57 protein-coding genes and 4 pseudogenes (2 of these 61 running past the window's edge) are annotated in these 54,498 nt (G+C 70.7%); 26 read left to right on the forward strand and 35 right to left on the reverse strand.

Annotation, left to right across the window (positions count from 1 at the left end):
* Positions 1-946: the 5' portion of a cytochrome P450 gene (locus tag ABT186_RS07570; protein ID WP_351924044.1), read on the reverse strand. 248 nt of this gene lie to the left of the window's left edge; only the first 946 of its 1,194 coding nucleotides appear in the window; the start codon lies at positions 944-946; the stop codon falls past the left edge of the window.
* A 140-nt stretch (positions 947-1,086) separates the two neighbouring features.
* Between ABT186_RS07570 and ABT186_RS07575 the strand changes: the two genes are divergently transcribed.
* Positions 1,087-1,767 carry a DUF4230 domain-containing protein gene (locus ABT186_RS07575; protein ID WP_351235470.1) on the forward strand — a complete coding sequence of 227 codons (681 nt, stop codon included), beginning with the start codon at positions 1,087-1,089 and terminating at the stop codon, positions 1,765-1,767.
* An 11-nt stretch (positions 1,768-1,778) separates the two neighbouring features.
* Here ABT186_RS07575 and ABT186_RS07580 read toward each other — a convergent pair whose 3' ends face one another.
* From ABT186_RS07580 to ABT186_RS07605, 6 genes are read right to left on the reverse strand one after another with little or no spacing between them, the layout of a single operon-like run.
* Positions 1,779-3,539 (reverse strand): complex I subunit 5 family protein, encoded by a 1,761-nt coding sequence (locus tag ABT186_RS07580; RefSeq protein WP_351924046.1) that lies wholly within the window; start codon positions 3,537-3,539, stop codon positions 1,779-1,781.
* Positions 3,539-3,886 (reverse strand): sodium:proton antiporter, encoded by a 348-nt coding sequence (locus ABT186_RS07585; RefSeq protein ID WP_351924048.1) that lies wholly within the window; start codon positions 3,884-3,886, stop codon positions 3,539-3,541. The genes ABT186_RS07580 and ABT186_RS07585 overlap by 1 nt, the downstream gene beginning before the upstream one ends.
* Positions 3,883-4,626 carry an MnhB domain-containing protein gene (locus ABT186_RS07590; RefSeq protein WP_351235473.1) on the reverse strand — a complete coding sequence of 248 codons (744 nt, stop codon included), beginning with the start codon at positions 4,624-4,626 and terminating at the stop codon, positions 3,883-3,885. The genes ABT186_RS07585 and ABT186_RS07590 overlap by 4 nt, the downstream gene beginning before the upstream one ends.
* Positions 4,623-4,889: a Na(+)/H(+) antiporter subunit B gene (locus ABT186_RS07595; protein ID WP_351235475.1), complete on the reverse strand. Its 267-nt coding sequence runs from the start codon at positions 4,887-4,889 to the stop codon at positions 4,623-4,625. Before ABT186_RS07595 ends, ABT186_RS07590 begins: the two co-directional genes overlap by 4 nt.
* Entirely contained in the window at positions 4,882-5,334 is a 453-nt protein-coding gene (locus ABT186_RS07600; protein WP_351235482.1) for a monovalent cation/H+ antiporter complex subunit F, read from the reverse strand. Before ABT186_RS07600 ends, ABT186_RS07595 begins: the two co-directional genes overlap by 8 nt.
* The gene (locus ABT186_RS07605) at positions 5,331-5,513 is read right to left on the reverse strand and encodes a hypothetical protein (RefSeq protein ID WP_351235477.1); all 183 of its coding nucleotides are present in this window, start codon (positions 5,511-5,513) and stop codon (positions 5,331-5,333) included. Before ABT186_RS07605 ends, ABT186_RS07600 begins: the two co-directional genes overlap by 4 nt.
* A 361-nt stretch (positions 5,514-5,874) precedes the next feature.
* On the opposite strand from ABT186_RS07605, the gene ABT186_RS07610 reads away from it, so the two are divergent.
* A complete protein-coding gene (locus tag ABT186_RS07610; RefSeq protein WP_502973153.1) occupies positions 5,875-6,306 on the forward strand; it encodes a VanZ family protein in 432 nt (143 codons plus the stop codon).
* Positions 6,307-6,537: 231 nt separating this feature from the next.
* Positions 6,538-7,779: a lectin gene (locus tag ABT186_RS07615; RefSeq protein ID WP_351924052.1), complete on the forward strand. Its 1,242-nt coding sequence runs from the start codon at positions 6,538-6,540 to the stop codon at positions 7,777-7,779.
* 158 nt (positions 7,780-7,937) lie between these two features.
* Here ABT186_RS07615 and ABT186_RS07620 read toward each other — a convergent pair whose 3' ends face one another.
* Positions 7,938-8,177 carry a hypothetical protein gene (locus ABT186_RS07620; protein WP_351924054.1) on the reverse strand — a complete coding sequence of 80 codons (240 nt, stop codon included), beginning with the start codon at positions 8,175-8,177 and terminating at the stop codon, positions 7,938-7,940.
* Between the two features lie 183 nt (positions 8,178-8,360).
* Here ABT186_RS07620 and ABT186_RS07625 point away from each other — a divergent pair, with 183 nt between their 5' ends.
* The 3 genes from ABT186_RS07625 (at position 8,361) to ABT186_RS07635 (ending at position 11,395) form a co-directional block, all read left to right on the forward strand.
* Complete coding sequence (locus tag ABT186_RS07625; protein WP_351924056.1) at positions 8,361-9,398, forward strand: PHP domain-containing protein; 1,038 nt, start codon at positions 8,361-8,363, stop codon at positions 9,396-9,398.
* 39 nt (positions 9,399-9,437) lie between these two features.
* Entirely contained in the window at positions 9,438-10,100 is a 663-nt protein-coding gene (locus ABT186_RS07630; protein WP_351234634.1) for an HAD family hydrolase, read from the forward strand.
* A gap of 326 nt (positions 10,101-10,426) precedes the next feature.
* The gene (locus ABT186_RS07635; RefSeq protein ID WP_351924058.1) at positions 10,427-11,395 is read left to right on the forward strand and encodes an SDR family NAD(P)-dependent oxidoreductase; all 969 of its coding nucleotides are present in this window, start codon (positions 10,427-10,429) and stop codon (positions 11,393-11,395) included.
* A 132-nt stretch (positions 11,396-11,527) separates the two neighbouring features.
* Here the strand turns inward: ABT186_RS07635 and ABT186_RS07640 are convergent.
* Positions 11,528-11,647 (reverse strand): annotated as a pseudogene (locus tag ABT186_RS07640) (NrfD/PsrC family molybdoenzyme membrane anchor subunit); the annotation flags it as partial.
* 14 nt (positions 11,648-11,661) lie between these two features.
* On the opposite strand from ABT186_RS07640, the gene ABT186_RS07645 reads away from it, so the two are divergent.
* The gene (locus ABT186_RS07645; protein WP_351234637.1) at positions 11,662-11,913 is read left to right on the forward strand and encodes a hypothetical protein; all 252 of its coding nucleotides are present in this window, start codon (positions 11,662-11,664) and stop codon (positions 11,911-11,913) included.
* 119 nt (positions 11,914-12,032) lie between these two features.
* On the opposite strand, the gene ABT186_RS07650 is transcribed toward ABT186_RS07645, so the two are convergent.
* The 4 genes and pseudogenes from ABT186_RS07650 to ABT186_RS07665 all read right to left on the reverse strand — a co-directional run bounded on the left by ABT186_RS07650 (position 12,033) and on the right by ABT186_RS07665 (position 16,066).
* Positions 12,033-13,322: an ROK family transcriptional regulator gene (locus tag ABT186_RS07650; protein WP_351924060.1), complete on the reverse strand. Its 1,290-nt coding sequence runs from the start codon at positions 13,320-13,322 to the stop codon at positions 12,033-12,035.
* A 173-nt stretch (positions 13,323-13,495) separates the two neighbouring features.
* Positions 13,496-14,506: a phosphotransferase family protein gene (locus ABT186_RS07655; RefSeq protein WP_351924062.1), complete on the reverse strand. Its 1,011-nt coding sequence runs from the start codon at positions 14,504-14,506 to the stop codon at positions 13,496-13,498.
* A 49-nt stretch (positions 14,507-14,555) separates the two neighbouring features.
* Positions 14,556-15,859 (reverse strand): annotated as a pseudogene (locus ABT186_RS07660) (ferredoxin reductase domain-containing protein); the annotation flags it as partial.
* Between the two features lie 12 nt (positions 15,860-15,871).
* Positions 15,872-16,066: a hypothetical protein gene (locus ABT186_RS07665; RefSeq protein ID WP_351234647.1), complete on the reverse strand. Its 195-nt coding sequence runs from the start codon at positions 16,064-16,066 to the stop codon at positions 15,872-15,874.
* A gap of 241 nt (positions 16,067-16,307) precedes the next feature.
* Here ABT186_RS07665 and ABT186_RS07670 point away from each other — a divergent pair, with 241 nt between their 5' ends.
* Positions 16,308-16,586 carry a hypothetical protein gene (locus tag ABT186_RS07670; protein WP_351234649.1) on the forward strand — a complete coding sequence of 93 codons (279 nt, stop codon included), beginning with the start codon at positions 16,308-16,310 and terminating at the stop codon, positions 16,584-16,586.
* A gap of 112 nt (positions 16,587-16,698) precedes the next feature.
* On the opposite strand, the gene ABT186_RS07675 is transcribed toward ABT186_RS07670, so the two are convergent.
* Positions 16,699-16,962 carry a hypothetical protein gene (locus ABT186_RS07675; protein ID WP_351234651.1) on the reverse strand — a complete coding sequence of 88 codons (264 nt, stop codon included), beginning with the start codon at positions 16,960-16,962 and terminating at the stop codon, positions 16,699-16,701.
* Positions 16,963-16,979: 17 nt separating this feature from the next.
* On the opposite strand from ABT186_RS07675, the gene ABT186_RS07680 reads away from it, so the two are divergent.
* Positions 16,980-17,564, forward strand: a complete 585-nt coding sequence (locus ABT186_RS07680) for a helix-turn-helix transcriptional regulator (RefSeq protein WP_351924064.1) — start codon at positions 16,980-16,982, stop codon at positions 17,562-17,564.
* Between the two features lie 22 nt (positions 17,565-17,586).
* Here the strand turns inward: ABT186_RS07680 and ABT186_RS07685 are convergent, their stop codons facing one another.
* Positions 17,587-18,522 (reverse strand): DUF3626 domain-containing protein, encoded by a 936-nt coding sequence (locus ABT186_RS07685; RefSeq protein WP_351924066.1) that lies wholly within the window; start codon positions 18,520-18,522, stop codon positions 17,587-17,589.
* A gap of 182 nt (positions 18,523-18,704) precedes the next feature.
* Here ABT186_RS07685 and ABT186_RS07690 point away from each other — a divergent pair, with 182 nt between their 5' ends.
* The 3 genes and pseudogenes from ABT186_RS07690 (at position 18,705) to ABT186_RS07700 (ending at position 22,370) form a co-directional block, all read left to right on the forward strand.
* Positions 18,705-19,982 (forward strand): FUSC family protein, encoded by a 1,278-nt coding sequence (locus tag ABT186_RS07690; RefSeq protein ID WP_351234657.1) that lies wholly within the window; start codon positions 18,705-18,707, stop codon positions 19,980-19,982.
* Positions 19,983-20,016: 34 nt separating this feature from the next.
* Entirely contained in the window at positions 20,017-21,051 is a 1,035-nt protein-coding gene (locus ABT186_RS07695) for a hypothetical protein (protein WP_351924068.1), read from the forward strand.
* Between the two features lie 108 nt (positions 21,052-21,159).
* A pseudogene (locus tag ABT186_RS07700) lies at positions 21,160-22,370 on the forward strand (lactonase family protein).
* On the opposite strand, the gene ABT186_RS07705 reads toward ABT186_RS07700, so the two are convergent.
* Both ABT186_RS07705 and ABT186_RS07710 read right to left on the reverse strand, forming a co-directional pair.
* Positions 22,338-23,063: a DUF2470 domain-containing protein gene (locus ABT186_RS07705; RefSeq protein WP_351234661.1), complete on the reverse strand. Its 726-nt coding sequence runs from the start codon at positions 23,061-23,063 to the stop codon at positions 22,338-22,340. The pseudogene ABT186_RS07700 and the gene ABT186_RS07705 sit on opposite strands and share 33 nt — an antisense overlap.
* 83 nt (positions 23,064-23,146) lie before the next feature.
* Positions 23,147-23,755, reverse strand: coding sequence for a TetR/AcrR family transcriptional regulator (locus ABT186_RS07710; protein ID WP_351234663.1), 609 nt, complete (start codon positions 23,753-23,755; stop codon positions 23,147-23,149).
* A gap of 107 nt (positions 23,756-23,862) precedes the next feature.
* Here ABT186_RS07710 and ABT186_RS07715 point away from each other — a divergent pair, with 107 nt between their 5' ends.
* Positions 23,863-25,374, forward strand: coding sequence for a cytochrome P450 (locus ABT186_RS07715; RefSeq protein ID WP_351234665.1), 1,512 nt, complete (start codon positions 23,863-23,865; stop codon positions 25,372-25,374).
* Here the strand turns inward: ABT186_RS07715 and ABT186_RS07720 are convergent.
* The 4 genes from ABT186_RS07720 to ABT186_RS07735 form a co-directional block, all read right to left on the reverse strand.
* Positions 25,336-26,166, reverse strand: coding sequence for a pentapeptide repeat-containing protein (locus ABT186_RS07720; RefSeq protein WP_351924070.1), 831 nt, complete (start codon positions 26,164-26,166; stop codon positions 25,336-25,338). The two genes, ABT186_RS07715 and ABT186_RS07720, sit on opposite strands and share 39 nt — an antisense overlap.
* A 59-nt stretch (positions 26,167-26,225) precedes the next feature.
* Positions 26,226-26,963 carry a flavodoxin family protein gene (locus ABT186_RS07725; RefSeq protein ID WP_351924072.1) on the reverse strand — a complete coding sequence of 246 codons (738 nt, stop codon included), beginning with the start codon at positions 26,961-26,963 and terminating at the stop codon, positions 26,226-26,228.
* 177 nt (positions 26,964-27,140) lie between these two features.
* Entirely contained in the window at positions 27,141-27,578 is a 438-nt protein-coding gene (locus ABT186_RS07730; protein ID WP_351924074.1) for an SRPBCC family protein, read from the reverse strand.
* On the reverse strand, positions 27,575-27,913 hold the full coding sequence (locus ABT186_RS07735; RefSeq protein WP_351231278.1) for an ArsR/SmtB family transcription factor: 339 nt from the start codon (positions 27,911-27,913) through the stop codon (positions 27,575-27,577). Before ABT186_RS07735 ends, ABT186_RS07730 begins: the two co-directional genes overlap by 4 nt.
* A gap of 98 nt (positions 27,914-28,011) precedes the next feature.
* On the opposite strand from ABT186_RS07735, the gene ABT186_RS07740 reads away from it, so the two are divergent.
* From ABT186_RS07740 to ABT186_RS07755, 4 genes are all read left to right on the forward strand, one after another.
* A complete protein-coding gene (locus ABT186_RS07740; protein ID WP_351924076.1) occupies positions 28,012-28,434 on the forward strand; it encodes an SRPBCC family protein in 423 nt (140 codons plus the stop codon).
* Positions 28,435-28,510: 76 nt separating this feature from the next.
* Complete coding sequence (locus tag ABT186_RS07745) at positions 28,511-29,083, forward strand: TIGR03086 family metal-binding protein (RefSeq protein WP_351231274.1); 573 nt, start codon at positions 28,511-28,513, stop codon at positions 29,081-29,083.
* Positions 29,084-29,132: 49 nt separating this feature from the next.
* The gene (locus ABT186_RS07750; protein WP_351231272.1) at positions 29,133-29,597 is read left to right on the forward strand and encodes an SRPBCC family protein; all 465 of its coding nucleotides are present in this window, start codon (positions 29,133-29,135) and stop codon (positions 29,595-29,597) included.
* Between the two features lie 121 nt (positions 29,598-29,718).
* Positions 29,719-29,913: a DUF5999 family protein gene (locus ABT186_RS07755; RefSeq protein ID WP_351231270.1), complete on the forward strand. Its 195-nt coding sequence runs from the start codon at positions 29,719-29,721 to the stop codon at positions 29,911-29,913.
* A gap of 7 nt (positions 29,914-29,920) precedes the next feature.
* On the opposite strand, the gene sigJ is transcribed toward ABT186_RS07755, so the two are convergent.
* The 10 genes from sigJ to ABT186_RS07805 form a co-directional block, all read right to left on the reverse strand.
* Positions 29,921-30,814, reverse strand: coding sequence for an RNA polymerase sigma factor SigJ (gene sigJ, locus ABT186_RS07760; protein WP_351231286.1), 894 nt, complete (start codon positions 30,812-30,814; stop codon positions 29,921-29,923).
* 150 nt (positions 30,815-30,964) lie between these two features.
* Positions 30,965-31,708, reverse strand: a complete 744-nt coding sequence (locus ABT186_RS07765) for a PIG-L deacetylase family protein (protein WP_351231268.1) — start codon at positions 31,706-31,708, stop codon at positions 30,965-30,967.
* A gap of 137 nt (positions 31,709-31,845) precedes the next feature.
* Entirely contained in the window at positions 31,846-33,147 is a 1,302-nt protein-coding gene (locus ABT186_RS07770) for an alpha/beta fold hydrolase (protein ID WP_351231266.1), read from the reverse strand.
* Between the two features lie 148 nt (positions 33,148-33,295).
* Entirely contained in the window at positions 33,296-34,321 is a 1,026-nt protein-coding gene (locus ABT186_RS07775) for a LacI family DNA-binding transcriptional regulator (RefSeq protein WP_351231264.1), read from the reverse strand.
* A 78-nt stretch (positions 34,322-34,399) separates the two neighbouring features.
* Positions 34,400-35,812 carry a BNR repeat-containing protein gene (locus ABT186_RS07780; RefSeq protein ID WP_351231262.1) on the reverse strand — a complete coding sequence of 471 codons (1,413 nt, stop codon included), beginning with the start codon at positions 35,810-35,812 and terminating at the stop codon, positions 34,400-34,402.
* A gap of 16 nt (positions 35,813-35,828) precedes the next feature.
* A complete protein-coding gene (locus ABT186_RS07785) occupies positions 35,829-36,149 on the reverse strand; it encodes an L-rhamnose mutarotase (RefSeq protein WP_351231260.1) in 321 nt (106 codons plus the stop codon).
* Between the two features lie 17 nt (positions 36,150-36,166).
* Entirely contained in the window at positions 36,167-37,252 is a 1,086-nt protein-coding gene (gene rhaS, locus ABT186_RS07790) for a rhamnose ABC transporter substrate-binding protein (protein ID WP_351231258.1), read from the reverse strand.
* Between the two features lie 30 nt (positions 37,253-37,282).
* Complete coding sequence (locus ABT186_RS07795) at positions 37,283-38,272, reverse strand: ABC transporter permease (protein WP_351231256.1); 990 nt, start codon at positions 38,270-38,272, stop codon at positions 37,283-37,285.
* Positions 38,265-39,305 (reverse strand): ABC transporter permease, encoded by a 1,041-nt coding sequence (locus ABT186_RS07800; RefSeq protein WP_351924078.1) that lies wholly within the window; start codon positions 39,303-39,305, stop codon positions 38,265-38,267. The genes ABT186_RS07795 and ABT186_RS07800 overlap by 8 nt, the downstream gene beginning before the upstream one ends.
* Before the next feature lie 55 nt (positions 39,306-39,360).
* Positions 39,361-40,878: a sugar ABC transporter ATP-binding protein gene (locus ABT186_RS07805; RefSeq protein WP_351231252.1), complete on the reverse strand. Its 1,518-nt coding sequence runs from the start codon at positions 40,876-40,878 to the stop codon at positions 39,361-39,363.
* Positions 40,879-41,137: 259 nt separating this feature from the next.
* Here ABT186_RS07805 and rhaI point away from each other — a divergent pair, with 259 nt between their 5' ends.
* The 3 genes from rhaI to ABT186_RS07820 all read left to right on the forward strand — a co-directional run bounded on the left by rhaI (position 41,138) and on the right by ABT186_RS07820 (position 45,336).
* The gene (gene rhaI, locus ABT186_RS07810) at positions 41,138-42,298 is read left to right on the forward strand and encodes an L-rhamnose isomerase (RefSeq protein WP_351231250.1); all 1,161 of its coding nucleotides are present in this window, start codon (positions 41,138-41,140) and stop codon (positions 42,296-42,298) included.
* A gap of 472 nt (positions 42,299-42,770) precedes the next feature.
* The gene (locus ABT186_RS07815; RefSeq protein WP_351924080.1) at positions 42,771-44,105 is read left to right on the forward strand and encodes a PP2C family protein-serine/threonine phosphatase; all 1,335 of its coding nucleotides are present in this window, start codon (positions 42,771-42,773) and stop codon (positions 44,103-44,105) included.
* 142 nt (positions 44,106-44,247) lie between these two features.
* Positions 44,248-45,336 carry an MASE1 domain-containing protein gene (locus ABT186_RS07820; protein WP_351924082.1) on the forward strand — a complete coding sequence of 363 codons (1,089 nt, stop codon included), beginning with the start codon at positions 44,248-44,250 and terminating at the stop codon, positions 45,334-45,336.
* A gap of 4 nt (positions 45,337-45,340) precedes the next feature.
* Here ABT186_RS07820 and ABT186_RS07825 read toward each other — a convergent pair whose 3' ends face one another.
* Positions 45,341-45,826, reverse strand: coding sequence for a MarR family winged helix-turn-helix transcriptional regulator (locus ABT186_RS07825; protein ID WP_351924084.1), 486 nt, complete (start codon positions 45,824-45,826; stop codon positions 45,341-45,343).
* 119 nt (positions 45,827-45,945) lie between these two features.
* On the opposite strand from ABT186_RS07825, the gene ABT186_RS07830 reads away from it, so the two are divergent.
* Positions 45,946-47,313: a pyridoxal phosphate-dependent decarboxylase family protein gene (locus tag ABT186_RS07830; RefSeq protein WP_351924086.1), complete on the forward strand. Its 1,368-nt coding sequence runs from the start codon at positions 45,946-45,948 to the stop codon at positions 47,311-47,313.
* Here ABT186_RS07830 and ABT186_RS07835 read toward each other — a convergent pair.
* Entirely contained in the window at positions 47,310-48,155 is an 846-nt protein-coding gene (locus ABT186_RS07835; protein ID WP_351924088.1) for a helix-turn-helix transcriptional regulator, read from the reverse strand. The genes ABT186_RS07830 and ABT186_RS07835 overlap by 4 nt on opposite strands.
* Before the next feature lie 103 nt (positions 48,156-48,258).
* Between ABT186_RS07835 and ABT186_RS07840 the strand changes: the two genes are divergently transcribed.
* On the forward strand, positions 48,259-48,966 hold the full coding sequence (locus ABT186_RS07840; RefSeq protein WP_351231240.1) for an SDR family NAD(P)-dependent oxidoreductase: 708 nt from the start codon (positions 48,259-48,261) through the stop codon (positions 48,964-48,966).
* A gap of 40 nt (positions 48,967-49,006) precedes the next feature.
* Here the strand turns inward: ABT186_RS07840 and ABT186_RS07845 are convergent, their stop codons facing one another.
* Positions 49,007-49,330, reverse strand: a complete 324-nt coding sequence (locus ABT186_RS07845; RefSeq protein WP_351924090.1) for an alpha-L-rhamnosidase C-terminal domain-containing protein — start codon at positions 49,328-49,330, stop codon at positions 49,007-49,009.
* 86 nt (positions 49,331-49,416) lie between these two features.
* Positions 49,417-49,611: pseudogene (locus tag ABT186_RS07850) on the reverse strand (alpha-L-rhamnosidase-related protein); the annotation flags it as partial.
* Between the two features lie 303 nt (positions 49,612-49,914).
* On the opposite strand from ABT186_RS07850, the gene ABT186_RS07855 reads away from it, so the two are divergent.
* The 4 genes from ABT186_RS07855 to ABT186_RS07870 form a co-directional block, all read left to right on the forward strand.
* On the forward strand, positions 49,915-51,954 hold the full coding sequence (locus ABT186_RS07855) for a bifunctional aldolase/short-chain dehydrogenase (RefSeq protein WP_351924092.1): 2,040 nt from the start codon (positions 49,915-49,917) through the stop codon (positions 51,952-51,954).
* Positions 51,955-51,962: 8 nt separating this feature from the next.
* Complete coding sequence (locus tag ABT186_RS07860) at positions 51,963-53,399, forward strand: rhamnulokinase (RefSeq protein ID WP_502973154.1); 1,437 nt, start codon at positions 51,963-51,965, stop codon at positions 53,397-53,399.
* Between the two features lie 72 nt (positions 53,400-53,471).
* Positions 53,472-54,227 carry a (Fe-S)-binding protein gene (locus ABT186_RS07865; protein ID WP_351924096.1) on the forward strand — a complete coding sequence of 252 codons (756 nt, stop codon included), beginning with the start codon at positions 53,472-53,474 and terminating at the stop codon, positions 54,225-54,227.
* A gap of 31 nt (positions 54,228-54,258) precedes the next feature.
* On the forward strand, positions 54,259-54,498 hold the start of the coding sequence (locus ABT186_RS07870; protein WP_351924098.1) for a LutB/LldF family L-lactate oxidation iron-sulfur protein. The gene runs 1,251 nt beyond the window's last position; 240 of the gene's 1,491 nt are visible here — the first part of the coding sequence; the start codon lies at positions 54,259-54,261; its stop codon lies off the right edge, out of view.

Here is a 54,498-nt window from a genome sequence, read left to right on the forward strand (position 1 = left end):
GGTTGGCGGAGTTGGTGACGACCGCGACGACGCTGCCGGCGGGGATCGCCACCCCGCCCACCTCCGCGTCCGCCACCGCTCGCCGGATGAGACCGGGCAGCAGCCGGCCCTCGCTCAGGGGAATCGTCCGCAGGATCTGTTCCACCGCTGCCGCCGCCGCGGCCTGGCTCTTCGCGAGCCCCGCCCACGCGCCGCGCCGTTCGGTGAGCAGATATACCACCGCGTTTCCGAGCGCGGTCATGGTCGTCTCATGACCGGCCACGACCAGCCCGCAGACCAGGCGTACCAGCTTCCGGTCGCCGATCTCCGGATCCGCGCTCCCCGCCGCCACCAGCATGCTCACCAGATCGTCCCCGGGCGCCCGGCGCCGCTCGGCGATCAGTTCCGCACCGAAGGACGCGAACTCCCGCATCGCGCCTGTGACTTCTTCCGCCGTGTGGGCCCCGCCGGACAGGGCGTGATCCGCCCAGTGCCGTATCCGCTCGCGGTCCACGTGGTCGAGACCCATCAGCCGGCAGATCACCGACACGGGCAGCGGGCGGGTGAATCCCTCGATGATGTCGGCCGGTTGCGGCTGGTCGGCGAACCGGTCCAGGAGCGTCTCCACCACCGAGGACACCCAGGGCCGCCATCGCGCGATCGCCCGCGGTGTGAACGCCCGCTGCACGGTGTGCCGCAACCGCTGGTGCGCCGGACCGTCCTGATTCACCAGTCCGTCCGGGTCATCCAGCAGATTCGGTACGACGAGTAGACGCGGTGCGTCCTTTTCGTACAGCGAACTACGGTTGAAGCGGGAGTCCATCAGTACCTGACGGACATCGGCATACCGGCTGATCACCCAGACCGGCGTGCCGATGGGCAGGGTCGCGAGGCGGGGTGGTCCCGATTCGGGGAAGGTCACCTCGTGCATCGGGCAGAGCGGCCGGGACGTGCTGTGTTCGGTCATCCGGATCTCCTGGTGCGCCGGGGCGTACCCACCGAACGCTAGACCGCCACTCGTGCTCCGTCAGCGTCCGCAATCAGCCAACGCCGCGTTCTGTCAAGGCACTTGGCGGGCACTTGCGTGGTGAAGGGAGGACTGTCGACATGACGACGTCCACGAAGCAGGCGCCCGATTCGACGTCCGTGCAGCGGCGGATGCCCGGCTGGGCCAAGGGGGTCATCGCCCTCGTCGCGGTGCTCGCGGTACTGTTCGCCGGGCTGCGGCTGAGTGTGCTGCCGGGTCTGCGCGACCTGTTCGGCACGGACACCCACGACCGGTCGGGGCCCGCGCTCCTCAAGTCGATCCAGGACATGAGCCGTTACGAGGCCGCCTCCGGCAACTTCCAGGTGGTCGTGGACCTGGAGAAGGACTCCAGGTTTCTGCCGTCGGCGATCCGCGGCACCCGCACGCTGTATGTGGGCGCGGGCACGGTCGACGCGTACGTCGACCTCGGCAAGGTCGGCAAGCAGGACGTGTCGGTCAACGGCGACCGGACGTCCGCCACGCTCCGGTTGCCGCACGCGGCGCTGGGCAAGCCCACGCTCGACCCCGACCGCTCGTACGCGGTCTCCAAGCAGCGGGGTCTGCTGGACCGTATCGGTGACCTCTTCTCGGACAACCCCAACAACGAACGCGCGGTGCAGAAACTGGCGGTCCAGCACATCGGCGAGGCCGCGAAGGAGAGCGAACTGACCACCCGCGCCGAGGCGAACACCACCAGCATGCTCGACGGACTGCTGACGTCCCTCGGGTTCAAGGAGGTGAAGGTGTCCTACGGCAGCTAGGGTCACGCCCGTCAGCCATCCAGGACCCCCGGCAGGGCGAGCGCGCCGAGGAGTGCCGCGCCCGCCAGTACCCAGGCCACATAGTCGCCGATGTGCCCGGACTGCAGATGGCGCAGGGGCAGCGTCCAGCGCCGTTCACCGAGCAGTTCCGGGCGGGTGACGGCGAGCGCGGCCAGACCGAGCGCCAGGACCGTGGAGGTCAGCCCGAGCAGAACGCCGGTCGTGGTCCAGTGGGGCGAGGCGACCGCCCCACCGGACCCGGCCTCGTTCACGGAGCGCGCCACGATCCCGGCGAAGCCCGGTGCCACGCCCACGGCGAGTGACGCGGTCAGCAGCAGGGCGGGTACGGCGGTCATGGTGTCCGGGATCCTGCGCAGCCGGTGCCGGGTCTCGGGTTCCTCGCCGGTGCCGGGGGTCTCGTAGGAGGATCCGCCCCGTGGCCGGGGTCCGAGCCCGTAGAAGATGCGCGCGGCGACCCGCAGCACCGCACCCCCCGTGACCGCGGACACGACGACGTACAGCATGGTCAGCGGCCCGCCGACTGCCTCCTCGATGACCGCCTTGCCCAGGGAGGTGCCGAACGGCGGCAGTCCGGCGAGGGCCAGCCCGCCGAGAACGAACATCACCGCGACCCCGCGCAGCGGCCGGGCGCGTCCGTGCAGCGCGTGCTCGTCGACCGAGCCGAACCGGTCAAGCAGCACGCCGGTACAGGCGAACAGGGCGGCCTTCGCGCCGGCGTGGCCGAGGATGTACAGCGCGACCCCGTCGTCGGCCTCGGGGCTCAGGGTGCCGATACCGATGAGGAACAGCCCCATGTGGGCGACGGTGGAGTACGCGAGCAGCCGCTTTACATGCCGCTGGTACCAGCACATGAGAGCGCCGGCCACTCCGGTCAGGACACCGAGCACGATCAGTGCCCGCTCCAGGGAGGCTTCCGGGATCCCGCCGGGTCCGGAGAAGACCGTGCCGTACACGCGCCAGACTCCGTACGCCCCGAGTTCCACCATGACGCCGGACAGCAGCATGCACACCGGGGTCGGGGCGACGGCGTGCGCGTCGGGCAGCCAGAAGTGGAAGGGCACGGCGGCGGCCTTGACCAGCAGCCCGGTCAGGACGAGGACGAAGGCGGCCAGGGTCAGCACGTCGGGTCCGCCGTGGGCGTCCAGCCCGCGTCCTATGCGGTTCATGGCGAGTTCGCCGGTGCGCGCGTACAGCAGTCCGATGCCCATCAGCATGGCGTACGCGCCGAGGGAGTTGACGACGCCGAAGGTCAGCGCGCCCTGGACGGCCCGGGCGTCCTCGACGCGGGTGCCCGTGAGGGCGTAGGCGACGGCGCCCATCAGCTCGAAGAAGACGAACGCGTTGAACAGGTCGCCCGTGATCGCGAATCCGCACATGCCGCCCTGGAACAGCAGCAGAAGGGCCGGGAAGGAGCCGGCGTGCCCGCGGGGCGGTTCGTCGAAGTAGTGCCAGGAGTACGCGAGGGCGGCCAGGGTCAGCACGGAGGCGAGGGCGGCCATGCCGAGGCCGGTGCCGTTCCCGATGAGGACGATGCCGACGCTCTCGCCGTTCCGTGGCGTCCAGGCACCGACCCATTCGACCAGGGGCGGCGAGGAGTTCAGGCACAGCTCGATCGCCAGGCCCGCGGTGCCGGCCGAGACTGCGCACGCGATGCTCTCGGCGGCGACGCGGGGCAGCCGGCGTCCGCCCGCGACCAGCAGGCCGGCGCCGAGCAGGGGGACGGCGACGAGCAGCGGCAGCAGGTGGTTCATCAGCCGCGCAGCTCCCGCAGTGCGTCCGGGTCGATGGTGCCGTGGCGTTTGGAGACCTGTATGACGAGGGCGAGGAGCAGGGCGGTGACGGTGGCTCCGACGACGACGTCGGTGAGGGTGAGGGCCTGCACGATCGGGTCCACTACGGGCCGGGAGCCGGGGGTGATGTCCGAGTAGACGGGCGCGGTGCCGCCGTGGCGGTAGCCGACGGCGAGCAGCAGGACATAGGTGCCGGACTGGCACACGGCCAGGCAGCCGACGGCGTGGATCAGGTTGCGGCTGGTCGCAAGGCCGTGGCAGCCGGTCAGAAAGATCCAGACGGCCACGAGGTACGGCAGTACGGTCATCGTGTCCCGCTCTCCTCCTCGATCTCGACGGCCTGGTCCAGGAACCGGGCCAGCAGGACGACGACCGCGCAGGCGACCTCCATGCCGATGGCGGCGTTGAGGAGGGGGACGATGCCGCCGGACGACAGGGTGTTGAAGGTGCCGTACGGCAGCAGTGTGTTGGCCAGGAACGCCGTGCCGGCGAGGACGCCCGCGAGGCCCGTGACCAGGTAAGCGGACGCTGCGAGCGCGTCACCGGCCTCGAACAGGCCGACCGGCCGGACGCGTTCGAGGGCACGGTAGTCGGCGCCGAGGTAGAGCAGATGCAGGGCGGTCGCGGCGACGACCCCGCCCTGGAAGCCGCCGCCGGGGCTGAGCTGGCCGTGGGCGATCACATACAGGCCACAGAGGACGGCGACGGGCAGGACGATGAGCGCGTACCGGCGGACGGGCGGCGCGACCTCCTCCGGCTCGGGCTTCCCGCGCTTCTCGTCATGGGTCTGGCGGAGCAGGACGACGGTGCCGAGGACGGAGGCGAACAGGATGCTCATCTCGCCGAGCGTGTCGAAGGCGCGCTGGTCGAAGTTGACGGAGGCGATGGTGTTGGCGGTGTGGCGGGACAGGGAGGCGTGGACGGCCCGGGTGCCGTAGGGGTGCCAGGCACCGCCGAAACCGGGCAGACCGAAGCAGGCCGCGACGAGCAGGGCCGCCAGACCGGCGCCGCCCATGGCCAGGACGATCAGCCGTGCGGGCCGTGTCACCGCGCCTTCCCCTTGCCCCGGCCCTGCTCCCTCCGTCTGACTTTGCGCACCGAGAGCAGCAGCAGGAGCGGGGTCACGGCGGAGCCCACGGCGAGCTGCGAGAGGCCGACGTCGGGGGCCTGCATCACCGTGAACAGCAGGGCGAGGGCGACTCCGAGGACGGAGAGGACGAGGGCCTGGCGGACGGGATCGCGGACGGCGACGGCCGCGGTCGCCGAGGTGGCGACCAGCAGCAGGACCACGACGATCAGTGGTTCATCCATGGTGACTCCCGGTGAATCCGCCGGACAGGGCCCGGGAGGCGACGAGGTTGCCGCCGATCAGCAGTGCCCCGATGACCAGCAGCTTCACCATCGCCCGCCCGGGCCCGGTGACGGCGCACAGGACGAGGACGACCACGGCTCCGTAGGCCGCGACGGCATAGGTGACGGCCCGGGCGTGGGGCGGGTCCTCGGCCAGGTCCTCGGCGAGCAGCCGGGCGAAGACGAGGGTGCCCACGGGGCCGAGGAGGGCGAGAAGGAGAGCGAGATCGACGTACGAAGGACGCATGAAGCCCTGTGCGAGCAGGAGCAGTCCGGGGCAGGCGACCGCACTTGACAGGTTCTGGGCGACCACCCGTCGGCGCAGCGGCCCGGTGGCGACACCCCACACCGTGGCGCCCACTCCGGAGCCGAGCGCGATCGTGGCCGTCAGGGTCCAGCCGTTCACCGGGCGGCCACCGCCCGTCGTGCGGCCCATGCCGCGATGGCGCCGACGAGCGCGGAGGACGCCCCCACGACCCATTCCAAGGTGTCGACGGTGCTGATGAGGACGAGCCACAGCAGGGTGAGACCGGCCCACCGGACAAGAATTTCCAGCGCGGCCCGAGGGGTCGTACGCACGTTCATGCACCACCTCTGTCCACGCCACCTTATGGAATGTCCGTTATGTCATCCAAGCACCGCACGGGTTCCGCGAAGTGGCGGCGCGCGAGCGGCTGCTGCCCGGAGTGCCCCTCTCACGGGAGAGGAAACCGCCGTCCGCACGCATCAGTCTCAACAGTGATGTACCGCTCCCCCAGGCCCGTCGCGGACCGGCATCAGCGCCCACGTTCCGGGTAACCACCTTTATTCAGAGGGAAGTTGAAGCCGGGAGGGTGGGATGGCACGTACAGCGTTACGCACGCGTACCGCGAAATCCGGTCGCCGCCGGACTGCGGCGGCCCCACGGGGGCGACGGCCGCTCCCGCTTCCCGTACGGCTGCTGGTCATGGCGCTCGCCTTCGCGGCGATGGTGGCGTTCGCCGCCGCGCTGGCCCGGGTGACGCTGGAGCCGTCGCCCGCGTCCCGGGCGCTGGTCCACAGCAATCTGCATCCGGGCCGTTCCCTGCGCGCCTATCTGGACCAGCCCGAGACACGCGACGCCGTCAAGCAGATCGGCGGAAACATCCTGCTCGGCGTGCCGTTCGGCATCCTGCTGCCGATTCTGGCGCCCGGCACCCGGGGCCTCCTGCGCGTGGGGCTGGCCACCGCGGTCGTCATGCTGCTGGTGGAGCTGGTCCAGGGTGCGCTCGTCACGGGGCGCGCGTTCGACATCGACGACGTCATCCTCAACACGACGGGCGCACTGCTCGGTTATCTGCTCCTGGGGCGACGGCTGGGTCGCGCGGTGCACGCCGCCCGGCGCAGCAAATCGTCCTGAGACGGCAGCCCCAGCAAGGCCTCCGCAAGGCCCCCGCAAGGCCCTGCGCCCAACACGCCCAACTATCGTTCCATACCAGAGTCTTGACGCCCCCTTATCTCACCTCTTGAATCAAGAGGCGAATCAATGCGCCACGGACCCTTCCGGCGCAGTCGGCGCGCTCGGCTGCGCCGCCACCCCCCACCTCAGTCGGCCCGCCCGCGCCCGGGCGGCCGTACGGAAGGGAGCGTCATGCACTCCCCACGTCTGGTCCGCAGATGCCTGCTCGCCGCGCTCTCCGCGGTGCTCGCCGCTTCGGCCTTCACCGGTCCGGCCCACGCGGCTCCGGAGGCGGCGGCCGCGACGACCGTCTTCTCCGACACCTTCGACGGCCCCGCCGGTGCAGCTGTCGACTCCTCCAAGTGGCAGATCGAGACCGGCGACAACGTCAACAACCATGAGCGGCAGTACTACACGCCCGGCAGCAACAACGCAGCACTGGACGGCCAGGGCCATCTGGTGATCACGGCCCGCAGGGAGAATCCGGCGGGCTACCAGTGCTGGTACGGCACCTGTCAGTACACCTCGGCCAGGCTGAACACCGCCGGGAGGTTCACGGCGCAGTACGGCCATGTCGAGGCCCGGATGAAGATCCCGCGCGGGCAGGGCATGTGGCCGGCGTTCTGGATGCTCGGCAGTGACATCGGGCAGGTCGGCTGGCCCGCCAGCGGCGAGATCGACGTGATGGAGAACGTCGGCTACGAGCCCTCGACCGTCCACGGCACCATCCACGGGCCCGGCTACTCGGGGTCGGGCGGCATCGGCGCCGCGTACTCGCTGCCGGGCGGCCAGGCCTTCGCGGACGCCTTCCACACCTTCGCCGTGGACTGGGCGCCCGACTCGATCACCTGGTCCGTGGACGGCACGGTCTACGAGCGGCGCACTCCCGCCGATCTGGGCGGACGGACCTGGGTGTTCAACAAGCCGTTCTTCCTGATCCTCAACCTCGCGGTGGGCGGCTACTGGCCGGGCGACCCCGACGGTTCCACAGTGTTCCCGCAAACGCTCGTCGTGGACTCGGTGACGGTGACGACGAGCGACAGCCCGGCCGGCACCGGCGTCCCGATCACCGGGCTCGCGGGCAAATGCGTGGACGTGGCGGGGGCGAACTCCGCCAACGGCACACCCGTTCAGTTGTACGACTGCAACGGCACCGCCGCCCAGAAGTGGGCGGTCGCCTCGGACGGCACGCTGCGGGCGCTGGGCAAGTGCCTGGACGTGGTCGGCAACGGCACGGCGGACGGCTCCAAGGTCCAGTTGTGGGACTGCACCGGCGGACCCAACCAGAAGTGGACCGTCACCGCGGCCCACGACATCGTCAATCCGCAGGCGGACAAGTGCCTGGACGTGACGGACAACAACGCGGCCAACGGCACCCGGCTGCAGATCTGGTCGTGCTCCGGTGGCGCCAACCAGAAATGGACGGTCGGCTGACCGTCCGCCCACGGCCACGCCGCGGGCGGACGCCCCTCGCAGCCCCTGGGAAGCGGGGGCAGCTGTTGATCACCATGAATGCCGCAGGAATGCGCGCCGGGACCCCTTCCGGCCCCGGTGGCGCAGAAAACGGTCCCGCGCCGGCACGGGACCAGCGGCTAGTGGTGCAACCTCCAGGTCAGCTTGTCGCCGCCCACCCAGCGGACCACGTCCGGGTCATCGACGTCGTGGATGGCGATTCCGGCCTCTGCGGCCACCGCCAGCACGTCGATGAGCGACCTCGCCTCGGCAACCACCTGACCGTCGATCTCCACGATCCGGAACGGCGGGTTGCCCGGCTGGACCCCGAGCACCATGATCCGCGGATGGGAGATACGGGGACTCGCGATTTCGGTCATGAATCGAGGGTAGAGCGATTCGGGCGAGTCAGCGGCCGGGCGGCGCGCGAGCGCTCACGGGCCGCCCCGCGCACGGCCCGATGCGCCCCGCCCGCATGTTGGCCCGGACGGGCGAGGGCGCCCGGTGCGCGCCCGCCGTGCGGGCCGGACGTGCCTGGGCAACGCTGGGGGTAGGAGGTGCCGATGGAGCCCGTCGCAGCCCTGGACCGGATCGCGTTCCTGCTGGAGCGGGCCGGGGCCCCGACCTATCGCGTACGGGCCTTCCGTACCGCGGCTGCCGTACTGGCCGCGCTGCCCGAGGGCGAGGTCGCCGAGCGCGCGGCCGCCGGAACGCTGGAGTCGCTCAGGGGCATCGGCCCGAAGACGGCCCAGGTGGTGCGGGAGGCCCTGGCCGGACAGGTCCCCGGTTACCTGGAGCAATTGGAGCAGGAGAGCGAGGCGGCGCCGGCACCCGGCGGGGCGCGGCTGCGGGCGCTGCTGCGCGGTGACTGCCATCTGCACTCCGACTGGTCGGACGGCGGCAGCCCGATCGAGGAGATGGGCCGGACGGCGGCGCGGCTCGGACACGAGTGGGCGGCGCTCACCGACCACTCGCCCCGGCTCACCGTGGCCCGCGGACTGTCCGCCGAGCGACTGCGCGAGCAGCTGGAGGTCGTGGCCGCTCTGAACGCGCAGTGGGCGCCGTTCCGGCTGCTCACCGGCATCGAGTGCGACATCCTCGACGACGGGTCGCTGGACCAGGATCCTGAGCTTCTCGACCGGCTCGACATCGTGGTGGTGTCGGTGCACTCCAAGCTGCGCATGGACGCACGGTCCATGACCCGCCGCATGATCGCCGCCGTCCGTAATCCGCTCGCCGACGTGCTCGGCCACTGCACGGGGCGGCTGATCACCGGGCGTGGGCGCCCGGAGTCGGAGTTCGACGCGGACGCGCTGTTCGCCGCGTGCGCGGAAGCCGGTACCGCCGTGGAGATCAACAGCAGGCCCGAGCGGCTGGACCCGCCCCGGCGGCTGCTTCATCGCGCGGTCGAGGCCGGGGTGCTGTTCTCGATCGACTCCGATGCACACGCGCCCGGCCAGCTGGACTGGCAGATCCACGGCTGTGCCCGGGCCGAGGAGTGCGGAGTGCCCGCCGAGCGCGTGATCACCACCTGGACCGTGGACGAGCTGCTGGCCTGGACCCGCGGGCGGAAGGTGCCCGCGCGTGTGGCGGGCACATGAAGTGGTACCCGTGCCCGTACATGAGGGAGGCTGGGAACCATGGGACGGGCGGCGGTGTTCGACGTGGACGGCACCCTCGTCGACACCAATCATCTGCATGTCACGACGTGGTGGGAGGTGTTCCGGCAGGCCGGTCACCAGGTGCCGATGCACGCCATCCACCGGGCGGTGGGCCTCGGCTCGGAGGATCTGATCGCCCACCTGCTGGGAGGCCGCGACCGGGACGAGGTCGACACGCTCGTCGTCGCGCACACGGCCCTGTACGGAACGTACTTCGACCGGCTGCCACCACTGAAGGACGCCGGACGGCTGCTGCGGCGGCTCGACCACGACGGCTGGGACGTCGTGCTCGCCACGTCGGCGGGCGGGCGCGAGCTGTCGGCGCTGCGACGCGCGATCGGGGCTGACGACGCCATCAGGGCCACGGCGAGCGCGGACGACGTGGAGTCCGGCAAGCCCGCGCCCGAGCCCGTGGAACACGCCCTGGAGCTCGCCGGGGTACCGCCCGAGGCAGCGGTGTTCGTGGGCGACACGGTGTGGGACATGCGGGCGGGGACCCGCGCCGGGGTGACGTGCATCGGTCTGCTGTCGGGTGGCATTCCACGGGCGGATCTGCAGGAGGCCGGGGCCTGCTCCATCTACCGGGATCCGGCGCATCTGCTGGCGATGCTGGGGGACAGTCCACTGGCGCCCGACGCCTAGCTTCGTGATCCCTGTCGACGGGCAGGAGGCCGGTGACTCAGATCACGTCGGACACAGCGGTTTGCCGGAACACCCACCGGTAGTTTCTCGTTGAACCAACCGCGGGACGGACGGGACAGTGTCCCCGGGCCTCATCTCCTGTCCACAGGGACGATCGTTCGGCTGAAGCCCTGTGGAGCCTTTCGCCGAGAGGCGACCGCCGTCCGCGCCCACCACAGGCCGCCCCGACCGTGATTCCCCCGTCCGGTCGGGGCTCTTCTTTGCTCTCTGCGCCACGGGTGGCGTCGGCTTGACTTCGAGTGCTCTCCAATTCGTAGCGTCGATGCATGACCACTGCACAGCACAAGATCGGCTCGGGCTTCGGCGCCAGGAGCACCGCGGACGACGTACTCCAGGGCATCGATCTCTCCGGCAGGCTCGCGATCGTGACGGGCGGCTACTCCGGGCTCGGTCTGGAAACCACACGCGCGCTCACCAAGGCGGGTGCCCACGTCGTCGTTCCTGCACGCCGCCGGGCGGTCGCCGAGCAGGCGCTGGCGGACCTCGACCGGGTGGAGGTGGACGAACTCGACCTCGGTGACCTCGAGAGCGTGCGCGCCTTCGCCGACCGGTTCCTCGCCTCCGGCCGCACGATCGACATCGTGATCGACAACGCCGGGATCATGGCCTGCCCGGAGACCCGGGTGGGGCCCGGCTGGGAGGCGCAGTTCGCCACCAACCACCTGGGCCACTACGCCCTCGTCAACCGCCTGTGGCCCGCGATTCAGCCGGGCGGGGCGCGGGTCGTGTCCGTGTCGTCCGGCGGCCACCACCTCTCCGGGATCCGCTGGGACGACCTGCACTGGAGGCAGGGCTACGACAAGTGGCAGGCGTACGGGCAGGCCAAGACCGCGAACGTCCTGTTCGCCGTGCACCTCGACAAACTCGGCCGGGAGCACGGCGTCCGTGCCTTCTCCCTGCACCCGGGCGGGATCCTCACGCCCCTGCAGCGCCATCTCGCCCAGGAGGAGATGATCGAGCGCGGCTGGATCGACGAGACCGGCGCACCGGTGGACCCCGACGCCTTCAAGACGCCTCAGCAGGGGGCGGCCACCCAGGTGTGGGCCGCGACCTCACCGCAACTCGACGGCATGGGCGGGGTGTACTGCGAGGACTGTGACATCGCGGAGCCCGCGCCGACGGACGGCGCACGCGGCGGTGTCAAGGACTGGGCGATCGACCCGGAGCAGGCGGCACGTCTGTGGGACGTCTCGGCCGAGATCACGGGCGTCAACGCGTTCGCGTCCGGCTCCTGAGAGGCTGAATTTTCAGCCCGTCGTGGGGGTCCCCCTGCCCGAGCGGAGCCGAGAGCCTGGGGGAGTTTGAGGACAAGGCAGTTCAGGCCGACAGCGGTTCCCTGGGGGCTGCCGCCCCCAGGAAGCCGACGGCTACGTCCCCGCCCTCTCCCGCTGCGGCAGCACCGTGTGCCGCGGGTCCTCCGCCGACGCGATCCCCGCCGCGAACACCCCGAAGCGTGTCAACGCCGAGCCGGCGAGCAGGGCGGGCGGCGGAGCTGCCGGAGGTGACCGTTCAGGCACGCAAGACGTTCGTGGCGCTGGTCGGGCCCCGGCGTACCTTCGCCAGAGTGCGGCCGACCACACGTACCCACGTGGATGTGGGACTGCGGCTGCCGGGCGAGGCGCCGGGCGGGCGGCTGCTTACGGCGAAGGGGCTTGGGGACGAGATGGAGCTACGGGTCGCGCTCGCCGAGGTCGGCGACGTCGACGACGCGTTCGCCGCCGTCCTGCGCAGGGCGTACGACACCAACGCCTGAGTGGGCCCTTTCCGCCCCCACCCCCCATCCCCGGTGCACGCCCAGCTCCGCTGACCTGGCGGCGTCCGAGAGTCAGCGGGGTTCTGGGGGCGGCAGCCCAGCGAGGCAGCGCGCCCCGGTCAGCGCGGCGCCCGTTCCTCCAGTGCCGTCTGCCATGCGGGCGGCCGCCCCTTCCGGGCGGGTTCCGGCCTGCGGCCGCCGCGGGCGAAGAAGTCGGCGAGGGGCAGGATCGCCGCGCCCACCGTCACGGCATCCGGGCCGAGCTTGCCCAGGTCGATCGAGACCCGCTCGGCCGGATAGCGCAGGGCGTACGCCGTGGCATGCCGACGTACCTCGGGCAGGAACCGGGAGCCGAGCTGCAGCCCCGCCCAGCCGCCGATCAGGATTCGCTCGGGCTGGAACAGGTTGATCAGGTCGGACAGCCCCGCGCCCAGGTACTCGGCGGTCTCCTCCAGGACGCCCAGCGCGACCGGGTCGGCCTGGGTGCCCTCCGGCGGGTACGCCGCGGCCAGCAGGGCGGTCAGCGCGGTCTCCTCGTCGGTGTTCTCGGGGGGCCGCCCACCCTGCTCGCGCCACCGGTCGAGGAGGGCCTCCGCACCGGCGTACGCCTCCAGGCAGCCGAGAGCTCCGCAGCGGCACCGGCGTCCCCTGACCCGTACGGTCAGATGACCCCACTCCACGGCCCGGCCGCTGCTCACCTCCTCGGTGACCAGGCAGGCGCCGACACCGGAGCCGAAGAGGATCACGACCGCGGTGTGGGCGCCGCGTCCGGCACCGAACCACATCTCGGCCTGGCCCAGGGTCTTCGCGCCGTTGTCGATGAAGTACGGGACCGAGTCGGGGAGCCGGCACGTGGAGCGGAGCAGGGACTCGAGCGGGACGGCGTCCCAGCCGATGGTCTGGCCGTGCACGACCGCGCCCCGGTCGGGGGTGCGGGCCACGATGCCGGGTACGCCGATGCCGACGCCGAGCAGCCGTTCGGGGGCGAGTTCCGTGGCAGCCAGGACCTCTGCGATGCCGTCGCGGATATGCCCGACGATGACCTCGACGTCGTACCGCTGGTGCTCCAACGGGCGTTCGGTGCGGGCGAGTTCGGTGAGGGCCAGATCGAACAGCTCGACGCGGACGCGTGTCTCGCCGACGTCTACGCCGATCATGTGGCCGCCGGCGGGCGCGACGCGCAGCAGCGTGCGCGGGCGGCCGCCGTCGGAGTCGACGCTGCCGGCCTCCTCCACCAGGCCGTCGGCGACCAGTTCGGCGACCACGTTGCTGATGGAGCCGGAGCTGAGACCGGTCACCGGCCCCAGCTCGAAGCGGCTCATCGGACCGCCGAAGTACAGCCGCCGCAACACCTCGGCGCGATTGCCCCGGCGCAGGTCGCGCACCGTGCGCCCGTTCCGCCCCGCCATGCCGCTCCTTCCGCCCCTGCCCGAACCTGCACGATACCGACACCGCCGCATCGTGCCCGGACGCGCGTTTCCTCTCGCCCTCCGGGCGCTTAAATCAAACCCTAATTTAAGGGATGAGGGTCCTGGGCGGCAGACGGGTGCGCGGCACGCCCCGGTCGCGGCCTGCTTACGGCCTAGAAGTGACCTTCGGTGAGTTCGTCGAGGGCGGCCTCCAGCTGCGGGGACACCGCCTCGCGCACCCAGGTGACATGGTCGTCGCCGGCTGTGCGGGGCACCACCTCGATGAGCATGATCAGATAGAGGTAGCTTCGGTAGAGGCCGAGCCGACGGCGGGCGGCGGGGGTGAACTCGACCTCACCACCTGCCTCTCGATAGCCCGCGAGGAAGTCGGCATCGTCCCTGATGTCGCCGAGCAGGGCGAGTGAGACGAAGTCGGCGAGGGGGTCGCCCCAGAACATGCGCTCGCCGTCGATCAGGCCGCCGATGCGTGCCTCCTGCGCCGTCCGGTCCACCAGGATGTTCCCGTCCCACAGGTCGAAGTGGATCAGCCGCGGGACGGCGACCTCCTCGAGGGTGTCGTACGCGGTTCCGGCCGTGCGGGCGATGTCGTCCACGGGGCGGGGCAGCCAGGCGTGGAAGCGGCGGGCGTCGGCGAGAAGCGCGTCGTACATCGTGGTGAAGGCGGTGCGCCAGTCGGCGGCCAGAGGTCCGAGCGCGCCGGAGGGGTAGCCGAAGCCGGGGCCGTTCACCGTGTGGAGGCGGGCCACATGGCCGCCCAGTTCGCGCCGTAGACGGGCGCGCTCGGCGCGGTCGAGGTCGCCCCACGCGGAGATCCCGGGGCAGTACGTCAGCAGCAGGTGACCGTTCGGGGGCGCGGTCTCCGGTCCGACCGCCCCCGGCGCCGGCACCCCGACCGAGGCCGCCGCGCGGCAGAACCGCGCCTCCCCGATCAGGAGGTCGCGTTCGTGGGCGAGCCCGGGAGCGGTGCGCGGCGGCGGGATCTTCAGTACATACCGGCTGCCGTCGGCCAGGCGCAGTTCCTCGACCGTGTTGTACGTACCCCCGCCCAGGGGCCGGCAGTCGGTGAGCGCGTCGGCGGGCAGGCCCGCCGCGTCGAGCGCACGTCGTGCCCGCTCCTTGCCGTCCACCCCGCCCCCTGTCGTCGCCGGGGCCCACTCTGCCATGTGGGTCCCGGACGACGTGCAACTTTTCACACTTGAGCCCCCGGCCCCCTCAGCCGGCCGCGTACACATCCTCGGTATAACGGCCGGACACGATCAGCTCGTTCAGCCACTGCTCGTAGTCCCCGCCCGGCGAGCGCTCACCGTGCAGCGCCCGGAAGGCCGCGCGGACGCCGGGGGCCATGCGGGAGCCGTCGCCGCACACATGGACACGGGCTACGGCGTCGAGCAACCGCCACACCTCGTCGGCCTCGGCGGCGATGCGGTGCTGGACGAAGGAGACGCCGTCGACGGGCGTTGCGCTGAACGCGGGGCGCAGCGAGACGGCGCCGACGGCCTCGGCGGCGCGCAGTTCCTCGGCGTGCAGGAAGTCCGCGTCCGGTGCGTCGCCGCCGAAGTAGCAGACGGCCGGGGCCGGGTGGGCGCCCTCCGCCAGCGCCTGTACGCGGTCCGCGATGGCGCCGCGGAAGGGCCGGATCCGGGCCAGGACGGTGTCGCCGCGCTGGAGGGTGGCGAGGTGCCCGGATCCGACGCCCCGGTACGTGGCGTTCCCGGAGCGGGCCGGGGGCTGCAGCAGCGAGACCATGAGATCGATGTGCCCGGGGTCCGTCACGGACGACGAGGAAACGGAGTAGTGGCGCGGGCGCAGGGGGTGAGGAGATCGAGAAGCGTCGGCCAGTCAAGGGCGCCGCGCAGGGCGAGGTATGCCTCGATCACCTCGACGAGGGTGCGCGGATCGTCGGCGAGGGTGGCGAGTTGCCTGCGTTCGGGCGGGCACGGATTGGCGGCGGCGAGCACGGCCAGTTGGCCGCCGGTCGGACGTTCCTGCAATTCGACGTGGTGGGTGATGAGTTGACGTACCGTCAAAGGCCCGTCGACCGCGAGGCCGTCGCGGCGCGGGCGTGCGGCGCGGATGTCCAGGACGGTGTCCAGGTCCACGCCCAGCGCGGTGGCGGCACGTTCGACGAGTGCCTTGTCGTTGACGGGGAGCACGGTGACATGGTCGCCGGTGCGGTAAGGCGTGCCTTCGGGCAGCGCGAGACGCACGAACCGCTTGAGCCGCGGGTGGCCGGGGGCGGTCAGGTCGTACGCCTCCGTGACCGCCATCGGGGCCGGCTCGTGCCGTTCGGCGAGCGCGTCCAGCGGGCCGCCGATGAGGGTCCGGACCTCGTACGCCCGCGCGGGTTCCTCGGTGCCGACGGTGGCGTCCCGGTCCCCGTAGCGCTCCAGGAGGGCGGTGCGCGGCCGCCCGGTGAAGGCGCGGACCCTGCCGCCGAGGTCACCGGAGGCGTCGGCTGCCTCGCGGTCCAGCAAACGGGTGCCGCCCAGCGTGGCGAGGCGCTCGTCGATGCGTGTAGCCCTCGGGCTTCAGGTCCGGATCACCCACGAACACGACGTCCCGCCCGTACCGCCGACGCACCAGCCCGGCCCGTGCCCGCGCATGAGCTCCATGGCCTGCTGGATCGGGGTCCGGCCGGGGCCGACGTCGGAGATGTCGACGACGGGGACGCCGTGCTGAGTGCCGGTGGTCTGAGGGTGCGCGGTGGGGGCATGGCGCGACAACTGCCTTTCGCGGTACGGGGAGTACTGCTTCCAGCTTGATCGCCGCCCCCGGGCGGTCCACGCCCCGGGACTACATGATTCTGCAGTCGAAACCCCGCACCGGGGCTTGCCAAGCAGGCCGGGGTGCGCAAGGTCCGCGCCCGCGCAGGGCGACGTGTGCTCCAGGGCCGACCGGTCGATCTCCTCGTTTGTCGAGCGGGTCGCGGATCCCGGCCCCCGAATGCCCGCCTAATATCCGGTCGTGGCGAAGACCTTTGAAGAAATCGTGGAGATGCAGCGTGCGGCGGACGATGCGCAGGCGAAGGCCGCCGAGCTGCGCGAGATGTACGGCCCGCCCACCGTCACCCCGTGGACCAAGCAGCAGTCCGACCTGTACGAGACCGCGTTTCGCGCCTGGCGGGACCTGGCCCGCGACCTTCAGGCCGAGATCACCGAACACGCGAAGGAACATGGCAGGCCCCGCAGCGAGGTCGAAGCGGAGGTGAGGGAACAGGCGGACTCGCCGGCGGAGGGCGCCTAGGTCGCGTCGCGAAGCTCGGGCAGCACTCCCCACCCGGTCTCCCACACCGTCGTGTCCCGCCACTGCCGCTCCCGGATACGGGTCCGACACCCACCCCGAGCCCGCCTGTCCCTCAGACGAACCGGGAGCTGCCCACCGGGCCGGACGAGGTCAGACGGGCCCGGTCCCCCCGCAGCCAGGTTCCGCGGACGGTCGTGACGAAGTCCGTGAACCGTTCGTCCGTATCCGCAGGAGTCTCGCCGTCGCCCTCGACCCGCGCCGGATCGGCTCCCACGATGTCGGCGGCGATCTCGGCCGCGGGGCGGTCGTCGCCTGCCGTGCGCTCGACCTCGCCGTCGTCGCCCTGACGCAGTTGCCCCTCCCGCGGTGCCGTCACCGACTGCCGGTCATGCGATGAGCATTCAATGCGATTTCGCCGTCCGGCACGCCGATGGCGGCCGTGCGTCGGGGGGACGGCGGCCGGAGCTGTTCACACCGGGCAACTGCCCTGGCAGTCTGCGGGGGCAGAACGTACTGGACCGGTTCCGGCCGCAGGAGCCGACCCAGATCGAGCGGATCGCCCATGCGCTGCGGCTGCGGCACCGTTCGCGCTATCCGGTGTCCGTACGCTGGGACGCGGCGGACGGCGTGCGGCGTCACGGCGAGCTGACCGCGGAGCCGGTGAGCGACTCGGTCGAGGCGACGCCCGCGCTGCTGGTCCTGGTGCGCGTGCTCGGCGAGTGCCCCGCGCCGGACGCCTCGGCCGCGGCCACGTCGGCCGGCCCCGCCGAGGCCCGCATCCTGGCCCTGCCGGCCGGGGGTGCGGACACTGCCCGCACCGCACAGGAGACGGGCCTCTCCGTCGATGGCGTCACCTACCGTCTACGGCGCCTGTCCGCGCGCTGGGGCGCGGCCAACCACACGGAACTGGTCGCCCGCGCCTACGCGTTGGGCGTGCTCACTCCGGGGGTGTGGCCGCCGGAGGCGGCCGGCTGCTGAGCCGCCGCGTCACTCTGCGGAATCAATGCTGCCGCCGCGGCACCCTGCCGTACCCGTCGGCTCGGTCGGGCATGGATTCCGACGCTCGCAACGCCCGAGCCGTCCCCGCGCCCTCGGGCGCCCCGAAGCGTGCCAGGCAGTGCCACACCATCTTCAGGTCCTGCAGTTCGTGGCGGCCCGTGCGCGCGGCATCGCCGATGATCCGCGGGTCGAGGTGCCCGTTCTCCGCTATGCACGCACCCAACTCGACGTACTCCGGGCCGCGGTAGTCCGCGTGACGGCGCAACTCGGCGACGGACAGCCGGTATCCGGGGTGCCATTCGACGGGGCACGGGAGCCGGCGGGCGGCGGCCTCGACCAGGGTGCCGCGGTAGCTCGCGTCCAGGACCAGTGCCTCCATGTCCCGCTCCAGGACGACGGGGCCGTGCACCTGGGCCTCGATGTAATCGTTGAGGGCGTCCTGGTCGTCTGCCTCGGCGAGTTCGATGAGGTTCATTCCGGCGGCCACCCCGAAGTGGGCGGGTTCGGCCGCGCTGTCCGGATAGCAGAACGTGGCCCGCTCCAGCGCTTCGGCGGTCAGCCGAAAGTGCGAGGAGCCGAACCGCGGTGCCGCGCCGACCACTTGGCCACGGAAGTTCAGCGCGCCGTACACCGGCCGCTCGTAGGCGGGCGCGGAGTCGTACGCCCCGCCGAAGATCCGGCTCTCCCAGCGCCGGCGGTCGCCGCCGGGGTGCGCGGTGAGGCCGCCGTTGCTGGTACCCGTGACGAACTGCGAGTGGTACGTGCCGTCCGCGGCCAGTGCTTCCAGTATGGGCCGCCCGCCCACGAGCCGGTCGGGGTGGAAGTTGAGCGTCAGCCGCAGATCCCGGCTCACCCGGGGTCCCGAGGAGCGGTCGGCGACATGGCGCAGGGCGCGGTCGGCCGGCGTTGCGGCTTTCCCTCCCCATGCGAAATCCATTGGCCCTCCCCCACGAAAGATCACTCGGGGAGAAGGAGGTCCGCAACTCTTTTGTCCACTGCTCGATCATCGGGGGCGTACCCGATGAGGGTGCTGTACTTTGCCCCCGGCAAGGCTCACGCGAGGTTGCTGTCCCTTATGCGTACGTTCGATGCCTGTGCGGAACGGGAAAGGCCCTAGCGATGCAAGATGTGCGTGATGCGTGGGCGAAGGCCTCCGCCAAGATCGAGAAGTGGCGCCAGGTGCCCGAGGTCGTCCAGGCGGTGCGTTCGACGGCCGCTGCGACCATCGCGTACGTGATCGCCGTACGCGTCAGTCCTGAACCGGCTCCGCTCACGGCGCCGCTGACGGCCCTCCTCGTCGTCCAGGTGACGCTCTACGCGACGATCACCAACAGTGTGCGCCGGGTGAACTCCGTCGTGGCCGGCGTCGTCATCGCCATCGGCTTCAGCGTCCTGGTCGGCCTGACCTGGTGGAGCCTGGCCCTGATCATCCTGGCCTCACTGGCCGTCGGGCACCTCGTACGTGTCAGCGAGTACGTTCCCGAGGTGGCGATCAGCGCCATGCTGGTCCTCGGGGTGACCCAGGTGGGCAGTACGGCCTGGGCCCGGGTTCTGGAGACCGTCATCGGCGCGGTGGTCGGGCTCGGCACCAATCTGTTCTTCGCTCCCCCGGTGTGGGTGGAAGCCGCCGGCGAGTCCATCGAGGGGCTCGCGCGCCGCATGCGGCAGCTGATGCTGCGCGTCGGTGAGGAGGCCTCGGGCCGTACACCCGCCACACAGGCGACGGCCCGGCTGCAGGAGGCACGTCGGCTCGACCACGACATCGTCGAGGTGGATGCGGCCCTGCGGCAGGCCGAGGACAGCCTCAAGCTCAACCCCCGGGTCCGCGAGGGCCTGCTCCACCGGATCGTGCTGCGTACCGGACTCGACACACTGGAGATCGTCACGGTGGTGTTGCGGGTGATCTCCCGTACCCTCGCCGACCTGGCGAAGGAGCGCGAACCGGAGGCGCTGTTCGAGCCGGAGATCGGAGCTGCGCTGGAGCGGCTGCTGTCGGAGATCGGTGATGCCGTGGTCAGTTTCGCGGTGCTCGTCACCACCGACGTCAGCCGTAGCGCCGAGTCGGCGGAGACCCGGCTCGCCGAGGAGCTGGCGACGGCGGGCGCGACTCGTGACAAGCTGGCCCAGCTGCTGCTGGAGGAGGTGCAACGGGACACCCGTCAATGGCAGTTCCACGGCGCCGTGCTGACCGAGGTCAACCGCATCCTGGACGAGCTGGACACGGAACACCGCACCCGTCGTCTGCTGGAGGAACTGGACCGCTGCACCCGGGAGCAGCGCGAGCGCAATCCGCGTCTCACCCGGCTGCGGGACCGTATGCGCGACCCTCGGCTCGCCCGGCTGCGCGGTTTCCTCCCGGGCCGGAACCGTCCCGCTCGGCCTCGTCGTTCTAAGTGACGACGAACGACCGGACGGGGAAAGGGGCGGGCGCATGGGCAAGGTGCGCATCGACGGGAACGCACTGCTGCTGCCGGGGGGTGTACGGGTGCGTTTCATGCGGACGTTGCGGCTGCCGGAGACGGGGACGCACGCACTGCCGCCGGGACTGGGCGAGTTCCCGGTCCGCCGGGTGGAGGACTACGCGCAGACGGCGCCCGCCGAGTGGCGGGCGCGCGGCGGCGTGATGCTGCCGGTGTATCTGCGCGAGGCCATGTGGCTGAGCTTCGGCGCGTCGGAGCCGGCCGCGCTGCAGGTGGGCGTGGGCAAGGTGTGTGCGGTCTCCGGGAAGCCCTGGAGCGCCCGTCTCAGCCGCAGTCCGCAGAACTATGTGGTGCTGCCGCGCCAGCCGTGGCTGGACGGGATCAACTCGGGCAAGGGGACGGTCCGCCAGTTCGTGGCGGTGCCGCTCGGTCTCGGGGCCACCGTCGAGGGTCAGGTCACCGGGGAGGAGGTGTGGGGCGGCATCCAGCTCCAGACCTTCCCTCTCGAGGAAGCGCGCCTCGTCAGGTGGCGGGAGGAGGAGCGGCGCAAGCGGGAGCGGGCCCGCGGGGTCACGGGACTCTACGGGGGCGCTCCGCCGGCCCCGGGTGCCGCACCCGCCGCTCCTGCCATGGCCGCGGCCCCGGGCGGTCCCCCGCGCAGCGCCCCCGCCATGGGTCTGGGCGTCGGCGGTTCGATGCGCCAGGAGGTCTACAAGGACGACTGGCCGGCCGGGAGCTGGGCCGAGGAGCCGGCCGGGCGGGTGTTCGTTCATCTTGTGACGCCCCCGGAGTGGCGCCGCATCACGGGCGAGGCGCCTCCGCCGTCCCCCGTGGACCGCGCGGCGTACACGAAGGCCGGACTGCCGTGGTTCGACTACTACGACAAGGTCGGCGAGGACCTCGCCCCCACGGACCCGCTGGGGCAGGTCAAGCCGGTCGGTGACTGGCTGGGCGATGACCACGAGCCGTGGCAGCAGCCCTCGCCGCACCAGGTGAAGCCACTCGGTGACGCACCCGGCAAGCCGGTCGAGGACGGCGACTGGTAGCCGATGCGTTGCACACAATGCAACGCCCGTTGTCCACCTTGCACTTGGCGGCCGGTACACGCGATGGTGGCTGTCACAGCTGAGGCCACCGACTCCTGGGGTGCGGGCATGGACAAGGGTGCGGAACCAGCGCGGGGTTCGCTCGGCGGCTGGAGCAGACGCCGTTTCCTCGGCGCCGCCACGGCCGCCGCCGCGGTGACGACGATCCCGGCGCCCGCGGCGCCCGGGCAGGCGCCGGCCGAGCCGTGGCAGACTCCGGCCGAAACGCCTTCGCCCCCGAGCCGTCCCTCCGGGGCCCGGCCGCTGTTTCTCGGCACGTACACCTCCGTCGAGGGCGGCGGCCAGGGCATCGGCCTGGCGACGTACGACCGGAAGTGGGGCCGGATCAACGGCACGGGGGCGGTGACGGGCGTCGCCGATCCGTCGTACCTCGCGGTGCATCCCGACGGGCGCACGCTCTACGTCGTAAATGAGCGGCAGGACGGCGGGGTGACTGCCGTGCGCCTGCCCGGATACGAGATCCTCGGCAGCCGCAGCACCGGCGGCGCGGGCCCCTGTCATCTGTCGGTGCACCCGAGCGGGCAGTGGCTGCTCGCCGCCGACTACCTCTCGGGCAGCGTGGCCGTGCATCGCATCGAGCCCACAGGCGCGCTCGGCGAGCGCACCGATCTCGTCACGCACTCCAGTCCGCCGCCCGGGCCGGGCCAGGAAGGGCCGCACGCCCACCAGTTCATCACCAGCCCCGACGGCGGCCATGTCCTCGCCGTGGACCTGGGTACAGACACCGTCTACACCTACCGCCTCGACCCGTCCAAGGGCCCGCTCACCGAGGTCTCCCAGGCACACACACGGCCGGGCGCGGGGCCACGCCACCTCACGTTCCACCCCGGCGGGCGCTTCGCCTATCTGGCGAACGAGGTCGACAACACGGCGGTCGTCTGCGCCTACGACCCGGCGACCGGGCGCCTGACCCCGGGAGAACCGCAGTCCACGGGCACGGACGGGGCAGGAGTTGTCCTGCGCAGTTCGTGGTGACGGCGGACGGATCATTCGCGTATCTGGCCAACCGCGGCCACAACAGCCTGACCCGGTACGCGGTCGGGGCCGGCGGCGCCCGGCTGCTACTGCTGGACACCGTGCCGGCCGGCGGGGACTTCCCGCGTCACATCGCTCTCTCCCCGGACGGCGGGCTGCTGTTCGCGGCGAACCAGCGGTCGGGCACGGTCAGCGTCTTCCGTGTCGACCGCGTCAGCGGTGAGCTCCGGCTCGCGGGCGAGCCGTTCGCCTCACCCGTCGCCGTCTGTGCGCTGCCGTTGTAGCGCACGGGGGCAGGCGGCCCGAGCGGCCTGCGCGAGCAGAACGTGCATGCGTTCGGTCAGCTGCGCCACGTCGTCGGCGGGCTTGTGGAACGTGAGGCGTGCGTCGCCGTGGCTGCGGGCCCGCTCGATGCGCAGCGTCAGCCCGTGGCGGTCGACGGAGAGCGGCCGCACGCGTACGGCACCCTGCAGGCTGTCGGGGTCGACCAGCCGGGTCAGGCGCTCGACGGCGTCCGGGTGGGCGTCGGCGAGGTGGGTGAGCAACCGGGCCTCGGCCGTGGCGAGCGGGTCGGGCTCGGCGACCGCGTACTCGTCGGGATCGACGACGACCACGCCATTGGCCCGGCGCAGCGCCACGCGCGTCGGCCGGAACGCCAGATGCCCCTCCTCGGACACGAACCATCCGGCGAGCCAGAGCCGGGCGCGGATCCGGGACCGTACGGGAACGGGCGCGACGTCGGCGAACTCCAGCACCGCGGACGGCTCTCCGCGCGGTGCGCAGATCGCGGCGGTGCGCAACGCGCTGTCCTCGGGCAGGTGCAGGAGCACCCGGCCGTCCGCGGTGACGGTGTGCGCACCGACGAACTCCTCCCGGCCGCCCTCCGCGGTCACCGCGCAGGACCATGCGGCGGCCAGCACCGAGCGGGCGCGTTCCGCCGCGGCGGGCGCGGCCGTCCAGGTGTGACGGTCACCCATCCCCAACCTCCTTAGGTAAGCCTTGCCTAACTTATCGGAGATCGGGGCGCACGCCAACCAGGCCCGGGTCCTGACGGGCCCCGTCAGGGCGTGATGACTCCCAACAGCGCACGGGCGCACAGGTCGCGCACCTGCTCCCGGGACAGGTCGGCGCCCCTGAGCCACTCCAGACACACGGCCGTGGTGAAGGCCAGCCAGCCGCGGACGGCCATCCCCAGGTCCGGCCGCTCCCGAGAGGCCGGTCCGAACTCGGGATCCACCGCGAGCGCCGCCAGGATCTGCCGCTCCTGCGCCGCCAGCGCCCGCTGGTAGACCTTCCGCACGGCCTGGTCCCCTGCCGCGTCGGCACGATGGAAGGCGCGGAAGCCGTGGGCGTGCTCCTCGACGTAGGACAGAAAGACATCGAGACCGGCGGAGAGCTGCTCGCGCACCGGAACTCCCGGAACGGCCGCGGTCATCCGCAGCATCCGCTCGCTCTCCCGCTCCACCACCGCCGCGAAGAAGTCCCGCTTGGTCGGGAAGTAGTGGTACAGCAGCCCGCGCGAGACACCGGCGATCTCGGCGACCTGCTCGATCCACACGTCGTCGTACGGATTCTCCGAGAACAGCCGCGCCCCGACCGACAGGAGCTGCTCCCTGCGCTCCTCGGTGCTGAGGCGGCGGCGTGTGCGCTCCCCGTGATTCGCGGCCATGGCCGCACTCTACTTGACGCCGGTTCAACAGCGGGACCACACTGAACACGTTATTGAACCCACGTACAACATGCTCGACCTGCCGGTGCATCGAGGGAGATGGCGTCATGGCGGAGACGACGGCGACCGCAATTCCCAGGGGCTTCCGCGGCGCGGAGCTGGGCTGGCCGGAGCTGGACCGCATTCCGCACCCGCCGCACCGGATCCCGCTCGTGGGCGATGTACTCGGCGCCGACCGCCGTCGGCCGGTGCAGGACTCGATGCGCTATGGACGTCTGCTCGGGCCGATCTTCCGGCGGAGGTTCTTCAGCCGGGAGATCGTGTTCGTGGGGGGCGGGCGGCTCGCGGCCGATCTCGCCGACGAGTCGCGGTTCGCCAAGCATGTGGGCCTCGGGGTCGCCAATCTGCGGCCGGTGGCAGGGGACGGGCTGTTCACGGCGTACAACCACGAGCCCAACTGGCAGCTGGCGCACGACGTCCTGGCGCCAGGCTTCAGCCGCGAGGCCATGGCGGGCTACCACCCGATGATGCTGGACGTGGCCGAACGGCTGATGGACCGCTGGGACACGGAGCAGGCGGCGGGCCGCGCCGTCGACGTGCCCGGCGACATGACCAAGCTGACGCTGGAGACGATCGCGCGCACCGGCTTCGGCCATGACTTCGGTTCCTTCGAGCGCTCCCGGCCGCACCCCTTCGTCACCGCGATGGTCGGCACGCTGACGTACGCCCAGCGGCGCAACGTCGTCCCCGGGCCGCTCACTCCCCTGCTGCTGCGCAGCGCCACCCGGCGCAACGAGGCGGACATGGCGTACCTCAACCGCACGGTCGACGAGGTCGTACGGGCCCGGCGCGCCGCCCGCGGCGAGGGCGACCTGCTCGACCGGATGCTGGAGACCGCGCACCCGGTGACCGGGGAGCGGCTCGCGTCCGAGAACGTCCGGCGTCAGGTCATCACGTTCCTGGTCGCCGGGCACGAGACGACCTCGGGCGCGCTCTCCTTCGCCCTGCACTACCTCTCCCGCCACCCCGACGTCGCCGCGCAGGCCCGGGAGGAGGTGGACCGGGTCTGGGCAGACACCGCACGGCCCGGCTACGAGCAGGTCGCCAGACTGCGGTACGTCCGCCGGGTCCTCGACGAGTCCCTGCGTCTGTGGCCGACCGCACCGGCCTTCGCCCGCGAGGCGCGGCACGACACCGTCCTGGACGGCGACCATCCGATGCGCCAGGGCGCCTGGACGCTGGTGCTGACCTCGATGCTGCACCGGGATCCGGAGGTGTGGGGTACGGACGCGGAGCGCTTCGATCCGGACCGGTTCGACGCACAGGCGGTACGGGCCCGGCCCGCGCACACCTTCAAGCCGTTCGGGACGGGGGCGCGGGCCTGCATCGGGCGGCAGTTCGCGCTGCACGAGGCGACGCTGGTCCTGGGCCTGCTGCTGCGCCGCTACGAGCTGCGGCCGGACCCCGGCTACCGGCTGCGGGTGGTGGAGCGGCTCACGCTGATGCCGGAGGGGCTGCGGCTGCACCTCGACCGCCGGGTCGCCGGGCCGCGTACTCCGGAGGCCGGCGCCGAGGCGTTGTCAGAGCTGCGGTGCCCAGTGACCGGGGCGCGTGACTGAGGCCGGGAGCCTGGTACCCGTGCTGCCCCGGGCCGCGTTGATCTGGGGCTGGGTCAGGAAGAAGGCACCGGTCAGATTGGCGTCGGTGAGGTCCGCGTCGCGCAGGTCGGCGCCGATCAGATCCGCACCGCGCAGATCGGCACCCGTGAGGTCGGCGGCTATGAGGTAGGCGCCGCGCAGGCTGGCGCCCCGCAGGTCGGCGCCCTTCAGGCGGGCGCCGATCAAGTCGGCGCCCCGGCGGTCCTTGGCACGGCGGCCGGCCCCCGACCGGACGAGCTCGCTGGCGCGCAGGAGCAGCACATTCACCTCCTGCCGGTGAGCGCCCACGTCCAGCTCCCCCAGTTCTTGGAAAGTCCGAAGGGTGAGCGCCTCGGTCTTCTCCAGCATGCGCCGGAGGTCGGCGTGGACCGGGCGGGCCGCGGGCAGGCTCAGCGCCTCGGTCAAGTACCACAGCAATTCGTGGAGTTGGCGGACGACGGGGAACACGTCGAACATCCGCCGGGCGTGCTCCCGGCCGCCCGACCGCCAGTCCTGTCCGCCGAAGGTGACCTGGGAGACCTTCTGTCCGGCGCCGAAGCAGTCGTAGACCGTGCAGCCGGAGAAGCCGCGCGGCCGCAGCTCGGTGTGGACACCGCAGCGGAAGTCGTCCTGAAGGTTCCGGCACGGTGTGCCGGCGTCCTTGTCGATCGCGAAGTCCGCCGAGCGGGCGAAGGGCAGCGCGACGCAGCACAGGGCGAAGCAGTTGCCGCAGTCGGCGCGCAGGTCGGAGCGGTCGGCGGGGGTGGTGTGCATGACGTCCACCCTAATGACCTGGGGTATCGCCGAGGAAACCCTTATGTCGACGACAGGACCTAGCGGTGCTCGGGGTTCTCGTAGTCGCGGCGGCAGCCGGCGTCCCAGGCGGTGCGCTGGTTGCCGTAGGCCGGGATGCCGCCCAGGTCCTTCAGCGCCCGGGCCAGATGGAGCAGGTTCCAGGTCATGAAGGTGGTGTTGCGGTTGGTGAAGTCGTTCTCCGGACCGCCCGAGCCGGGGTCGAGATAGGACGGTCCGGGGCCCGCCTCGCCGATCCATCCGGCGTCCGCCTGGGGAGGGATGGTGTACCCCAGGTGCTGCAGGCTGTAGAGGACGTTCATGGCACAGTGCTTGACGCCGTCCTCGTTGCCGGTGATCAGGCAGCCGCCGACGCGTCCGTAGTAGGCGTACTGACCGCCCTCGTTGAGCAGGCTGGAGCAGGCATAGAGGCGTTCGATCACCCGCTTCATCACGGAGCTGTTGTCGCCGAGCCAGATGGGTCCGGCCAGCACAAGGATGTCGGCCGCCAGGACCTGCTGGTACAACTCCGGCCAGGCGTCCGTCTCCCAGCCGTGCTCCGTCATGTCGGGCCAGACACCGGTGGCGATGTCGTGGTCGACGGCGCGCAGGACGTCGACGTGAACGCCCTGGCCGCGCATGATGCCGATGCTGCGGTCGATCAGTCCCTCGGTGTTGCTCCGCTCAGGCGACCGCTTGAGGGTGCAGTTGATCACCAGGGCACGCAGGTCGTCGTAGTGGGCGGGCGGTGAGTCGGTGGCGGGCGACGAAGCGGTCACACGGTCCTCCCGGGGAGCCCGCCGCCGTGCCGGTCACGGCGGCGCATCGGCGTCCATCGTGCGGTCCGGTCACGGCTCCCGCCACAGCAGTACATCCGAATGGCGCCGGCGTCGGGATGGAAACGAGCCCTGCAGGCCGTGGCCGAGCGCGGGCGCCGGTCCGACGGGCCCGCCCTCTCACATCCAGTCGTCGGGTCCCGGGTCGCCGCCCGCCGCCACCGTGGCGAGCCGTCCCACATAGTGCGTCCAGCCCTCCTCGTGCGCCGCGCAGGCCTCCGGAGAGGGCAGGCCTCGGTGGACCAGGCGCAGCAGGGTGCCATCGGCGACCTGTTCGAGGGTGATCTCGACGGTGGTCGAGCCGGGTTGCAGGTCCATCCCGCCCTCCGCCCAGCCCCAGGTGAAGACCAGCCTCTTGGGCGGGTCGACCTCGACGAAGTGGCCCTGCGCGACGTTCTCGCCGTTGCCGGTCGTCCGATAGGCGCCCCCGGGCTGGAAGCTGAACTCGCCGTCCTTGCCCATCCAGGACAGCCACTTGTCCCGGTCGGTGAAGAAGGAGAACACCGTCTCGGGCCGGGCGGCGATGAGCCGTTCCACGGTGACCACGTTCGCGTTCAAGGGCTCGCCCCTTCGGAGTCTCCAGGCCGTTCCCGCTCCGCCCGCTCGGCCGCCTCCGCCAGCTCGGCCAGCGTGTCCAGCTTGGCCGCCCACATGGACTGCAGATAGTCGGCGAGCGGGCCCATGGCTTCGCGGTCTGCGCGGTAGAAGCGCTTCTTGCCTTCCTGGCGCAGCGTAACCAGGCCCGAGTCCCTCAGCACCTTGAGGTGCTGGGAGACGGCCCCGAAGGTGACGTCGAACCGCTCGGCGATCTCCCCCGCGGACAACTCCGCATCCCAGACCAGGCGCAGAATCTCGCGCCGTCGGGGTTCTGCCACCGCCCGCACCGCATCCATGAATGTCATTTTAGCCGCTGCTACAGCTTGCTATCGAGGCCGAGTCATTTTAGTGTCTACTAAAGTGAAGCGCAGCGACCTGAGAAGGAGCACACGTCATGGCTGACATTGCGATGCAACTGCACATCGAGGCCGACGCGGACACCGTGTACGAGGCGATCTCCACGGCCGAAGGCATCCACAGCTGGTTCACCACGACCGCCACCGCCGGCCAGGGAGTGGACGGCGTGCACGAGCTGGGCTTCCCGGGTGTGCCGGTGCCGTGGCGACTGCGCGTCACCGAGGCGGAGGCCGGCAAGCTGCTCGTCCTGGCCGGTGAGAACGGTCCCTGGACCGGCACCGTCCAGACCTACGAGGTGCTGCCCCACAGCGAGGGCGGCGTCACCCTGCGCTTCACCCACAGCGGCTTCCCCGCGGTCGACGACGCCTACCGGGACTTCACCTACGGCTGGGCGACGAAGTTCGTCCAGCTCAAGGCCTACGCCGAGACGGGTGAGCCGGCGCCCTTCTTCACGTGCTGACTCCCTGCCGGCATCCGGCCCCATGCCCCATACCGACCCCCGCCGGGCCGACCGGCGCCTCCGAAAGAGACAACCGATGAACACCCAGCACAGCACGCTGCACCCCGCCATCCGGGAATGTGCCGATGCCGTCGCGGCGACGGCCGCCGACATCCGCACCGAGCAGCTCGGCGACCGCACCCCGTGCGAGAAGTTCACCGTCGCCGAACTCCTCGACCACTTGGGAAGGACCCTGTCGTCGTCCTCGCGGGCCGCCCGCAAGGAGCCGCAGACCGACGACGGCGTCACGCCGGCGATCTCACCGGCGGCCGTCGCCGAGTCCGCCGCCCTCGTCGCAGCGGCCTGGGCCGACCCGGCGGCCTACGAGGGAGCCACCGAGTTCGGACCTGGAGAGATGCCCGCCGCCTTCGCGGCCGGGATCACTCTGCAGGAACTCGCCCTGCACGGCTGGGACCTGGCCTGCGCCATCGGCCGGCCGTTCACCCTCGACGAGGAGACCGCACGGGTCACACTGGGCGTCGTCGAGCAGATCGCCGAGCAGGCCCGGGCCACCGGTGCCTATGGCGCGCCCGTGACCGTGTCCGCCGATGCCCCCGCCTTCCACCGTGCGCTCGGCACCAGCGGGAGGAATCCTGAGCGGGGCGACTGAGCGGTTGGCGGCGAAGGAAGTCCCCGGGCGGCAGGATCGAGGAACCGGTATGACGATCGACGAGACGGCAGAGCGCGTGATCAGGCTGCCGCCCGAGCAGGTGGCCGCGTACGCCATGGACTGGCGCCATGATCCCGAGTGGACCCAGGGAATCCGCACGGCGGAGCTCACCCGGGAGGCGGACGAGGGCGGCTTCGGTGTCGGCGCCGAGGTCACCCGCACGGCGCACTTCCTCGGCAAGCGCATCGACTATGTGCTGCGCGTCGCGGCGTACGATCCTCCGGACCTACTGGACATGGTGTCCGTGGCGGGCCCGATGCCCATGCACGTCACGTACACCTTCGCCGCTCACCCCCAGGGCACCCATGCCCGCATCCGGGTCCGGGGCGATGCCGGCCGCTTCTACCGCCTGGCCGCGCCCGTCATGGCGAGAAAGGTCCGCTCGTCCATCGGCAAGGACCTGCGCGACCTGGAGCGCCGGCTGCCGGAGCCGCGGCGGGCCACGCCATCGTGACCAGTGCCCTGTCCGGGAAAGCTCACCTCTGAGTTTCCCGCCCTGTGGGGGTCCTCTCATCCGTACGAAAACAAACTCCGCTACCACGGAAGTACACGTCGTACGACCCTGGAGAGACGTCATGTGCACGCACTGGCCCCCGTGCCCGCCGGCCGACCGTTCCGACCACGATGCGGCGGTCATCGTCTCCGCCCACCCCGAGCAGGGCTGGAATCTGCTCTGCAACGGCACCATCGTCTTCGACGACACCGGCGAACTGCTGCCGGACGGACGGGCGGTGGCTCCGCTGGGGGTGACGGAGCGCACCGCCGTCTGACGCCTGGTCAGTTCTCCAGTGCCGTGAGGTCGAGCCCCTCGAGCCGCTCGGGGTCCGACAGGATGTACATGCCGACGATCCTGCCGCCCGCGACAGTGACGCCCGTGACCGACATCGGCCGGCCCTCGGGCGCCGTGACGACTCCGATCGCACCGTTGACCAGGGCAAGCCGTGCGTACTGCGCGAACTGCCGGAACATGAACGCCGATTCCGCCACCGCCCTGGCGCCGCGCAGTGCCTTGGACGCGGCCATGCCGGTGACCAGGGCGCCGGAGTCGGCCCGCAGCACGACGTCCGGGTCGAGGACGGCGACCAGGGCCTCGAAGTCGCCGCCGCGTGAGGCCGCGAGGAACGCCTCCACCACCTCGCGCTGCCGCCCGAGATCCGGATCGGGCGCCGGACCCGCGCCCTGCACCCGGCGGCGGGCGCGGCTGGCGAGCTGCCGGGTCGCCGCGGACGTGCGCCCGACGACGGGCGCGATGTCGTCGAAGGGCACCGCGAACATGTCGTGCAGCACAAAGGCGAGCCGCTCGGCGGGCTCCAGCGTCTCCAGCACGACGAGGAGGGCGAGCCCCACCGAGTCGGCGAGCAGCACCTCCTGTTCGGGATCGATGCGCTCCAGAGGGCTGACGACCGGGTCGGGGACGAAGGTGTCGGCCATCGGTTCCTCACGCCGCGCGGTACGGGAGCGCAGCATGTCGAGGCAGATCCGGCCGACGACGGTGGTGAGCCAGCCGGCGAGGTTCTTCACCTCGGTCACGTCCGAGCGGCTCAGTCTCAGCCAGGCTTCCTGCACTGCGTCGTCCGCCTCGCTCAGGGAACCGAGCATCCGGTAGGCGACGGCTCTGAGATGCCCGCGATGTTCCTGGAAACGGTGTGCCAGCAGTTCCTCGCCGTCCAGTTTCCCGCCGTCCGGTTTCTCTTCGCCCGGTTCCACGTCGCCCAACTGCCCGTCCTTCATCCATCCCCGTTTCGAAAAGCCGTCTGCGTCGGCACCGGAACCGGAACCGATCCAAGCACGGCCGTCACTCCCTGTTGAAACCGTGACCGGCTAACGGCTGAAAAGCTCGAAAGCCACTGCCGGTTTGCCACCGAACCGCTTGCCCATGGTCTCGGCGTGCGCGGTCAGGAAGGACCGGACGTATGTCTCCGGGTCCTCGTCGGTCAACGCCTCGATGTACGTGCGGTGTTCCAGCAGGGAGCGCACCGCGCGCTCCAGGCCCGGTGCCGCCTCCACGGCGTGGGTGGGCGTCGCGGAACCGGCGACGGCGACCCAGCGGACGCCGTTCCAGGGCTCCAGGCCCTGTGCGGCGAGCTCCGGGAAGATCCACCGGTTGCCGGCGTCCGCGACCGCGTCCAGCGTGGCTCGCCCCACGGCCACATGGTCCGGGGTGTTCCAGGCGACGCCGCCCCAGGTGTCGCGGTGGTTGAGGGTGAGGACCAGTTCGGGTCGGTGGCGGCGGATCGCGGCCGCAATGTCCCGGCGCAGTGCGATGCCGTACTCGATCACGCCGTCCGGGTGGTCGAGGAACTCCACCGTCGACACGCCCACCACCGCCGCGCTCGCCCGCTGCTCCCGCTCGCGCAGGGGCCCGCACTCGGCGGGCTCCAGTGAGTCGATCCCCGCCTCGCCACGGGTCGCGAGGACGTACGCGATGTCGCGACCGCTGTCGGTCCACCCGGCGATCGCCGCCGAGCAGCCGTACTCGAGGTCGTCGGGATGCGCGACGACGGCGAGGGCGCGCCGCCAGTCGTCGGGCATCGGCGTGAGCTGGTCGTTCTGCGGCTCGGTCATATCGGCAGACTAGCCCGTCACCCCCATGGCGGTAGCGGGGTTGAGAGCTGCCGATGTGACGCACCGCCAGGGACGGACGGAGGGGTGCCGTACGCCCCTGCGGAGGACGGCTTCGGAAGCCGGGGTGAAGCCTCCGGTCAGATCTCGTCCCGGGTCAATGCCAGCAGGCGGTCCAGGACGCGTGGGCCGCCCGCGCGAACGCCGTCGTGTTCGAACTCATCCGTGACCCAGGTGCGCAGGCCGCGGATGGTACGGGCTGTCTCCAGGGCGTGGGTGGTGTCGACGTACATGTCGTCGTGGTAGATCGCCGCGGCGACCGGGACCTCGTTGGCGGCGAGGCGGGCGGGGTCGTACAGCCGCGTCCAGTCGGTGCGCTCGGCAAGCAGGTGTGCGGTATCGCGCAGGGAGCGCAGCGCCGGGTCGGTGTCGAACATCCAGGGGTGCACGGACTCCCCCGTGAACAGGACCGGTCCGTCGCCCGTCAGCGTCTTCGCCGCGTCGAACTGCGGGAACTCCGCGCGCACCCGCTCCGCCGACCACGCGGTGGGACGCTCGTCCTGGCCGTAGACGGCCTCGTGGACCAGTGCGTACAGGGGGTGTCCCGCGTACGAGAGCAGACTCTGCACCTCCTCCTGGAAGGCATCGGAGAGCGCGAAGCCCTGCGCGGTGCGGACGAAGGCGTTCTCCAGGAGGAAGTGGAGGCGGTGGCTGCCGTCGCTGCCGCCGAGGAGGATGCCGAGGGACTGGAAGGCCTCGACGGTCAGCCGGTAGCCGCCGTTCAGGACCGGCTCATGCTGCAGCAGGTACTCGGTGATGCGGCGGACGCGTTCGACGTCCTGGGGGTAGCGGGCGTAGTGGGCGGCGACTTTGCGTTCGATGCGCGGGAACGCGGCGCGGTAGACGTCGTCCGCGTGTGCGTCGAGGGAGGGAAGGCCACCGGTGATCAGAGCGGCACGCAGGCCCTCGGGCGCCGTCGACAGGTAGTGCACGGTGCAGAAGCCGCCGAAGCTCTGCCCGAGGACCGTCCACGGGGCCCCGCCGGTGACCTGCGGGCGGATGGCCTCGCAGTCCCGGACGATGGAGTCCGCGCGGAAGCGCGCGAGGTAGTCGGCCTGTTCGCGGGGACCGCCGCGCAGCGGGAGCGTCTGCCGATTGGCGGGCGTGGAGGCGCCGGTGCCGCGCTGGTCGATGAGGAGGACGCGGTACTCCTCGAGGGCCCGGCCGAGCCAGGCCTGCTTACCGACGAAACGATTCGCCCCGAAGCCGGGGCCACCCTGGAGGTACACCAGCCAGGGCAGGTCGTCGCCCGCCTTGTCGGTTGCGACGACCTCCCGTGCGTACAGCTCGATCGTCTCCCCAGACGGGTCGTCGTGGTCGAGGGGCACAGTGAAGCGGCGGTCGGTGAGGACGACACCGGGCTGGCGGTAGCTGAGACTCAAGAGGGCTCCCGAGACGGAGGGATTCCAGGCCGCGTCCCAGTTCAGCACATGGTCGCGGGTCACCGGCGCCCGGGGATCAAGAAACCCGTACTGACCGGCTGATCAGCCGGTTCAGTCGCCGTACGACGGCCCGTCCTGGGGGAGCAACTCAGCGCGCCGCCAGACTGGAGCGGCGGACCACCAGCTCCGGCTGGAGCACGACCCTCCGGTGTTCGTGGCCCCGCGCCCCGGTCTCCTCCTCGGTCTCCTCCAGGAGGAGTTCCGCGGCGAGCGCGCCCATGGTGACGGCGGGCTGCCGTACGGAGGTGAGCGGCACGGCGGCTGCCGCGGCGAACTCGATGTCGTCGTAGCCGACGATGGCGAGGTCCTCGGGGACGCTCACCCCGGCCGCGTACATCGCCTGCAGGACACCCAGCGCGAGCAGGTCGTTGGCGCAGAATGCGGCGGTCGGGCGGTCGGCGAGTCCCAGGAGCCGGGCGCCGGCGTCCCGGCCCGCGGCGACGTCGAGGCGTTCCGTCGGCAGTTCCCTCAGTGCCTCGGGGCCGAGCCCGGCCTCGGCCAGCGCGTTCAGGGCACCGGTACGGCGGTCCCTGACCTGGTTGAGTCCGGGCGGCCCGCTGACGTATGCGATGGAGCGGTGCCCCGCGTCGACCAGATGCCGCACCGCCAGGGCGCCGCCCGCCACGTCGTCGACCGAGACGGAGCACTCGGTGGTGCCCTCGGCGACCCGGTCGACCAGCACAAACGGGATGCCGTGGCGGCGGAACGTCTCGATGTTGCGGCCGGTCGCGTCGGCCGGGGTGAGCAGTACGCCGCGCACCCGCTGCTCGGCGAAGAGCGACAGGTACTCGGCCTCCTCGGCGGCGCTCTGTGCGCTGTTGCAGACCATCACGCCGAGCCCTGCCTCGCGGGCGGCCCGCTCCGCGCCGCGGGCCACGTCCACGAAGAACGGGTTGCCCATGTCGAGGACGAGCAGTCCCATGATCCGGCTCCGCCCGGCCCGCAACTGCCGCGCCGACTCGCTGCGGACGTAGCCCAGCCGGTCGATCGCGGACTGCACACGGGCGCGGGTCTCCGAGGCGACCGTCTCGGGGCGGTTGATGACGTTCGAGACCGTGCCCACGGACACTCCGGCGGCGCGGGCGACGTCCTTGATACCCACCGTATGGGCCATCAGGCGGGGACCTCCATGGAGACAAGGGGCGGCGGGCAGGGCTTCACATTACCGTCACCGCCCGTACGACAGGCCCGGTCAAACGGGCAGTGCGAAGTCGACGACGTGGAGCGCCGAGGGTGTCGTGCCGCTGGACTTCTCCTGGTACATGAACGACAGGACGTTGTCCGCCCGGACCCTCATCTCGTCGATCACGACCTCGCCGAAGGCGTTCAGGCCGCTGCCGTCGTACAGGAGCGTCCAGTCCGTGTGGCCGGAGGACTTCGACGCGCCGGCTATGCGGCCGTACGGAAAGATCGCGTAGGCGTTGTCGTACTTGTCGAGGACCAGCTTGGTGCGCTGGCTGGAGTTCAGGGCGACCGGGATCTCGGTCTTCTGCCAGGTGCCGGAGGAGATCTTGCGGACGTGGAAGGCGCGGCCGTTGGCGGTTCGGTCGGCGACGTAGTCGGTGGTGCACTGGCCGAAGCGGCCGGGGACGTAGCTGATGATCGCGTGCGGCAGGCCGGAGGAGTCGGTGGACTGGCTCTCCTGGTTCATCAGGGAGTGGTCCGGGTTGAGGGAGTCGACGACGAGTCCGCCGTCCGTGACGGCGACGGTGTCGGAGCTGCCCGTGGTGGCGACGAGGGTGCCCGCGTCGTTGCGCCAGGTGCGGCCGCGGTCGGTGGAGTAGACGTAGCCGGTGTCATGGTTGGTGATGCCGCCGCTGTTGCACATCACGGCGGCGTTCTGCTCGCGCCAGCTGAAGAAGGCATGCAGCCGGCCGCCCGCGTCGTAGTCGATGCCGTGCAGATACATGTTGCGGGCCGTGCTGGAGCCGTGCGAGCTGGTGTAGGTGCCCGTCGAGCTGGTCCACTCCCCCAGCGCGGTCCAGGATGAACCGTCGTACTCCGCCAGGGCGTTGCGGCCGTTGCCGGAGATCCCGACGCGGTAGCTCAGCTGCAGCTTGCCCTCGGGCGTCGGGACGAACTGCGGGTAGGTGAACTGCGAGGTGAGGGCGAGTCCGTCGAGGGATGTCTGGATCGAGCCGAAGACGGACGAGGTCCAGGAGGTGGTGCCGGGGTTGTCCAGCACACCGGCGACGGACTTCACATAGAAGTAGCCGTCGCTGTGCGAGTCCATGTTGATGTGCAGACGGCCGTCGATCTTGGAGACGCCCATGGAGATGACGTTGTGCGAGTCGTCGCTCTTGAGCGTGTGGGAGAGGGTGACCGTCGACCATGTGCTCGCGCCGAGCGAGCGGCGGGCGATCACCGCGTTGCGGGTCGAGGTGTACCAGGCCGCGTACTGGTAGCCCTTGTAGGTCAGCAGCCCGTTCTTCTGGAACGAGTTGTTGTTGACCAGGCCGTCGTACGAGACGAAGTAGACGGCTTGGGCGTCGAGCCGGGTGCTGCCGGTCCTGGTGACCGAGGGGCCGGGGTCGGCCGCCCTCGCCGTGCCCGGTGCCGCCACCGCGGCCAGCAGGGCGGTCGCCAGCACACTGCGTCTTCTCATGAGCGGGGCTCCAAAGTCAGGCGAGGTGGAACACTTCGGTGAGGGGCTTCATGGCCTCGTCGGGTCGGGCGCCGTCCAGCGATTCGAAGAACGGCGCCATCTCCGCCTGCCAGCGGGCGTTGACATCGGTCGCTTCCATGCCGGCCAGGGCGGCTTCGAAGTCCTCGGTCTCCAGGTAGCCGACGAGCAGACCGTCGTCGCGCAGGAAGAGGGAGTAGTTGTGCCAGCCGGTGGCCGAGAGTGCATCGAGCATCTCCGGCCACACGGCGGCGTGCCGCTCGCGGTACTCGTCGAGCCGATCCGTACGGACCTTCAACAGGAAGCACACGCGCTGCATCAACAGCCCTCCGGTGACTAGAAGTTGAACTGGTCGATGTTCTTGCTGTCGAAGACGGTCGGCTTGCCGAGGCTGATCACGCCGTCCTTGCCGATGGTGAAGGTTCCCATGTCGCCCGCCTTGAAGGTCTCGCCCTCCTTGCCGGTGATCTGCCCGGACGCCATCGCGACGGCGGTACGGGCGGCCAGCTCGCCGAGCTTGGCCGGGTCCCACAGCTCGAAGCCGTCGACGGTGCCGTTCTTGACGTACTGGCGCATGTCGTTGGGGGTGCCGAGGCCGGTCAGCTTGACCTTGCCCTTGTACTTGGAGCCGGACAGGTACTGCGCCGCGGCCTTGATGCCGACAGTGGTCGGGGAGATGATCCCCTTGAGGTCCGGGTACTGCTGGAGCAGGCCCTGGGTCTGCTGGAAGGACTGCTGGGCGTCGTCGTTGCCGTAGGCGATCTTGACGAGCTTGACGTCCTTGTACTTGGGGTCCTTCAGCTCGTCCTTCATGTAGTCGATCCAGGTGTTCTGGTTCGTCGCGGTCTGCGCGGCGGACAGGATCGCGATCTGGCCCTTGTAGCCGATCTGCTGCGCAAGCAGCTGCACCTCCGTGCGGCCCAGGTCCTCGGCGCTTGCCTGCGAGACGAAGGCGTTGCGGCACTCGGGCTTGGTGTCGGAGTCGTAGGTGACGACCTTGATGCCGTTGCTCATGGCCTGCTTGAGCGCGGTGCACAGGGCGCCCGGGTCCTGGGCGGAGACGGCCATCGCGTTCACCTGCTGCTGGGTGAGCGTGTTGACGTAGCTCACCTGGCCGCTGGTGTCGGTGGCGCTGTTCGGGCCGACCTCCCTGTACTTCGAGCCGAGCTCGGTGAGGGCCTTCTCGCCGCCCTTGTCGGCGGAGGTGAAGTAGGGGTTGTTGACCTGCTTGGGCAGGAAGCCGACGGTCAGGCCCTTCTTGAGGGCGGCGTTCGGGTCGGCCTTGCCGGAGGCGGCGGCCGAGCCGGCGCCGGAGTCCTTGACGTCGTTCTTGGTGGTGCCGCCGCAGGCGGTGGCGGCGAGGGCGAGGGAGGCGACGGCGGCGACAGCCGCGCAGGCACGACGGATCGAAGACTTGCGCATGAGGAAGGTCCTTTACGAGGGTGCGCGGAGTTACGAAGTGGGCGTCGCGGCGGCTCTACGGCCCGCCCTGGCGACGGAGATCTGGCGCGCGACCCGGGGGCCGAGCACGGAGACGACGAGCAGGACGCCGGTGACGACGATCTGCGACTGTGCGGAGACGTTGAGGAGGCTCATCACGTTCTGCAGCGCGCCCAGCAGGAACACCCCGGCGATGGCTCCGCCGAGCGTGCCCTTGCCGCCGTCGAAGTCGATACCGCCGAGCAGTACCGACGCCACGACGGAGAGTTCGAGCCCGGTGGCGTTGTCGTAGCGGGCGCTGGCGTAGTGCAGTGCCCAGAAGACACCGGTGAGCGAGGCCATGAATCCGGTGGCGATGAACAGGGTCAGCTTGGCCCGCTTGACCCGGATGCCCGCGAACCGTGCGGCCTCCTCGCTGGCGCCGACCGCGAACAGAGACCTGCCGAACGGGGTTGCGTGCAGCACGACCACCGCGATCGCGAGCAGCACCAGGAAGGGGAGGAACGCCTGCGGCAGGAAGGTGTTCCCGATGCGTCCGGCCGCGAAGTCCAGGTACTGCGTGGGGAAGTCGGTCACCGCGTCCGAGCCGAGCACGATCTGTGCGATGCCCCGGTAGGCGGCGAGGGTACCGATGGTGACGGCGAGGGACGGCAGTCCGAGACGGGTCACCAGCAGGCCGTTGACCAGCCCGCACACCACTCCGAGGAGCAGACACAGCGGGATGATGGTCTCGATGGCCATGCCGTCGTTCCACAGCTTGCCCATCACGGCACCCGACAGGCCGGCCGTGGAGGCGACGGACAGGTCGATCTCTCCCGCGACGACGAGGAGGGTCATCGGCAGGGCGATCAGCGCGATCGGCAGGGTGTTGCCGATCAGGAACGACAGGTTGAGGGCGTTGCCGAAGCCGTCCACGAAGGAGAACGACAGCAGCAGGATGAGGAGGAGCAGCGCGCCCACGACGGTGTCCCAGCGGATCGCGCGCGTCAACGAGTCAGGCATGGCGGGCGTTCCTCTTCTTCAGGGCCTGGGCCACGCGCAGCGCGACGACGCGGTCGACGGCGATGGCGAGGAGGAGCAGGATGCCGTTGATGGCGAGCACCCAGACGGAGCTGACGCCGAGGGCGGGCAGCACGCTGTTGATGGAGGTCAGCAGCAGCGCGCCGAGGGCCGCGCCGTAGACGCTGCCGGAGCCGCCGGTGAAGACGACGCCACCGACCACGACCGCGCTGACGACGGTGAGTTCGTAGCCGTTGCCGGTACCGGAGTCGACGTTGCCGAACCGGGCGAGGTACAGCGCACCCGCGAGCCCGGCGAGGGCGCCGCAGAAGGTGTACGCGGTCAGGATCCGCTTGCGTACGGGGATACCGGCGAGCCGCGCGGCCTCGGGGTTGGAGCCGAGCGCGTACAGCTCACGTCCGCTGCCGAAGTGCTTGAGGTAGGAGGCGGTCGCGACCAGGACCGCCAGGGCGATGAGGGCCAGCCAGGGGATCGCCGAGACACCGCCCGAGCCGAAGTCGACGAATCCGCCGGGGAGGTCGGCCGCGGTGATCTGGCGCGAGCCGACCCAGATGGAGTCGATGCCGCGGATGATGTACAGCGTGCCGAGGGTGACCACGAGTGCGGGCACCTGGCCGAGGCTGACGAGCAGCCCGTTCAGCAGGCCGAAGCCGATCCCGAGCAGGATCGCGAGGACCAGTGCGACGACCGCGTTTCCGCCGCCGTGCAGATATGTGCCGGCCGCGAAGGCGCTGATGCCGAGGGTCGAGCCGACCGACAGGTCGACGTTCCGGGTGATCACGACCAGTGACTGGCCGGTCGCGACCAGGACCAGGATGGTCGCGTTCAGCAGCAGGTCCTTGATGCCCTGCTCGGAGAGGAACTCGCTGTTGCCCGCCTGGGTGACGGCGATCATCACCAGGAAGACGACCAGGATGGCGAGTTCGCGCATCTTGAAGACGCGGTCGACAAGCCGGGTGCCGCTGGACTTGGGCGCCTCGGCGGCGGGCGCGGGATTGGGCGCGGTCACCGTCATGCGGCGGCCCTCCCGGTGACGATCGGGGTCATTCGGGCAGCCCTCTCGGTGGCTGTCATGCGGCAACCCTCCCGGTGGCGGCGGCCATCACGGTTTCCTCGGTGGCTTCGGAGCGCGGAATCTCGGCGGTGAGCCGGCCCTCGTGCATGACGAGCACGCGGTCGGCCATGCCGAGGATCTCGGGCAGGTCGGAGGAGATCATCAGGACGGCGACCCCGTCGGCGGCCAGCTGGGACAGCAGCCGGTGCACCTCGGCCTTGGTACCGACATCGATGCCACGGGTCGGCTCGTCGACGATCAGCACCTTGGGACCGGTGGCCAGCCACTTGGCGAGGACGACCTTCTGCTGGTTGCCCCCGGACAGGGTGGAAACGGCGTCGGCGATCCGGGCGTACTTCACCTGGAGCCTGACGGCCCAGTCGAGGGAGCGGCTGCGCTCGGCGCCGCGGTCCACGAGCCCGGCCCGGACCGTCGTGCGCAGTCCGGTGAGGCCGATGTTCCGCTCGATGGACATGTCCATCACCAGCCCCTGGGCGCGCCGGTCCTCGGGGACGAGGGCGAGCCCTGCGGCCATGGCGGTGGAGGGTGCGCCGTTGGTCAGCGCCTTGCCGTCCACCTCGACCTCGCCGGCATCCCAGCGGTCGATGCCGAAGACGGCCCGCGCCACCTCCGTACGGCCGGCGCCGACGAGCCCGGCGAGACCGACGATCTCACCGCGCCGCACGTCGAACGACACATCGGTGAAGACGCCCTCACGAGTCAGCCGCCGTACGCTCAGGGCGACCTGCCCGGGTTTCACGTCCTGCTTGGGATAGAGCTCGTCGAGATCGCGTCCGACCATCCGGCGCACAAGATCGTCCTCGGTCATCCCTTCCAGGGGCTCGCTGGAGATCCAGGCGCCGTCGCGCAGGGTGGTCACCCGCCGGCAGATCTGGAAGATCTCCTCCAGCCGGTGGGAGATGAACAGCACGGCCGCGCCCTGCTCGCGCAGCGTGCGGACGACACCGAAGAGCCGGGCCACCTCGCTGCCGGTGAGGGCCGCCGTCGGTTCGTCCATGATCAGGACGCGGGCGTCGAAGGAGAGCGCCTTGGCGATCTCGACGATCTGCTGGTCGGCGATGGACAGGCCGCGCGCAGGACGCTCCGGGTCGAGGTCGACGCCGAGGCGGCGCATCAGGGCCGTGGTGGCCGCGTTGGTGGCCTTGTGGTCGATACGGCCGAGGGCGCGCCGGGGCTGGCGGCCCATGAAGATGTTCTCGGCGATCGACAGGTCGGGGAAGAGGGTCGGTTCCTGGTAGATCACGGCGATACCGGCGTCACGTGCGTCGGCCGGGCCATGGAAGACGGTCGGCTCGCCGTCGAGCAGTACCTGGCCGGCGTCCGGTCGGTGCACCCCGGCGAGCGTCTTGATGAGGGTCGACTTGCCCGCGCCGTTCTCACCGGCGAGGGCGTGCACCTCACCGGGGAACAGCTCCAGGGACACGTCACGCAGAGCGCGTACGGCGCCGAAGGACTTGGAGATGTCCCTGAGCGCCAGCACCGGGGCCGGACCCGTGTCGGACGGGTGGGTCATGGGAGCTCCTCGACGACGCCGGCGGGGCGGCCCTCACCGCGTCGTGAAAGGTTTCAACTTGGTTGCCGGGACGTTAGGCGCGCCAGCCATGTCACGTCAATGGGGTCGCGTCGAAAAAGTTTCGATAGCCAAAGGTCACTGCGGAGTCACGAGGAGCCGGGTGCGACAGAAGGCTTGACACCCTCTGAGGGGGCTCATAGCTTGCCGTCCTGAATCGTTTCATGGAGTTGTTTTCAACTGACGCCACAGGAGCCCCGAAGTGACCGAGCTCGCCGCAGTGAAGGCCGCGCTGAAGACCCAGGCCGTCGAGACGCCGTCATGGGCGTACGGGAACTCGGGCACGCGCTTCAAGGTGTTCGCGCAGCCGGGAGTCCCGCGCAATCCACGCGAGAAACTGGACGACGCCGCGAAGGTGCACGAGTTCACGGGTGCCGCACCGACCGTGGCGCTGCACATTCCGTGGGACAAGGTCGACGACTACGCGGCGCTGGCCAAGCACGCGGAGGAGCGCGGCCTGAAGCTGGGGGCGATCAACTCCAACACCTTCCAGGACGACGACTACAAACTCGGCAGCATCTGCCACCCCGAGGCGGCAGTACGCCGCAAGGCCGTGGACCACCTGCTGGAATGCGTCGACATCATGGACGCGACGGGGTCGAGGGACCTGAAACTGTGGTTCGCCGACGGCACGAACTACCCCGGCCAGGACGACATCCGACAGCGCCAGGACCGGCTCGCCGAGGGACTTGCGGAGGTCTACGAACGGCTCGGCGACGGACAGCGGATGCTCCTTGAATACAAGTTCTTCGAACCCGCCTTCTACACCACCGACGTCCCCGACTGGGGCACCGCATACGCCCACTGCCTCAAACTCGGCCCCAAGGCACAGGTCGTCGTCGACACCGGCCACCACGCCCCCGGGACCAATATCGAGTTCATCGTCGCCACCCTCCTGCGCGAAGGAAAGCTCGGCGGGTTCGACTTCAACTCCCGCTTCTACGCCGACGACGACCTCATGGTCGGAGCAGCGGACCCCTTCCAGCTCTTCCGCATCATGTACGAGGTCGTCCGCGGCGGCGGCCTCGGTCCGGACGTCGCCTTCATGCTCGACCAGTGCCACAACATCGAACCCAAGATCCCGGCGATCATCCGATCGGTGATGAATGTGCAGGAGGCGACGGCGAAGGCGCTGCTCGTCGACCGGGAGGCCCTGGCCGAGGCACAGAGGACCGGTGACGTCCTCGGGGCGAACGCCGTGCTCATGGACGCCTACAACACCGACGTACGACCCCTGCTCGCCCAGGTGCGGGAAGAACTGGGACTCGACCCCGACCCCGTCGCCGCGTACCGCCGCTCCGGCTGGGCCGACACCATCGCCGCCGAGCGCGTCGGCGGACAACAGGCCGGATGGGGCGCCTGAGGTTCCGCGAGGCCGGGGCGCTGCCAGGCCCTGTCGTCAAACTCTCTTCCCCGGTCTTCGGCCCGGGAGGTGCCCCCAGCCCCGCGACGCCATGCACGCTCCCCCAAGCTGTTCGAGCAGGGGACCCCTGCTCGCCGCACCGGGCACAGACCCAAATACATCCAGTACGACGGCCTGTACCCGGCACGCCGGGAGCACGCTCCCCCACTCTCGGCTTCGCTCGGGCGGGAGGGGCCCCACGGCGCCGGAGAGCCCACCCTCCGGGCGGACGGCGGGAGTTTGACGAGGGGACCTGGGGCCGGCTCCGGCCGAGTGTGGCATGCCGCTCGTGGAGTAATCGGCGGTTCGGTCTGTTCGGCCGTGTCACGCTGTGGTCCTGTTTGATCACGGTCGTGTCAGGAGGCCGGGTGAACCGCTCGCGTGAGTGGCTGTATGGGCGGATCCGCCGTGACCGGGCCACCGGGCGCTCGTGATGGCGGGAGGGAAAGAGGGGAAGGAACCGAAGCAGCCGCGCCTTCCTGACCTGAGGTCGCGTCTGCGCTCCGAGCTGGGCCGGATCGACGAGCAGTTGGGCGGCCTGCTCGACGCCATGGAACGGCTTCAGGGCCTGCTGAACGCGGTGGTGGCCATCAGCCGGGAGGTGGAGCTGAATGCGGTGCTGTACCGCATCGTGACCACCGCCATGGACCTGGTCGGCACCCGCTACGGGGCGCTGGGAGTGGTCGACGAGTCCGGCGAGCGCTTGGGGCAGTTCATCGCCGCCGGGCTGTCGGAGCAGCAACGCGCCGACCTGAGCGGGGTCGGCCTGCCCCTCGGTCTGGGTGTCCTCGGGTACCTGATCCGCCACCCCGAGCCCCTGCGGATCGACGACATCTCCGCCCACCCGGCCTCCGTCGGGTTCCCGCCGGGGCATCCGCACCTGCGCACCCTGCTTGGCGTCGCCATCATCGTTCGCGGCGAGATCTACGGTGACCTCTACCTCTCCGAGCGGCTCGACGGACAGCCCTTCGACGTCAACGACGAGAACATCCTTGTCGCCCTGGCCAGCGCCGCCGGGATCGCGATCGACAACGTCCGTCTGTTTGAACGCGTTCGTGCCGGATCCGAGCAGTTCCAGCGGCTTCTGCTACCCACCCTGCCCGATCTGCGGCCTTTCACCGCAGCCGCCATCTACCGGCCCGCCGCCGAGCCCAGCCGGCTCGGCGGGGACTGGTACGACGCCATGCTGCTGCCCGACAACGTGGTGGCGGTCGTCATCGGCGACGTGGTCGGTCACGATCTGGAGGCCGCGGCCGCCATGGCGGCCACCCGCAATATGCTGCGCGCCCTGCTGTTCGAACAGCGCAACCCGCCCGGCGCGGTCCTTTCCCAGCTCGACCGCACCCTGCACGCCATCACCGACAACCCCGTCACCACCACCAGCCTGGCTCGCATCGAACCCGACGGGCCGGCCTGGAGACTGCACTGGAGCAGCGCGGGCCACGTCCCACCGCTGCTGATCACCCCCGAACGACGCGCGGAATTCCTGTTCGCCGAACCCGGGCTACCGCTCGGGGTCGACACCGAGCAGCCCCGCCCCGACCACACTCACCCCCTGCTCCCGGACACCACCGTGGTCTTCTTCACCGATGGACTCGTCGAACACCCCGAGCACCCCATCGACGAGAGTCTGAAAGAGCTGGCAGATCTCGCCATCGCCCATGCCGACCTCCCCCTGGAGGACTTCGTCCAGGCGCTCGCCGACCACCATCCGAGCGACGGTCACGACGACATGGCCATCCTCGCCGTGCGTACGCCGCACAGCTGACCCCGCACTCGACGAGATCATCAGGGTTCCCTCTGCGCGCGACGCCCCCCGTTGCCGCAGGCCCGAGCAGCGGTGACGTGGTGGATCCGTCATGGCCGACGGACGATGGACTACAGAGCGAAGCCGATGGGGAGACCTCCCGATGAGTGTCGCGCGGCATGAAATGCTCCGGCGCGGTGGCGTGACCGCCCTGGAGATCTGCGCCGTCGCCGCGCTGTATTACGTCACCGGCAAACTGGGGCTGCTCCAACAGCTGGTTCGTGGCCAGGTCACCCCGCTGTGGCCGCCCACCGGCATCGCCCTGGCCGGCCTGCTTCTCCTGGGCCCGCAGATCTGGCCCGGCATCGCCCTCGGCGCGTTCCTGATCAATATCTCACTCGGGCCGTCGCTCCCCGCCGTGCTCGTGATCATGGCGGGAAACACGCTCGCGCCCATCTGTGCGTACGTTCTGCTCCGCCGCGCTGGATTCCATATCGAAATGGACCGCATATGGGATGCGCTCGTGCTTGTCTTCCTGGGCGCGTTCGCCGGGACGCTCGTCAGTGCGACGGTGGGCAGCGGCACTTTGCGGCTCGCCGGTGTGCTGTCCTCCGGTGACTTCTGGCCGACGTGGTCGGTCTGGTGGACCGGCGATGCGATGGGCGTCCTGGTGGTCGCACCGGTCCTGTTGGTTCTGCGATCGGCACGGTGGCCGAAGGACGTCCCGCCGTCCCGGTGGGTGGAGGGATCACTGCTCGTGGCGGCCACTGTCTGCGTCGGCTTCCTCGAGACCGGTCGCACACCACTGATCTTTCTCGGCTTCCCGGTCCTCATCTGGGCGGCCTTCCGCTTCCAGCGGGCCGGGGCCGCACCCTGCGCACTTGCCGTGTCGACCTTCGCCATCCTTGCCGCCGCCGAAAAATCGGGCCCGTTCGCAGGTCACGACCTGCTCAGCAACATGATCACTCTGCAGGCGTTCAACGGCTCCGCCGCGCTGACGGCGCTGATGCTCGGGGCGGCCGTCACCGAGCGCAACCAGGCCCAGACGGAGATCGAGCAGGCCTGCAGGCAGCTCTCCGACATGGTGGCGAGGATCGCACCGGGCAGAGGCGGCCGCCCGGTCCGGCCCTACGACGTAAACGACGTAAACGACGTAAACGATGTAGACGTAGACGTAAACGATGTAAACGACGAAGAAGACGACGACGGCGAACGAGGAGAGGACGGCGGACGGTCCCCGGGGCCGCCGTGACCACCTAGGCGTCCTCGCGCAGCGCCCCCTCGATCTGACTCAGCGCCCGGGTCAGCGGTGCGTAGTCCTGAGGGGCCACGGGCTGGACGAAGTAGCGCTCGACGACGCGGGCGTGGACGGCAGAGGCCTGGAGGAACACCGTACGACCGTGCTCCGTGGGTTCCACCAGGACGCTTCTGCGGTCTTCGGGAGACGGAAGCCGGCGGACCAGACCGGCTTGTTCCATGCGGTCGATGAGGCGAGTGGTGCCCCCGCTGGTGAGCGTGAGGTCGTCCGCCAGTTGACGCTGGGAGACCTCCTCGCCGGGCTGTCGGCACAGCCGGATGAGCACCTCCAGCATCGTGTGACTGATCCCGCACTCCCGTCTCAGTTCGGCGTCGATCCGATGTTCGAGGCGGGTGGCGGACTTGATCAGCAGCCCGAAATCACGAACGAGGTTGCTGTTGGCGGCACGGGCTTCTTCGTCGCCCTGCGGGTCGGCGGCACTCACATGACCGAGTTTACTGCCACTTCATCTAATGACTCCTCAACTACTGATAGCTCATTTGCTGAGCAGTCAGCAAAATTCTATGGTGGGCGCAGCACCCCGCCGAGGAGAGGGAGAGATCAGTGGATCTGCGGCACTGGCTCGGCCGAGCCACCGACGCCATACAGGAATGGGCCGACACCTTCGGCCCCTACGAGACGCACCCGTCCCTCCTGGTCGACGACGGCCGCCTGGCCGACGCCTTCGAGGAGTTCACCGGGAGGCTGAAGGACAACTACCCCTTCTTCCACCCGCGCTACGCAGGACAGATGCTCAAGCCGCCGCACCCCGCCGCGGTGGTCGGCTACCTCACCGCCATGCTGATCAACCCCAACAACCACGCCCTGGACGGCGGGCCCGCCACGGCCCGGATGGAACGCGAGGCCGTCGCGCAGCTGGCCGCGATGTTCGGCTACGAAACCCACCTCGGCCACCTCACCACCAGCGGCACGATCGCCAACCTCGAAGCCCTGTTCGTAGCCAGGGAACTCCACCCCGGCCGGGGCATCGCGTACAGCGAGGACGCCCACTACACCCACGGCCGCATGTGTCATGTCCTGGGTCTCGAAGGCCACCCCGTACGCACCGACAGCCGCGGTCGCATCGACCTGGAGGCGCTGGAAGACCTGCTGCGGACGGGACGGGTGGGGACGGTGGTCCTCACGGCTGGCACCACCGGGCTGGGTGCCGTCGACCCCATCCATGAGGCTCTGGCACTTCGGGAAAGCTACGGCGTCCGCATCCACGTGGATGCCGCCTACGGTGGCTTCTTCACCCTGCTGGCGGGCGCCGACGATCCCGCAGGGCTTCCGCCCGGCCCCTGGCGGGCCATCGGGAGTTGCGACTCGGTGGTGGTGGACCCGCACAAGCACGGGCTCCAGCCCTACGGCTGCGGCGCCGTGCTTTTCCGCGATCCCGAAGCAGGACGCTTCTACCTCCACGACTCGCCCTACACGTACTTCACCTCCAGCGAGCTTCACCTCGGGGAGATCAGCCTGGAATGCTCGCGCGCCGGCGCCTCGGCCGCCGCCCTGTGGCTCACCTTCCAGCTGCTCCCGCCGACTCCCGACGGGCTCGGCCGGGTTCTGGCGGCCGGTCGCAGGGCCGCGCTGGAGTGGGCCGACCTGATCATCGCATCGGAGCTCCTGGATCTCTACCAGCAGCCCGAGCTGGACATCGTCACCTACTTCCCGGTCGTCGAACCCGCCTCACTCAGCAGCATCGACACGGCATCCGCGCGCATCCTGGCAGAGGGCATGACCGGCCCGGACCCGGTGTTCCTGAGCACCTTCAGGGCGAGCCGCGAGGCATTCACCGCGCGCCATACCGAGCTCACCGCGGACGCCACGGACGCACGTATCCTGCGCAGCGTCCTGATGAAGCCGGAATCCGAGCACTGCACAGGAGACATACACGCCCGGGTGGAAGGGATCGCCCGAGCCTTCGGCTAGCCGACCACTGCCTGGGTGCCCAGCACGGTGAGCAGGGCGAGGCGTTCGGCGTCCTCGGTGCCGGGCTCGGCCGTGTAGACGATGATGTGCAGATCGGTGCCCGCCACGGTGAGCACATCGCAGTCCAGTGTCAGAGTGCCCACCTGCGGATGATCGACGGTCTTGCGCGCGGCCTCGTGGCGGCCGACGGCGCCGGAGTCCCACAGCTCGGCGAACCGGTCGCTGTTCGCCCGCAGTTCCGTGACCAGGCGCCGCAGCCGCCGGTCGGCCGGGTAGCGGTCGGCGGCCGCGCGCAGGTCGGCGACCAGTGCGGCCTCGACGGCGCGCCGGGACTCCGGTGTGTGCCGGACGCGGCTGCCCTGACCCCGGCCCACCAGTTGGCGCCACACGGCGTTGCGCTCGTTGCCACGCCATCCGGAGGGATCGCCCATCAGCGCCGCGTACGGCGGGTTGGCCACGATCAGCGTCCAGGTTGCGTCGGAGACCGCGACGGGAGTCCCGGTCAGCCTGTCCAGGAGCCGCTGAACGCTCGGCGTGATGTGCGCGGGTACGGTGTCCGGGCCCGCAAGCGCCAGCCCGGCAAGCCGGAACAGATGCGCCCGCTCGGTGCCCGACAACCGCAGGGCGCGGGCCAGGGCCTCGACGACCTGGGCCGACGGATTGGATGCGCGGCCCTGTTCGAGGCGGGTGACGTAGTCGACGGAGATCCCGGCCAGCTGCGCCAGCTCCTCCCGGCGCAGCCCGGGTGCGCGCCGGTGCCCGCCGGCGGGAAGCCCCACGGCCTCCGCCGCAACCCGGTCGCGCCAGCGGCGCACCGCCTTGCCGAATTCCGCCGTCACCATGCCGACCAGTGTGCACGGCCGGCCGTGGGGGTGCCTGGTACCAGCAGTCCCAGGAAGACGGGTCCTCTGGCCGACCGCACGGTCCGGGCGGAAATCTGGAGGCATGACAACAACACTCATCACCGGAGCCAACAAGGGTCTCGGCTTCGAGACCGCCCGCCGTCTCATCGCAGCGGGCCACACCGTCTACATCGGCAGCCGGGACGCCGAACGCGGACGCCGGGCCGCCGGGCAGCTGGGCGCGCGGATGGTTCTCCTCGATGTCACCGACGACGACTCCGTGGAGGCCGCGGCGAAAGGCATCGAGGCCGACGGCGGGCTGGACGTGCTGGTCAACAACGCCGGTATCGAACAGCGGACCCCGGACGGAGGCGTGGTCGGCGCCGCGGAGCTGACCGCCGACATGATGCGGACGGTGTTCGAGACGAACGTCTTCGGCGTGGTGCGCGTCACCCATGCGTTCCTGCCTCTGCTGCAGCGTTCCACCGCGCCGGTCGTGGTCAACGTCAGCAGCGGCCTGGCCTCGCTGGCCCGGGTCTCTGCCGAGGGCACACCGACGTACGCCTACCCCGGGGTCGCCTATCCGGCGTCGAAGACCGCTATCAACATGATCACCGTGCAGTACGCGAAGGCGTTCCCCGGCATGCGTATCAACGCGGTGGAGCCCGGTTACACCGCGACGGACCTGAACCATCACACGGGCACGCAGACCGTCGAGGAGGGCGCCGAGATCATCGTGCGCATGGCGCAGGTGGGCCCCGACGGTCCGACCGGAGGCTACTTCGACGCCGAGGGACGCCTCCCCTGGTGAGAGGAGACGCCCCGGGCACCCGGTGAAGCACCGCTCGCCGTTACTCCGCCTCCTCCTCCGACGCGCCAAAGGGGTGCCGGATCGCGACGGGCGGCCAGGTGGGTGCGGTGTACGGCCGACGGAAGGTGCGCCGGCCCGAGCCGACCTCGAACGGGGCCGCGTCACCGGGGAGTCGGACCTCGGCCCGGGTGTTCGGCGGAACGAGGACATCCACCACGAGCGTGTCGTCCTCGATCCGCCGGCCCGCCTCGGCCCGCCCGTACGCGGTCTGGTGCGCGGCCTTCGCACAGGTGAGGTTGCCGCCGGATACGGGGGCGATCCGCAGCCGGCCCCAGCCGGGTTCCGCGGCTTCGAGGCCGGCCACCGTGCGGTGCAGCCAGTCGGCGACCGCGCGAGCGCGTAGTCGTTGAACGAGGTCCTCTCGCCCGGGTTGGTCGTCCCGTCGGGCAACATCGAGTCCCAGCGCTCCCAGACGGTCGTGGCGCCATTGGTCACCGGGTACGGCCAGGACGGGCAGACCTGTTCGAGGAGCATGCGGTACGCGTGCTGCGGCTCGCCCGCCGCGCACAGGGCGTCGCAGATCAGCGGCGTACCGGCGAATCCGGTGGCGATGCGGAAGCCCGCCTTGCGCACGATGTGGGCCAACCGCTCCGCGGCACCCCGTGGTTGACGCTCAGTCGGGAGCAGCGCGAAGCACAGCCCGAGGGCTTACGCCGTCTGCGTGTCACTGGACATCCGTCCGCAGCAATTGTGAAACGTTTCACGCGCGGTGAGGGGCGATGGTCTCAGCGTCAAGAGGGGCGCCACAAAAGAAGGCCCGCCGCACCCGAAGTGCGTTTCCGCAGGATCGCGGCGACATCTTGACGGGGTTGCCGGTTGCCATTAGGTTCCTGAAACGATTCAGACAGTCCGATCGGCATCGGCGCCGCCCCCCGGAGGAACACAGACATGGCACCCCACCCCGAAGCCGCCGCCCTGCTCGCCCGTTCTCATCGGCTCGGTGCCGACCCCCGGAACACCAACTACGCCGGAGGCAACGCCTCCGCGAAGGGCACCGGCACCGATCCCGTGACCGGCGGCGACATCGAGCTGATGTGGGTCAAGGGGTCCGGCGGCGACCTCGGCACCCTCACGGAGGCCGGGCTGGCGGTGCTGCGGCTGGACCGGCTGCGGGCCCTGAAGGACGTGTACCCGGGCGTCGAGCGCGAGGACGAGATGGTCGCCGCGTTCGACTACTGTCTGCACGGCAAGGGCGGTGCGGCCCCCTCCATCGACACCGCCATGCATGGTCTGGTGGACGCGGCCCATGTCGACCATCTCCACCCGGACTCCGGAATCGCGCTCGCCTGCGCCGCCGACGGCGAGAAGCTGACCGCCGAGTGCTTCGGTGACACGGTGGTGTGGGTACCGTGGCGGCGGCCGGGCTTCCAGCTCGGTCTGGACATCGCGGCCGTCAAGGAGGCCAACCCGCGGGCCATCGGTTGCGTTCTCGGCGGTCATGGCATCACCGCGTGGGGCGAGTCTGCGGACGAGTGCGAGCGCAATTCGCTGCACATCATCCGCACTGCCGAGGCGTTCCTCGCCGAGCGCGGGAAGCCGGAGCCGTTCGGTCCGGCGATCGACGGGTACGAGGCGCTGCCCGAGGCCGAGCGGCGGGAGCGGGCCGCGGCCCTGGCCCCGTACATTCGCGCGATCGCCTCGCAGGACAAGGCGCAGGTCGGCCACTTCACCGACGCCGATGTCGTACTCGACTTCCTCGCCCGTACCGAGCACCCACGGCTGGCCGCGCTCGGCACCTCGTGCCCGGACCACTTCCTGCGGACCAAGGTACGGCCGCTGGTCCTCGACCTGCCGCCGGCCGCGCCCCTAAAGGAGGCGATCGCCCGGCTGAAGGAGCTGCACACCGAGTACCGCGAGGAGTACGCCGCCTACTACGAGCGGCACGCCCTGCCCGACTCCCCCGCGATGCGCGGCGCCGACCCGGCGATCGTGCTCGTCCCGGGTGTCGGGATGTTCTCCTTCGGCAAGGACAAGCAGACCGCCCGGGTGGCCGGCGAGTTCTACGTCAACGCCATCAACGTGATGCGCGGTGCGGAGGCCGTGTCGACATACGCGCCGATCGAGGAGTCGGAGAAGTTCCGCATCGAGTACTGGGCGCTGGAGGAGGCCAAGCTCCAGCGGATGCCGAAGCCCAAGCCGCTCGCCACGCGGGTGGCGCTGGTGACGGGTGCGGGCAGCGGGATCGGGAAGGCGATCGCGCACCGGCTGGTCGCCGAAGGTGCGTGCGTCGTCGTCGCGGACCTGAACGGGGAGAACGCGCAGGCCGTCGCCGAGGAGCACGGCGGTGCGGACAGGGCCGTCGCCGTCACCGTGGACGTCACGTCCGAGGAGCAGATCGCCAAGGCCTTCAAGGCCGCCGTGCTGGCCTTCGGCGGAGTCGACCTGGTGGTCAACAACGCGGGCATCTCCATCTCCAAGCCGCTGCTGGAGACTTCGGCCAGGGACTGGGACCTCCAGCACAACATCATGGCCCGCGGCTCCTTCCTCGTCTCGCGCGAGGCGGCCCGGGTGATGACTGCCCAGGGCCTGGGCGGCGACATCATCTACATCGCCTCCAAGAACGCGGTCTTCGCCGGTCCGAACAACATCGCGTACTCCGCCACCAAGGCCGACCAGGCTCATCAAGTACGGCTGCTGGCCGCCGAGTTGGGCGAGCACGGCATCCGGGTCAACGGTGTCAATCCGGACGGTGTGGTGCGCGGCTCCGGGATCTTCGCGGGCGGCTGGGGCGCGCAGCGGGCGGCGGTGTACGGGGTGGAGGAGGAGAAGCTGGGCGAGTTCTACGCCCAGCGGACCATCCTGAAGCGGGAGGTGCTGCCGGAGCACGTCGCGAACGCCGTGTTCGCCCTGACGGGCGGGGACCTGACCCATACCACCGGACTGCTGGTACCGGTCGACGCGGGTGTGGCGGCCGCGTTCCTGCGATGAGCGCCGCCGTGAAGTCGTACGCCGCGGTCGATCTCGGCGCGTCCAGCGGGCGCGTCATGGTCGGCCGCGTGGGCCCCGGCACCCTGGAGCTCACCGAGGCGCACCGGTTCCCCAACCGGCCCGTGCGCGTCCCCGAGGGACTGCGCTGGGACATCCTCTCCCTGTACGCGGGCGTCCTGGACGGATTGCGCGCGACCGGCGGAGTCGACTCGGTCGGCATCGACAGCTGGGCGGTGGACTACGGTCTCCTGGACGCGGACGGGGTGCTGCTCGGCAACCCGGTCCACTACCGCGACGCCCGCACCGACGGGATCGCGGAGAAGGTGTGGGCGACCGTGCCGGCGGAGGAGCTGTACGCCGGCACGGGGCTGCAGTACGCGCCCTTCAACACGCTGTACCAGCTGACGGCGGCTCGTTCCTCGGCCGGGTTCGCGCAGGCCGAGCGCCTGTTGCTCATCCCGGATCTGCTCGCGTACTGGCTCACGGGCGAGCAGGGCACCGAGCTGACCAACGCGTCGACCACCCAGCTCATCGACCCCCGCACGCGCGACTGGTCGTACGGCATCGCGGGCCGGCTGGGCATCGATCTGAGCCTGTTCGCGCCGCTGCGGCAGCCGGGCGATCCGGCGGGTGCGCTGCGGCCGGAGGTGCTGGAGGCGACCGGGCTGACGGGTCCGGTGCCGGTGACGACCGTCGGCTCGCACGACACGGCGTCCGCGGTGGCCGCCGTCCCGGCCGCAGGTGAGCGGTTCGCGTACATCTGCACCGGCACCTGGTCCCTGGCCGGCCTGGAGCTGGCGGCTCCGGTGCTGACCGAGGCGAGTCGTGCCGCCAACTTCACCAACGAGCTGGGGCTGGACGGCACGGTCCGCTATCTGCGCAACATCATGGGGCTGTGGCTGCTCCAGGAGTGCGTACGGGAATGGGGCGATCCGGACCTGCCGGAGCTGTTGGCGGCGGCGGCCGGCGTACCGGCGCTGCGGTCCGTGGTGGACGCCGGTGACGCGGCGTTTCTGGCACCCGGCCGGATGCCGACGCGCATCGCCGAGGCGTGCCGTGCCTCCGCGCAGCCGGTGCCCGAGTCCCCCGCCGAAGTCACGCGGTGCATCCTCGACTCGCTCGCGCTCGCCCACCGCCGCGCGGTTGCCGATGCCCAGCGGCTCGCCGACCACCCGGTCGACGTCGTGCACATCGTCGGGGGCGGCACCCGCAACGCGCTCCTGTGTCAGCTGACCGCCGACGCCTGCGGGCTGCCGGTGGTGGCCGGTCCGACGGAGGCCGCGGCGCTCGGGAACATCCTCGTCCAGGCCCGCGCCCACGGGCTCGTCGGCGGCCGTGCCGAGATGCGGCAACTGCTCGCCTGCACCCAGCCGTTGACGCGGTACGAGCCGCGGGGCGACACGGGACCCTGGCGCGAGGCCGAATCCCGGCTCGCCACGCCGTGAGCCGGGGTCTCCCCGAGGCAGCCTCGGCCGATTACCCTGCACTCATCCGATGATCGACCACAAGGAGCCGCGATGCGTGTCGCCCTGTTCCTGACCTGTGTCAATGACACAATCTATCCGGACACCGGCCGCGCCGTGGTGAAACTCCTGACCAGGCTGGGCGTCGAGGTCGACTTCCCGATGGCGCAGACCTGTTGCGGGCAGGCGCACTACAACACCGGATACCGTCATGAGGCCGAGCCGCTTGCGGTGAAGTTCTCCGATGTATTCCGGGAGTACGAGGCGATCGTGACGCCGTCCGGGTCGTGTGGGGCGATGGTGCGGGAGCTGTATCCGCGGCTGGGTGAGCGGGCGCGAGCGGAGGGGCGCGGGGACACGCTCGCGGCCACCCTGGCTCCCGTGATCCCGAAGACGTACGAGCTCACGGAGTTCCTGGTGGACGTGCTGGGCGTGACGGACGTGGGCGCGTACTACCCGCACACGGTGACGTACCACCCGACCTGCCACGGGCTGCGCAGCCTCGGCCTCGGCGACCGTCCGACGCGGCTGCTCCGGGCCGTCAAGGGACTGGAGTTGGTCCAGCTGCCGGGTGCCGAGGAGTGCTGCGGCTTCGGCGGCACCTTCGCCCTGAAGAACTCCGATGTCTCGGCGGCCATGGGCGTCGACAAGGTGCGCAACGCCGAGTCGACGGGCGCCGAGGTGCTCTGCGCCGCGGACAACTCCTGTCTGATGCACATCGGCGGGACGATGGCGCGGCTGAGCGTCGGGATGCGGCCGGTGCACATCGCGGAGATCCTGGCGAGCACCGAAGAGGAGCCGCTGGTATGAGCCTCGTCGTCCGGGTGAAGGGGCAGAAGGCATGAGCGGGACGTTCGTCGGGATGCCGGCGTTCCCGAAGGCCGCGCACGAGGCGGTCGGCAACAAGACCCTGCGCGGGAACCTTCGGCACGCCACTCACACCATCCGCGCCAAGCGCGCCAAGGCGGTCGCGGAGGTGTCCGACTGGGCGGCACTGCGGGAGGCGGGCCGGCGGATCAAAGACCATACGCTCCGTCATCTCGACCGCTATCTGGAGCAGTTGGAGGACTCTGTCACGGCG

The organism is Streptomyces sp. NPDC001634 (assembly GCF_040298185.1).
GTDB lineage: Bacteria > Actinomycetota > Actinomycetes > Streptomycetales > Streptomycetaceae > Streptomyces.

What these genes read in the sequence shown, in the direction of transcription:
- ABT186_RS07745 (WP_351231274.1), top strand. Translation starts at nt 28,511, where the DNA reads ATGAACACCCAGCACAGCACGCTGCACCCCGCCATCCGGGAATGTGCC.
- ABT186_RS07765 (WP_351231268.1), bottom strand. Translation starts at nt 31,708, where the DNA reads ATGACCGAGCCGCAGAACGACCAGCTCACGCCGATGCCCGACGACTGG.
- ABT186_RS07695 (WP_351924068.1), top strand. Translation starts at nt 20,017, where the DNA reads ATGGGCAAGGTGCGCATCGACGGGAACGCACTGCTGCTGCCGGGGGGT.
- ABT186_RS07755 (WP_351231270.1), top strand. Translation starts at nt 29,719, where the DNA reads ATGTGCACGCACTGGCCCCCGTGCCCGCCGGCCGACCGTTCCGACCAC.
- ABT186_RS07840 (WP_351231240.1), top strand. Translation starts at nt 48,259, where the DNA reads ATGACAACAACACTCATCACCGGAGCCAACAAGGGTCTCGGCTTCGAG.
- ABT186_RS07575 (WP_351235470.1), top strand. Translation starts at nt 1,087, where the DNA reads ATGACGACGTCCACGAAGCAGGCGCCCGATTCGACGTCCGTGCAGCGG.
- ABT186_RS07605 (WP_351235477.1), bottom strand. Translation starts at nt 5,513, where the DNA reads ATGAACGTGCGTACGACCCCTCGGGCCGCGCTGGAAATTCTTGTCCGG.
- ABT186_RS07630 (WP_351234634.1), top strand. Translation starts at nt 9,438, where the DNA reads ATGGGACGGGCGGCGGTGTTCGACGTGGACGGCACCCTCGTCGACACC.
- ABT186_RS07815 (WP_351924080.1), top strand. Translation starts at nt 42,771, where the DNA reads ATGGCGGGAGGGAAAGAGGGGAAGGAACCGAAGCAGCCGCGCCTTCCT.
- ABT186_RS07715 (WP_351234665.1), top strand. Translation starts at nt 23,863, where the DNA reads ATGGCGGAGACGACGGCGACCGCAATTCCCAGGGGCTTCCGCGGCGCG.
- ABT186_RS07635 (WP_351924058.1), top strand. Translation starts at nt 10,427, where the DNA reads ATGACCACTGCACAGCACAAGATCGGCTCGGGCTTCGGCGCCAGGAGC.
- ABT186_RS07835 (WP_351924088.1), bottom strand. Translation starts at nt 48,155, where the DNA reads ATGGTGACGGCGGAATTCGGCAAGGCGGTGCGCCGCTGGCGCGACCGG.
- ABT186_RS07785 (WP_351231260.1), bottom strand. Translation starts at nt 36,149, where the DNA reads ATGCAGCGCGTGTGCTTCCTGTTGAAGGTCCGTACGGATCGGCTCGAC.
- ABT186_RS07580 (WP_351924046.1), bottom strand. Translation starts at nt 3,539, where the DNA reads ATGAACCACCTGCTGCCGCTGCTCGTCGCCGTCCCCCTGCTCGGCGCC.
- ABT186_RS07750 (WP_351231272.1), top strand. Translation starts at nt 29,133, where the DNA reads ATGACGATCGACGAGACGGCAGAGCGCGTGATCAGGCTGCCGCCCGAG.
- ABT186_RS07740 (WP_351924076.1), top strand. Translation starts at nt 28,012, where the DNA reads ATGGCTGACATTGCGATGCAACTGCACATCGAGGCCGACGCGGACACC.
- ABT186_RS07585 (WP_351924048.1), bottom strand. Translation starts at nt 3,886, where the DNA reads ATGACCGTACTGCCGTACCTCGTGGCCGTCTGGATCTTTCTGACCGGC.
- ABT186_RS07595 (WP_351235475.1), bottom strand. Translation starts at nt 4,889, where the DNA reads ATGGATGAACCACTGATCGTCGTGGTCCTGCTGCTGGTCGCCACCTCG.
- ABT186_RS07680 (WP_351924064.1), top strand. Translation starts at nt 16,980, where the DNA reads ATGAGCATTCAATGCGATTTCGCCGTCCGGCACGCCGATGGCGGCCGT.
- ABT186_RS07735 (WP_351231278.1), bottom strand. Translation starts at nt 27,913, where the DNA reads ATGGATGCGGTGCGGGCGGTGGCAGAACCCCGACGGCGCGAGATTCTG.
- ABT186_RS07795 (WP_351231256.1), bottom strand. Translation starts at nt 38,272, where the DNA reads ATGCCTGACTCGTTGACGCGCGCGATCCGCTGGGACACCGTCGTGGGC.
- ABT186_RS07710 (WP_351234663.1), bottom strand. Translation starts at nt 23,755, where the DNA reads ATGGCCGCGAATCACGGGGAGCGCACACGCCGCCGCCTCAGCACCGAG.
- ABT186_RS07655 (WP_351924062.1), bottom strand. Translation starts at nt 14,506, where the DNA reads ATGGCAGAGTGGGCCCCGGCGACGACAGGGGGCGGGGTGGACGGCAAG.
- ABT186_RS07650 (WP_351924060.1), bottom strand. Translation starts at nt 13,322, where the DNA reads ATGGCGGGGCGGAACGGGCGCACGGTGCGCGACCTGCGCCGGGGCAAT.
- ABT186_RS07855 (WP_351924092.1), top strand. Translation starts at nt 49,915, where the DNA reads ATGGCACCCCACCCCGAAGCCGCCGCCCTGCTCGCCCGTTCTCATCGG.
- ABT186_RS07610 (WP_502973153.1), top strand. Translation starts at nt 5,875, where the DNA reads ATGGCGCTCGCCTTCGCGGCGATGGTGGCGTTCGCCGCCGCGCTGGCC.
- ABT186_RS07705 (WP_351234661.1), bottom strand. Translation starts at nt 23,063, where the DNA reads ATGGGTGACCGTCACACCTGGACGGCCGCGCCCGCCGCGGCGGAACGC.
- ABT186_RS07805 (WP_351231252.1), bottom strand. Translation starts at nt 40,878, where the DNA reads ATGACCCACCCGTCCGACACGGGTCCGGCCCCGGTGCTGGCGCTCAGG.
- ABT186_RS07800 (WP_351924078.1), bottom strand. Translation starts at nt 39,305, where the DNA reads ATGACGGTGACCGCGCCCAATCCCGCGCCCGCCGCCGAGGCGCCCAAG.
- ABT186_RS07865 (WP_351924096.1), top strand. Translation starts at nt 53,472, where the DNA reads ATGCGTGTCGCCCTGTTCCTGACCTGTGTCAATGACACAATCTATCCG.
- ABT186_RS07780 (WP_351231262.1), bottom strand. Translation starts at nt 35,812, where the DNA reads ATGAGAAGACGCAGTGTGCTGGCGACCGCCCTGCTGGCCGCGGTGGCG.
- ABT186_RS07775 (WP_351231264.1), bottom strand. Translation starts at nt 34,321, where the DNA reads ATGGCCCATACGGTGGGTATCAAGGACGTCGCCCGCGCCGCCGGAGTG.
- rhaS (WP_351231258.1), bottom strand. Translation starts at nt 37,252, where the DNA reads ATGCGCAAGTCTTCGATCCGTCGTGCCTGCGCGGCTGTCGCCGCCGTC.
- ABT186_RS07625 (WP_351924056.1), top strand. Translation starts at nt 8,361, where the DNA reads ATGGAGCCCGTCGCAGCCCTGGACCGGATCGCGTTCCTGCTGGAGCGG.
- ABT186_RS07615 (WP_351924052.1), top strand. Translation starts at nt 6,538, where the DNA reads ATGCACTCCCCACGTCTGGTCCGCAGATGCCTGCTCGCCGCGCTCTCC.
- ABT186_RS07820 (WP_351924082.1), top strand. Translation starts at nt 44,248, where the DNA reads ATGAGTGTCGCGCGGCATGAAATGCTCCGGCGCGGTGGCGTGACCGCC.
- ABT186_RS07690 (WP_351234657.1), top strand. Translation starts at nt 18,705, where the DNA reads ATGCAAGATGTGCGTGATGCGTGGGCGAAGGCCTCCGCCAAGATCGAG.
- ABT186_RS07620 (WP_351924054.1), bottom strand. Translation starts at nt 8,177, where the DNA reads ATGACCGAAATCGCGAGTCCCCGTATCTCCCATCCGCGGATCATGGTG.
- ABT186_RS07720 (WP_351924070.1), bottom strand. Translation starts at nt 26,166, where the DNA reads ATGCACACCACCCCCGCCGACCGCTCCGACCTGCGCGCCGACTGCGGC.
- ABT186_RS07685 (WP_351924066.1), bottom strand. Translation starts at nt 18,522, where the DNA reads ATGGATTTCGCATGGGGAGGGAAAGCCGCAACGCCGGCCGACCGCGCC.